Annotated in this window: 49 protein-coding genes, 1 tRNA gene, 1 pseudogene, 1 riboswitch and 1 other annotated feature (1 of these 53 only partly in view); of the genes and pseudogenes, 26 read left to right on the forward strand and 25 right to left on the reverse strand. The window is 73.6% G+C overall.

The window, feature by feature from the left end:
* Window positions 1-319: 319 nt before the first annotated feature.
* From KVS67_RS04525 to KVS67_RS04550, 6 genes are all read right to left on the reverse strand, one after another.
* Entirely contained in the window at window positions 320-1159 is an 840-nt protein-coding gene (locus KVS67_RS04525; RefSeq protein ID WP_217564771.1) for a low molecular weight phosphatase family protein, read from the reverse strand.
* Entirely contained in the window at window positions 1156-2223 is a 1068-nt protein-coding gene (locus KVS67_RS04530; protein WP_217564772.1) for an acyltransferase, read from the reverse strand. Before KVS67_RS04530 ends, KVS67_RS04525 begins: the two co-directional genes overlap by 4 nt.
* Before the next feature lie 78 nt (window positions 2224-2301).
* Window positions 2302-2607, reverse strand: a complete 306-nt coding sequence (locus tag KVS67_RS04535) for a hypothetical protein (RefSeq protein WP_036317357.1) — start codon at window positions 2605-2607, stop codon at window positions 2302-2304.
* A 58-nt stretch (window positions 2608-2665) separates the two neighbouring features.
* Window positions 2666-3355 (reverse strand): deoxyribose-phosphate aldolase, encoded by a 690-nt coding sequence (gene deoC, locus KVS67_RS04540; protein ID WP_170747773.1) that lies wholly within the window; start codon window positions 3353-3355, stop codon window positions 2666-2668.
* Window positions 3356-3375: 20 nt separating this feature from the next.
* A complete protein-coding gene (locus KVS67_RS04545) occupies window positions 3376-5106 on the reverse strand; it encodes a phospho-sugar mutase (protein ID WP_217564773.1) in 1731 nt (576 codons plus the stop codon).
* On the reverse strand, window positions 5106-5951 hold the full coding sequence (locus KVS67_RS04550; RefSeq protein WP_044659714.1) for a purine-nucleoside phosphorylase: 846 nt from the start codon (window positions 5949-5951) through the stop codon (window positions 5106-5108). The genes KVS67_RS04545 and KVS67_RS04550 overlap by 1 nt, the downstream gene beginning before the upstream one ends.
* A gap of 64 nt (window positions 5952-6015) precedes the next feature.
* On the opposite strand from KVS67_RS04550, the gene KVS67_RS04555 reads away from it, so the two are divergent.
* Window positions 6016-7455: an NAD(P)H-quinone dehydrogenase gene (locus KVS67_RS04555; RefSeq protein ID WP_217564774.1), complete on the forward strand. Its 1440-nt coding sequence runs from the start codon at window positions 6016-6018 to the stop codon at window positions 7453-7455.
* A gap of 123 nt (window positions 7456-7578) precedes the next feature.
* On the opposite strand, the gene KVS67_RS04560 is transcribed toward KVS67_RS04555, so the two are convergent.
* The 6 genes from KVS67_RS04560 to KVS67_RS04585 all read right to left on the reverse strand — a co-directional run bounded on the left by KVS67_RS04560 (window position 7579) and on the right by KVS67_RS04585 (window position 15497).
* Window positions 7579-9015: an MFS transporter gene (locus tag KVS67_RS04560; protein WP_217564775.1), complete on the reverse strand. Its 1437-nt coding sequence runs from the start codon at window positions 9013-9015 to the stop codon at window positions 7579-7581.
* Window positions 9016-9186: 171 nt separating this feature from the next.
* Window positions 9187-11043: a biotin carboxylase N-terminal domain-containing protein gene (locus KVS67_RS04565; RefSeq protein ID WP_217564776.1), complete on the reverse strand. Its 1857-nt coding sequence runs from the start codon at window positions 11041-11043 to the stop codon at window positions 9187-9189.
* A gap of 164 nt (window positions 11044-11207) precedes the next feature.
* Window positions 11208-11903: a nucleoside triphosphate pyrophosphatase gene (locus tag KVS67_RS04570; protein ID WP_036340598.1), complete on the reverse strand. Its 696-nt coding sequence runs from the start codon at window positions 11901-11903 to the stop codon at window positions 11208-11210.
* On the reverse strand, window positions 11900-13588 hold the full coding sequence (locus KVS67_RS04575; RefSeq protein WP_217564777.1) for a DUF885 domain-containing protein: 1689 nt from the start codon (window positions 13586-13588) through the stop codon (window positions 11900-11902). The genes KVS67_RS04570 and KVS67_RS04575 overlap by 4 nt, the downstream gene beginning before the upstream one ends.
* A gap of 35 nt (window positions 13589-13623) precedes the next feature.
* Window positions 13624-13917 (reverse strand): hypothetical protein, encoded by a 294-nt coding sequence (locus KVS67_RS04580; protein ID WP_235187762.1) that lies wholly within the window; start codon window positions 13915-13917, stop codon window positions 13624-13626.
* Window positions 13914-15497 carry an acyl-CoA carboxylase subunit beta gene (locus KVS67_RS04585; protein ID WP_020625510.1) on the reverse strand — a complete coding sequence of 528 codons (1584 nt, stop codon included), beginning with the start codon at window positions 15495-15497 and terminating at the stop codon, window positions 13914-13916. Before KVS67_RS04585 ends, KVS67_RS04580 begins: the two co-directional genes overlap by 4 nt.
* Before the next feature lie 189 nt (window positions 15498-15686).
* Here KVS67_RS04585 and KVS67_RS04590 point away from each other — a divergent pair, with 189 nt between their 5' ends.
* From KVS67_RS04590 to gatB, 11 genes are all read left to right on the forward strand, one after another.
* The gene (locus KVS67_RS04590; RefSeq protein ID WP_206496612.1) at window positions 15687-16523 is read left to right on the forward strand and encodes a biotin--[acetyl-CoA-carboxylase] ligase; all 837 of its coding nucleotides are present in this window, start codon (window positions 15687-15689) and stop codon (window positions 16521-16523) included.
* Window positions 16524-16553: 30 nt separating this feature from the next.
* Entirely contained in the window at window positions 16554-17081 is a 528-nt protein-coding gene (locus KVS67_RS04595; RefSeq protein WP_206496623.1) for a PH domain-containing protein, read from the forward strand.
* Complete coding sequence (locus KVS67_RS04600; protein ID WP_122054111.1) at window positions 17078-18217, forward strand: adenylate/guanylate cyclase domain-containing protein; 1140 nt, start codon at window positions 17078-17080, stop codon at window positions 18215-18217. The genes KVS67_RS04595 and KVS67_RS04600 overlap by 4 nt, the downstream gene beginning before the upstream one ends.
* Before the next feature lie 11 nt (window positions 18218-18228).
* Window positions 18229-18987, forward strand: coding sequence for a PP2C family serine/threonine-protein phosphatase (locus KVS67_RS04605; protein WP_020625514.1), 759 nt, complete (start codon window positions 18229-18231; stop codon window positions 18985-18987).
* A gap of 40 nt (window positions 18988-19027) precedes the next feature.
* On the forward strand, window positions 19028-21421 hold the full coding sequence (ligA, locus tag KVS67_RS04610; RefSeq protein WP_217564778.1) for an NAD-dependent DNA ligase LigA: 2394 nt from the start codon (window positions 19028-19030) through the stop codon (window positions 21419-21421).
* Window positions 21418-22335, forward strand: a complete 918-nt coding sequence (locus KVS67_RS04615; RefSeq protein ID WP_217564779.1) for an inositol monophosphatase family protein — start codon at window positions 21418-21420, stop codon at window positions 22333-22335. The genes ligA and KVS67_RS04615 overlap by 4 nt, the downstream gene beginning before the upstream one ends.
* Window positions 22332-22814 (forward strand): hypothetical protein, encoded by a 483-nt coding sequence (locus KVS67_RS04620; protein ID WP_049146885.1) that lies wholly within the window; start codon window positions 22332-22334, stop codon window positions 22812-22814. Before KVS67_RS04615 ends, KVS67_RS04620 begins: the two co-directional genes overlap by 4 nt.
* A complete protein-coding gene (locus KVS67_RS04625) occupies window positions 22811-23335 on the forward strand; it encodes a GNAT family N-acetyltransferase (protein ID WP_036317337.1) in 525 nt (174 codons plus the stop codon). Before KVS67_RS04620 ends, KVS67_RS04625 begins: the two co-directional genes overlap by 4 nt.
* A 204-nt stretch (window positions 23336-23539) precedes the next feature.
* A complete protein-coding gene (gatC, locus tag KVS67_RS04630; protein WP_002854348.1) occupies window positions 23540-23836 on the forward strand; it encodes an Asp-tRNA(Asn)/Glu-tRNA(Gln) amidotransferase subunit GatC in 297 nt (98 codons plus the stop codon).
* 8 nt (window positions 23837-23844) lie between these two features.
* The gene (gatA, locus tag KVS67_RS04635; protein ID WP_186299330.1) at window positions 23845-25461 is read left to right on the forward strand and encodes an Asp-tRNA(Asn)/Glu-tRNA(Gln) amidotransferase subunit GatA; all 1617 of its coding nucleotides are present in this window, start codon (window positions 23845-23847) and stop codon (window positions 25459-25461) included.
* Window positions 25458-26963, forward strand: a complete 1506-nt coding sequence (gene gatB / locus KVS67_RS04640) for an Asp-tRNA(Asn)/Glu-tRNA(Gln) amidotransferase subunit GatB (protein ID WP_217564780.1) — start codon at window positions 25458-25460, stop codon at window positions 26961-26963. The genes gatA and gatB overlap by 4 nt, the downstream gene beginning before the upstream one ends.
* 15 nt (window positions 26964-26978) lie before the next feature.
* Here gatB and KVS67_RS04645 read toward each other — a convergent pair whose 3' ends face one another.
* Window positions 26979-28055: a phosphotransferase gene (locus tag KVS67_RS04645; RefSeq protein ID WP_063188764.1), complete on the reverse strand. Its 1077-nt coding sequence runs from the start codon at window positions 28053-28055 to the stop codon at window positions 26979-26981.
* A 141-nt stretch (window positions 28056-28196) separates the two neighbouring features.
* On the opposite strand from KVS67_RS04645, the gene KVS67_RS04650 reads away from it, so the two are divergent.
* On the forward strand, window positions 28197-29084 hold the full coding sequence (locus KVS67_RS04650; protein ID WP_063188762.1) for a CPBP family intramembrane glutamic endopeptidase: 888 nt from the start codon (window positions 28197-28199) through the stop codon (window positions 29082-29084).
* 18 nt (window positions 29085-29102) lie between these two features.
* Here KVS67_RS04650 and KVS67_RS04655 read toward each other — a convergent pair whose 3' ends face one another.
* Window positions 29103-29753, reverse strand: a complete 651-nt coding sequence (locus KVS67_RS04655) for a VOC family protein (RefSeq protein ID WP_036317582.1) — start codon at window positions 29751-29753, stop codon at window positions 29103-29105.
* A gap of 163 nt (window positions 29754-29916) precedes the next feature.
* A riboswitch (SAM riboswitch) is annotated at window positions 29917-30032 on the forward strand.
* 130 nt (window positions 30033-30162) lie between these two features.
* On the opposite strand from KVS67_RS04655, the gene KVS67_RS04660 reads away from it, so the two are divergent.
* Window positions 30163-31530 (forward strand): bifunctional o-acetylhomoserine/o-acetylserine sulfhydrylase, encoded by a 1368-nt coding sequence (locus KVS67_RS04660; RefSeq protein ID WP_063188760.1) that lies wholly within the window; start codon window positions 30163-30165, stop codon window positions 31528-31530.
* On the forward strand, window positions 31527-32657 hold the full coding sequence (locus KVS67_RS04665) for a homoserine O-acetyltransferase (RefSeq protein WP_063188758.1): 1131 nt from the start codon (window positions 31527-31529) through the stop codon (window positions 32655-32657). Before KVS67_RS04660 ends, KVS67_RS04665 begins: the two co-directional genes overlap by 4 nt.
* A gap of 75 nt (window positions 32658-32732) precedes the next feature.
* On the opposite strand, the gene KVS67_RS04670 is transcribed toward KVS67_RS04665, so the two are convergent.
* Window positions 32733-33626: an SGNH/GDSL hydrolase family protein gene (locus KVS67_RS04670; RefSeq protein WP_063188756.1), complete on the reverse strand. Its 894-nt coding sequence runs from the start codon at window positions 33624-33626 to the stop codon at window positions 32733-32735.
* A gap of 80 nt (window positions 33627-33706) precedes the next feature.
* Here KVS67_RS04670 and KVS67_RS04675 point away from each other — a divergent pair, with 80 nt between their 5' ends.
* Window positions 33707-34399, forward strand: a complete 693-nt coding sequence (locus tag KVS67_RS04675; RefSeq protein WP_217564781.1) for a phospholipase — start codon at window positions 33707-33709, stop codon at window positions 34397-34399.
* A gap of 52 nt (window positions 34400-34451) precedes the next feature.
* On the opposite strand, the gene KVS67_RS04680 is transcribed toward KVS67_RS04675, so the two are convergent.
* Window positions 34452-34694, reverse strand: a complete 243-nt coding sequence (locus tag KVS67_RS04680) for an RNA-binding S4 domain-containing protein (protein WP_036317588.1) — start codon at window positions 34692-34694, stop codon at window positions 34452-34454.
* Between the two features lie 141 nt (window positions 34695-34835).
* On the opposite strand from KVS67_RS04680, the gene KVS67_RS04685 reads away from it, so the two are divergent.
* From KVS67_RS04685 to KVS67_RS04695, 3 genes are read left to right on the forward strand one after another with little or no spacing between them, the layout of a single operon-like run.
* Entirely contained in the window at window positions 34836-36218 is a 1383-nt protein-coding gene (locus KVS67_RS04685) for a glycine--tRNA ligase (protein WP_063188752.1), read from the forward strand.
* Window positions 36215-37351 carry a GNAT family N-acetyltransferase gene (locus KVS67_RS04690; protein ID WP_063188750.1) on the forward strand — a complete coding sequence of 379 codons (1137 nt, stop codon included), beginning with the start codon at window positions 36215-36217 and terminating at the stop codon, window positions 37349-37351. The genes KVS67_RS04685 and KVS67_RS04690 overlap by 4 nt, the downstream gene beginning before the upstream one ends.
* On the forward strand, window positions 37348-37983 hold the full coding sequence (locus KVS67_RS04695) for a cation transporter (RefSeq protein ID WP_063188748.1): 636 nt from the start codon (window positions 37348-37350) through the stop codon (window positions 37981-37983). The genes KVS67_RS04690 and KVS67_RS04695 overlap by 4 nt, the downstream gene beginning before the upstream one ends.
* A gap of 7 nt (window positions 37984-37990) precedes the next feature.
* On the opposite strand, the gene KVS67_RS04700 is transcribed toward KVS67_RS04695, so the two are convergent.
* Together KVS67_RS04700 and KVS67_RS04705 are read right to left on the reverse strand one after the other, a co-directional pair.
* Window positions 37991-39313, reverse strand: coding sequence for an MFS transporter (locus KVS67_RS04700; RefSeq protein WP_217564782.1), 1323 nt, complete (start codon window positions 39311-39313; stop codon window positions 37991-37993).
* Window positions 39310-40332, reverse strand: a complete 1023-nt coding sequence (locus tag KVS67_RS04705; RefSeq protein ID WP_020628395.1) for an LLM class flavin-dependent oxidoreductase — start codon at window positions 40330-40332, stop codon at window positions 39310-39312. Before KVS67_RS04705 ends, KVS67_RS04700 begins: the two co-directional genes overlap by 4 nt.
* Window positions 40333-40471: 139 nt before the next feature.
* Here KVS67_RS04705 and KVS67_RS04710 point away from each other — a divergent pair, with 139 nt between their 5' ends.
* The 3 genes from KVS67_RS04710 (at window position 40472) to KVS67_RS04720 (ending at window position 43717) form a co-directional block, all read left to right on the forward strand.
* A complete protein-coding gene (locus tag KVS67_RS04710; RefSeq protein WP_065573265.1) occupies window positions 40472-40888 on the forward strand; it encodes an ankyrin repeat domain-containing protein in 417 nt (138 codons plus the stop codon).
* A 119-nt stretch (window positions 40889-41007) separates the two neighbouring features.
* Window positions 41008-42318, forward strand: a complete 1311-nt coding sequence (dusB, locus tag KVS67_RS04715; protein ID WP_254629207.1) for a tRNA dihydrouridine synthase DusB — start codon at window positions 41008-41010, stop codon at window positions 42316-42318.
* A gap of 121 nt (window positions 42319-42439) precedes the next feature.
* The gene (locus KVS67_RS04720; RefSeq protein WP_368669035.1) at window positions 42440-43717 is read left to right on the forward strand and encodes a deoxyguanosinetriphosphate triphosphohydrolase; all 1278 of its coding nucleotides are present in this window, start codon (window positions 42440-42442) and stop codon (window positions 43715-43717) included.
* On the opposite strand, the gene KVS67_RS04725 is transcribed toward KVS67_RS04720, so the two are convergent.
* Window positions 43644-44546 carry an NAD-dependent deacylase gene (locus KVS67_RS04725; RefSeq protein ID WP_217564784.1) on the reverse strand — a complete coding sequence of 301 codons (903 nt, stop codon included), beginning with the start codon at window positions 44544-44546 and terminating at the stop codon, window positions 43644-43646. The two genes, KVS67_RS04720 and KVS67_RS04725, sit on opposite strands and share 74 nt — an antisense overlap.
* Window positions 44547-44660: 114 nt before the next feature.
* Complete coding sequence (locus KVS67_RS04730; RefSeq protein WP_217564785.1) at window positions 44661-46244, reverse strand: anthranilate synthase component I family protein; 1584 nt, start codon at window positions 46242-46244, stop codon at window positions 44661-44663.
* Window positions 46245-46276: 32 nt separating this feature from the next.
* Between KVS67_RS04730 and KVS67_RS04735 the strand changes: the two genes are divergently transcribed.
* The 3 genes from KVS67_RS04735 (at window position 46277) to dnaG (ending at window position 49404) form a co-directional block, all read left to right on the forward strand.
* On the forward strand, window positions 46277-47155 hold the full coding sequence (locus KVS67_RS04735; RefSeq protein ID WP_217564862.1) for an arsenic resistance protein: 879 nt from the start codon (window positions 46277-46279) through the stop codon (window positions 47153-47155).
* Window positions 47156-47217: 62 nt separating this feature from the next.
* Complete coding sequence (locus tag KVS67_RS04740; protein ID WP_217564786.1) at window positions 47218-47463, forward strand: hypothetical protein; 246 nt, start codon at window positions 47218-47220, stop codon at window positions 47461-47463.
* Between the two features lie 30 nt (window positions 47464-47493).
* Entirely contained in the window at window positions 47494-49404 is a 1911-nt protein-coding gene (gene dnaG / locus KVS67_RS04745) for a DNA primase (protein ID WP_217564787.1), read from the forward strand.
* Window positions 49405-49506: 102 nt separating this feature from the next.
* Here dnaG and KVS67_RS04750 read toward each other — a convergent pair whose 3' ends face one another.
* A complete protein-coding gene (locus KVS67_RS04750) occupies window positions 49507-50181 on the reverse strand; it encodes a PepSY domain-containing protein (RefSeq protein WP_217564788.1) in 675 nt (224 codons plus the stop codon).
* Between the two features lie 206 nt (window positions 50182-50387).
* Here KVS67_RS04750 and KVS67_RS04755 point away from each other — a divergent pair.
* Window positions 50388-50459: transfer RNA gene (locus KVS67_RS04755), tRNA-Asn, on the forward strand.
* A gap of 968 nt (window positions 50460-51427) precedes the next feature.
* Here KVS67_RS04755 and KVS67_RS04765 read toward each other — a convergent pair.
* From KVS67_RS04765 to KVS67_RS04780, 4 genes and pseudogenes are all read right to left on the reverse strand, one after another.
* Window positions 51428-53536, reverse strand: coding sequence for an acyltransferase family protein (locus tag KVS67_RS04765; RefSeq protein WP_217564789.1), 2109 nt, complete (start codon window positions 53534-53536; stop codon window positions 51428-51430).
* 247 nt (window positions 53537-53783) lie between these two features.
* Window positions 53784-55012: pseudogene (locus KVS67_RS04770) on the reverse strand (IS3 family transposase).
* Window positions 54639-54740: a sequence feature (AL1L pseudoknot), on the reverse strand. It overlaps the preceding pseudogene by 102 nt.
* Window positions 55013-55069: 57 nt before the next feature.
* Window positions 55070-55507, reverse strand: coding sequence for a hypothetical protein (locus KVS67_RS04775; protein WP_217564790.1), 438 nt, complete (start codon window positions 55505-55507; stop codon window positions 55070-55072).
* Between the two features lie 91 nt (window positions 55508-55598).
* Window positions 55599-56196, reverse strand: partial view of an alpha/beta fold hydrolase gene (locus KVS67_RS04780; protein WP_010079170.1) — the 3' portion only. It continues 248 nt past the right edge of the window; the window shows 598 of its 846 coding nt (coding positions 249-846); its start codon lies beyond the right edge, outside the window; its stop codon occupies window positions 55599-55601.

Consider the following 56196-nt stretch of genomic DNA (forward strand, 5'->3'; position numbering starts at 1 on the left):
CTGCTGACCAGCGCCGCGAGAACCGTAGCGTGAATACCCGCCACTGCAGGGTCATTCACCACGAACCGCGAAGAGCCGTTAAAGGGGGTTCAGGTGGATTCGTGGACTGACGGTATGAGACCCGTACCTCCATGGCGGGCTTGGCGTGCACCGTACTGTGGCGCTGGTTGACGCCGCGGATGGGGGTGGCGTCGTGCTCGTCCTCGCTGTCCTCGGCGCCGACGCATTCTTTGGGCTGCGCCTGTTCAACGCCCGGCTGCACGCCCCCTCGCGTGCGGCAGTGGAGGCGGCCCCGTCCCCGATCTCTGACGCCGGCCGGTCAGGCGCCCGTCGGCTCCTCCTCCACGAGGTCCCCGTCGAGGGCCCGGGCGATCTCCCACGCCAGCAGCTCGACGATCGGCTGCGCGGTCTGCGCCATCGCGGCGTAGCCCTCGGCGGGGCCGCGGAACGGGTCCGGCAGATCCGCGTCCGGTCGCTCCCCGTGGGCGATCAGGCGGGAGCGCAGCTCCGCCAGGGCCGTCACGAGCGCGGTGACGCCAGCGCCCGGAGGGACCGACGCGGCGAGCTCCTCGCCGTGGTCGCGCAGGAGGGTGCCCATGCCGAGGATCGTGAAGGTCCGGCGCACCGCCGCGGGGTCCTCGCGCAGCACCTCGTCCAGGTGGTCGTCCGTCGCGGTCAGGACGAGGTCCTGGTCGGCCAGCGAACGCCCGGTCAGCTGCTGCGGTCGATGCTGCGTCAACGCGGCGCGGACTCGGCGGCTCGGTGCGAGGTCGAGCAGCGGACCCGGGACGGTCAGCGCCTGGTTCGGTTCCGTGCCCGCGCTCGTGACCTCCGCGCGGCCCCGGTCACCGAGCAGGGCGTTGAGCTGCGCCTGCAGCGCGTACTCCACATAGGCGGAGCGGCAGATGTTGCCCGTGCACACGACGAGGACGCGGGCGCTCGGCAGGGGGCTGGGGACACGGTCGGCCGGGTGGGGGAGGAACGCCGGGCCGAGCCGGAACTCGGCGAGGCGATCCTCCCGCGCCGTGGAGGCCGCCGGGGCGCCGGCGTCGCCGCCGTCACCCGCCGGGTGGCCGCCGTCGCGGGTCGGCGCCTCGGGCTCCTCCGGCGTCGACGGCAGGAACGGATTGCGGATCGGGGGGCGATGATCCCGGCTCATGGTTGTGTCCTCTCCGAGGCGGTCGGGACGCGCGGCAGCGCGGACGTGACGGGGTGCGGGGGCTCCACGTGTCGCAGGCGGTGCACCGGGTGCCAGCGGCGGCGCGCCCCCGTGAACGGCTTGGACAGGGGGGTGGCGAGCAGGGCGAGGCCTGCCAGCCAGCTGAGGGCGAGCGCGAGGGCGAACTTGGCGGCGTTGTCCTCCACGCCGTGGCGCGTGACCCACATCAGCACCCAGCCGTGCAGCAGCACCACCACCGTGCCCGTCCGGACCAGGGCGGTGATGGCGCGGCGCAGGGCCTGACCCGTCCCGGTGCGTCGGGCGAAGGAGCGCAGCAGTCCCTCCACCGTGGAACCGAACACGAGCACCATCCCCGCGGACATCAGGACGCCCACGGCGGGGGTGAGCACCGGCGTGCCGAAGCCGCCGAACTTGATGTTGGGCGGCTCCAGGCCCAGCCGGACCGCGACCAGACCGAGCAGCACCAGGCCGACGCCGATGAGCGTCCGATGGCGCCGCACGTGCGGCTGGACGCGGCGGCGGAACGTTTCGCCGCTGAGGACGAACAGCAGGCAGGGCAGGGCCAGCCCGACGCCCAGTGGCGTGCGGGCGATCGCGGAGTCCGGCACGAAGTGGGCCCACGCCAGCCCGGCCAGGCCCACGGCCCAGGCGACGGCGGACGGGAAGCGCTCGAGGAATCGGCGCAGCACCGTGGTGAAGAACAGGACGGAGATGAACCAGAACGCCCACCACGGGGGCTCCTGGTCCGCGCCCCCGTACCAGCCGGTGATCATCAGGCGCCTCAGGAGGTCGGGGTCGTCGCCGAACCACGCGAACGCGGCCACGGACATGAGCGCCGCCCACACCAGGTACGGCACCATCAGGCTCCGGAAGCGGCCCCGCACGTCCGTGGCCCAGGGGCGGCCGCGCGTCCAGAAGTAGCCGGTGAGGAAGAAGAACAGCGGCATCCGCCAGATCTCCAGGTACCGGCTGAAGGTGAGGTCCGTCAGGTACGCGTGACCCAGCACCACCGCCGCGATGGAGACAAGCCGAAGGGCGTCCACCCCCGTGTTGCGGGTGGACGCCCTTCGGCGCGCGGCGGCCGGACGACCTGTGTCAGCGATCCTCGGCTCCGGGACGGCTCAGCGGTGCGCGGCGCCGGTCTCGACGGCGTGGGCGCCGGAGGCGGCGTGCTCGACGACGGGACGGGTGTGGATGGCGGTGGTGTCCACGGTGTCGCTGCGGCCCAGGAACGCCTTGGGGATCATGAAGGCCACAGTGGCCAGGGCCAGCGCGATCAGGCCGGGGATCCAGACCGACTCGAGCGACCAGAAGCCCATGGCGTAGAGGCAGCCGAGGAACGCGCCGAAGGCGACGATGAAGGCGATCAGGGAACCCCAGACGCCGCCCACGTTGGAGTGGTCGATGGCCTTGCCGTTGCGGATCACGTGATGCTCCTTCGGTGCGGTCCCGGCCGGGGCGGACGCCCGGCCGAAGTGATGCGAGTCAGTCGGATCCCAGGATAGCAAGCGCGGAGCTGGCCCCGATCCGGGTGGCGCCGGCCTCGATCATCGCCAGGGCGTCCGCGCGGGTGCGCACCCCGCCGGAGGCCTTCACGCCGATGCGCTCGCCCACGGTGCGGCGCATCAGCGCGACGTGCTCGACGGTGGCGCCCGCGGTGGAGAAGCCCGTGGAGGTCTTCACGAAGTCCGCCCCGGCCTCGACCGCGGCCTCGCAGGCCAGGACGATCGCGTCGTCGTCCAGCAGGGCGGTCTCCACGATCACCTTGAGCAGCGCCCCGCCGTCGCCTGCGGGGCCGTCCGCGTGCGCGGCCTCGGCCACGGCGCGGATGTCAGAGACGAGCCGGGCGCGGTCCCCGGCACGGGCCGCGGCGACGTCGAGGACCATGTCCACCTCGTCCGCGCCGGCGTCGATCGCCTGCCGGGCCTCGAAGGCCTTGACCTCCGAGGCGTTGGCGCCGAGGGGGAAGCCGATCACGGTGCAGGTCAGCACGTCCGAGCCCGCGAGCTCGGCGGCCACCAGCGGCACCCACACGGGGTTGATGCAGACGCTCTTGACCCCGGCCTCGCGGGACTCGGCCACGAGGCGGCGCACGTCCGCCTCCGAGGTGTCGGCCTTCAGGGCGGTCGCGTCGATGTACTTCGCCAGCTCGGCGGTGGTGAGGGAGACGGTCATGTCCGCCAGCCTACCGAGGCTCAGCCGCCCACGAGGGCCGTCACCTCGGCGCGCAGCGCCTCGAGCCGCTCGGCGGCCGCGGCCGGGTCGGCGTCCCGGGTGCCGAGGTAGCACTTGAGCTTCGGCTCGGTGCCGGAGGGGCGCACGAGGACGCGGGTGCCGGAGTCGGTGGCGAACAGCAGTGCGTCCGTCGGCGGCAGCCCGTCCCCGCCGGCGGCCAGGTCCCGGCGCACGGTGACCGGTTCCCCCGCGAGCGTGGCCGGCGCCTGCTGACGCAGGGCCGTCATGGTGCGGGCGATCAGGGACAGGTCCGCCACGCGGACCGAGACCTGGGCGCTGGGCATGGCGCCGGTGACCGCGTCGACGTCGGCCAGGGCGTCCGTCAGGCCGCGTCCCTGCGCCTTGAGGGCGGCGGCCAGCTCCGCGGCCATGAGGGCGGCCGTGATGCCGTCCTTGTCCCGCACCATGTCCGGGTCCACGCAGTAGCCGAGGGCCTCCTCGTAGCCGAAGCCGAGGTCCGGGGCGCGGGAGATCCACTTGAAGCCGGTCAGCGTGACGTGGTGCGTCACCCCCTTCGCCTCGGCCAGGGCGGCCAGCTGCGGGGAGGAGACCACGGAGTTCGCGGCGCTGCGGCCGGCCGCCTGCAGGGCCGGCATCGCGTGCGCGCCCAGCAGCGTCCCGACGGCGTCGCCCGAGAGCATCCGCCACGTGCGGGCACCGTCCGCGTCGGTGACGGGCGCGGCCAGGGCCAGGCGGTCGGCGTCGGGGTCGTTGGCGATCACCAGGTCCGCGTCCACCTCGGCGGCCAGGGCGAGGGCGAGGTCCATCGCCCCCGGCTCCTCCGGGTTGGGGAACGCGACCGTAGGGAAGGCCGGGTCCGGGGCGGCCTGCTCGGCCACCACGTGGACGGGGCCGAAGCCGGCGTCCTCGAGCAGACCCGGGACCACGGCGCCGCCCACCCCGTGCAGGGGCGTGTAGACCACGCGCAGGGCGCGGTGGCCGTGCCGGTCGTCGTCGAGCACGCCGAGGGCCGCCGCACGGTAGGCCTCCAGCAGGTCCGGCCCGGCCACGGTCCAGCCGTCCTCGGCGAGCGGGATGTCCGCGGCCCACGCCGCATGGTCGATGCGGGCGGCGATCTCCGCGTCCGCGGGGGAGACGATCTGCGCCCCGCGACCCGCCTCGTCCGTGAGCCGCCCGCCGAGGTAGACCTTGTAGCCGTTGTCCGCGGGCGGGTTGTGGCTGGCCGTGACCATCACGCCCGCGTCCGCGCTGAGATGGCGCACCGCGAAGGCGAGCACCGGCGTCGGCAGCGGGTCCGGCAGCAGGACGGTCTGCACGCCCGCGGCCGTCAGGACGGCGGCCGTGTCCGCGGCGAAGGCGGCCGAACCGCGCCGCGCGTCGTACCCGACGACGGCCAGCGGCGGGGCCGCGTCCCGTCCGACGCCGTCCCACAGGTGCGCGGCCAGACCCGCCGCGGTGCGGCGCACCACGAGCCGGTTCATGCGGGACTCGCCCGGACCCTCCTCGGCGCGCAGGCCGGCGGTGCCGAAGACGAGCGGCCCGGCGAAGCGGGCGGCGAGCGCCGCCCGGGCGGCCGCGGCCTCCGGGCCGACGCCGGCGGCCGCGTCGAGCTCGGCGCGCAGGGTGTCCCGGTGCGCGGGATCGGGGTCCTCCGCCGCCCACCGCTCAGCCCGGGCGAGGACGTCCTCCGGGAGCGCGGCGACGTCGTCGTGCGGGGGATGCGCGGGCATCAGAGCCGCCCCACGATGTCCGCGAGCAGACGCGCGATGCGCGGGCCGGCGGCCTGGCCGGCCTCGACGACCTCGGCGTGGGACAGCGGCGTCTCCGAGATGCCGGCGCCGAGGTTGGTCACCAGCGAGATGCCGAACACCTCCAGCCCGGCGTGACGGGCCGCGATCGCGTCCAGTGCCGTGGACATGCCGACGAGGTCGCCGCCGAGGGTGCGCGCCATCCGCACCTCGGCGGGGGTCTCGTACTGCGGGCCGGCGAACTGGACGTACACGCCCTCGCGCAGGGACGGGTCCACCTCACGGGCGATCGCACGCAGCCGCGGGGAGTAGAGGTCGGTCAGGTCCACGAACGTGGCGCCGACGAGCGGGGTGGCGCCGGTGAGGTTGATGTGGTCCGCGATCAGGACGGGGGTGCCCGGGGCGATCTCCGGGTCCAGGCCGCCGCAGCCGTTGGTCAGCACCACGGTGCGCGCCCCAGCGGCGGCGGCGGTGCGGACGGTGTGCGCCACGGCCTGGGCGTCGCGGGACTCGTAGAAGTGCGTGCGCGAGCCGAAGACGAGGGCGTGCGTGCCGTCCGGCAGTCGGACCGAGCGGATCACCGCGTTGTGGCCGGGCACCTTCGGGGCGTGGAAGCCGGGCACCTCGGCCAGCGGCACGGCGGCGACCTCGTCGCCGATCAGGCCGGCGGCCTCGCCCCAGCCGGAGCCGAGGACGACGGCGACGCGGTGCTCCGCCACGCCCGTCGCCCGGGCGATGGTGTCGGCGGCCGCGCGGGCCTCGGCGAAGCCCGGATGGTCGCCGGTCAGGGGGGAGTCGGGGGAGGGGATGCTGGTCTGGTCGGTCACGTCGTGGAGTCTAGGCGGTGTCCCGTGGGCGCGGGCTAGGACTTTCCCGTCCGCGGCGGACACAATGGAGCCCGTGACCGAGGAAAACAGCACCTTCATCCCGTCCCTGACCATCATCGGCGGCGGCCCCGGCGGCTACGAGGCCGCCATGGTGGCCGCGAAGCTGGGCGCCCGCGTGACCCTGGTCGAGCGCCAGGGGTTGGGCGGCGCGGCCGTCCTCACGGACGTGGTCCCCTCCAAGACGCTGATCGCCGCCGCCGACTCGATGCGCCGCGTGGGCGCCTCCGTGGACCTGGGCGTCGACCTCGGCGGGGGCGACGTCCACGCGGACATGGGCCAGGTCGGCCGCCGCATCCTGAACCTGGCCCACGAGCAGTCCTCGGACATCCGCGCGGGCCTCGAGCGGGTCGGCGTCCGGGTGATCGACGGCGTGGGCCGCGTCGTCGGCCCCCACGAGGTGTCCGTCCGCGCCCTCGACGACGCCGACGCCGGCGCCGAGCCCGAGATCATCACCTCGGACGCGATCCTCGTGGCCGTCGGCGCGAGCCCCCGCGAGCTGCCCACCGCCGTCCCGGACGGCGAGCGGATCTTCAACTGGAAGCAGGTCTACAACCTCAAGGAGCTTCCCGAGCACCTGATCGTCGTGGGCTCCGGCGTCACCGGCGCCGAGTTCGCCTCGGCCTACAACCGCCTCGGCGCCAAGGTCACTCTCGTCTCCTCGCGTGACCGCGTGCTCCCCGGGGAGGACGCCGACGCCGCCGAGCTGCTCGAGAAGGTCTTCGAGGACAACGGCCTCCGGGTGATCGCCCGCTCCCGCGCCGAGGCCGTCGAGCGGACCGAGACCGGCGTGCGCGTCCACCTCTCCGGCGAGGGCGCCGAGGACACCCCGTCGATCGAGGGCTCCCACGCGCTGGTGGCCGTCGGCGGCGTGCCGAACACGGCGGGCCTCGGCCTCGACGACGTGGGCGTGAAGCTGGCCGACTCCGGCCACGTGATCGTGGACGGCGTCTCCCGCACGTCCGTGCCGAGCATCTACGCGGCGGGCGACTGCACGGGCAAGCTCGCCCTGGCCTCGGTGGCGGCCATGCAGGGGCGCATCGCCGTCGCCCACCTGCTCGGCGACGCCCTCAAGCCACTGCGCCCGCACCTGCTGGCCTCGAACATCTTCACCTCGCCGGAGATCGCCACCGTGGGCGTCACGCAGGCGCAGGTGGACTCCGGCCAGTACCAGGCGGACGTGCTGCGCCTGGACTTCCACACCAACCCCCGCGCCAAGATGTCCGGCGCGGAGGAGGGGTTCGTGAAGATCTTCGCCCGTCAGGGCTCCGGCACCGTGATCGGCGGCGTGGTGGTCTCGCCGCGCGCCTCCGAGCTGATCTACGCGCTCGCGCTCGCGGTCACGCACAAGCTGCACGTGGACGACCTCGCGGACACCTTCACCGTGTACCCGTCCATGTCCGGGTCGATCGCGGAGGCGGCGCGACGCCTGCACGTGCGCATCTGACCCAGAGACGACTTTCGGTCGTGAGATAGGGCCTATCTCACGACCGAAAGCGTCCATTCCCCCGATGTCACGTTCGAAAGTGCGGGCGTGGGGCGCGGGGGGAGCGCCGGGGGCCGGCCGGGGTCAGCGTGCGGCGCGGCGCTCGCGGGCCGAGGTGACGGTGTCGAGGTCCGTGTGGCGGGTCTCGGGGGAGAGGGCCAGCGCGATGACGGTGATCGCCGAGGCGGCGGCCAGGTAGTAGCCGACGTAGGAGACGTCGAACTTCTGCACCAGCCAGGCGGCGATGAACGGGGTCAGCGCGGCGCCGAGGATGGAGGACACGTTGTAGGCGATGCCGGAGCCGGTGTAGCGCGTGTTCGTGGGGAACAGCTCAGGCAGCACTGCGGACATGGGCCCGAAGGTCAGACCCATGAGCGTCATGCCGGTGGCCAGGAACGTCAGCATCAGCGGCACGTTCAGCTCCGCGCCCACACCCATGTTCTCCGGCGCGAGCCACAGGCCGAATGAGAGGCCGAACAGCACCATGAGCACCGAGATCACGATCAGGGTGGGGCGGCGGCCGAAGCGGTCCGCCAGCAGGCCGGAGACCGGCACGAACGCCGCGAAGAACAGGATGCCGACCAGCTGCAGCACGAGGAACTCGGCGTAGGGGACACCCAGGAAGCCGTTGGCCGGCTTGCCGATCGCGTAGGAGAGGATCCACGTGGTCATCAGGTAGAAGAGCACGTAAGTGGCGTACATGACGAAGGTGCCCAGGATCAGCTCCCACCAGTTGCGGCGGAACACCTCGCCCAGCGGCGCCTTGACGCGCTGGTCGCGGTCGAGGGCGCGCTGGAAGACCGGGGTCTCCTCGAGCTTGACGCGGACGTAGAGGCCCACGGCGACCATCACGATCGAGAGCAGGAACGGCAGGCGCCACACCCACGTGAGGAACGGGCCGTCGAGCACCGGGTTCGTGGAGTCGTGGCCGAAGCCGAGCACGAGCGCGAGGAACAGGCCGTTGGCCAGCAGGAAGCCGATCGGCGCGCCGAGCTGCGGCCACATGGCCGCCTGCGCGCGCTTGCCGTCCTTGGCGTACTCGGTGGCCAGCAGGGCGGCGCCGGACCACTCGCCGCCGAGCCCCAGACCCTGGAAGAAGCGCAGCAGCGTCAGCATGGCCGGCGCCCACAGGCCGATCTGGTAGTAGGTGGGCAGCAGGCCGATGAGGAACGTCGCGATGCCCATGGTCAGCAGCGAGCCGATGAGCGTGGTCTTGCGGCCCACGCGATCGCCCAGGTGGCCGAAGACGACGGCGCCCAGCGGCCGGGCGACGAACGCCGCGCCGAAGGTGGCCATGGAGGCCAGCAGGGCCGTGTTGTCGTCGCCGCCCGCGAAGAAGATCAGCGGGAAGACCGAGACGGCGGCCGTGGCATAGATGTAGAAGTCGTAGAACTCGATCGAGGTGCCCACGAGGGAGGCGATGATGACCCGCGAGCGGGGCACCTCCTCCGCGGTGGCGACCGCGTCCGACGTGAGATCGGTGGGGGCGCCCGGGTTCGCGGGCGGGGTGGAGTGGGACATGGTGTCTCCCTGGTATGACGGGCACAGGGGGTCGCGAGCGACCACGATGTGAGACGAAGATGCGTGCCAGGTTAAGCCTCGTCGCGCCGATCTGCGAGAGTCACATCCCCGTCGTCCACCATGTGGAACCAGTCCGTGACGCCGGCGCTCCCCGCCGTCGTCGCCGGCGGCTCACTCCGCGTCGGCGATGGTGGCGATCACCGTGCCGGCCGTGACCGTCTGGCCCGGCTCGACCTCGAGACCGCTGACCACGCCCGCGCGGTGGGCCGTGAGCGGCTGCTCCATCTTCATGGCCTCCACGACCACGATCAGGTCGCCCTCGGCCACGGTCTGGCCGTTCTCGGCGGCGACCTTCACCACGGTGCCCTGCATCGGGGCGGTCAGCGCGTCCGTGCTGACGGCCGCGGACACCGGTGCGCCGCGCTTGCCGCGGGGCCGGCGTCGTCCCGCACCGGCCCGCTGGGCGGCGCCGGAGATCGTGTGCAGGGCCTCGCCCCACGTGGGCAGGGTGACGTCCACGCGCTTGCCGTTGACCTCCACGGTCACGGTGTGGCGTGCCTCGCGGGGGGCCGGCTCGGCCGGGGTGAGGGCGCTCGGCTCGATGTGGTTCGCGAACTCCGTCTCGATCCACCGGGTGTGCACCGAGAACGGCTCCTCCGAGCCGGCGATCTCGGGGGCGAAGGCGGGGTCGCGCACCACGGCGCGGTGGAAGGGCAGCACCGAGGGCATGCCGACGATCTCGGCCTCGCGCAGGGCGCGGGCGGCGCGCTGCAGGGCCTGGCGGCGGTCCGCGCCGGTGACGATCAGCTTGGCGACCATGGAGTCGAAGGCCCCGGACACGGTCTCGCCCTCCACCACGCCGGCGTCCACACGGACGCCGGGGCCGCTGGGCATGCGGAACGTGGTGAGCCGGCCGGGGGCGGGCAGGAAGTTGCGGCCCGGGTCCTCGCCGTTGAGGCGGAACTCGATCGAGTGGCCGCGGGGCTGCGGGTCCGTGTAGCCGAGGGCCTCACCGCGGGCCAGGCGGAACTGCTCGCGCACGAGGTCGATGCCGGTGATCTCCTCGGAGACCGGGTGCTCCACCTGCAGGCGCGTGTTCACCTCGAGGAAGGAGATGGTGCCGTCCTGGCCCACGAGGAACTCGCACGTGCCCGCGCCGACGTAGCCGGCCTCCTGCAGGATCGCCTTGGAGGACTCCACGAGGCGGGCGTTCTGCTCGTCCGTGAGGAACGGCGCCGGGGCCTCCTCCACGAGCTTCTGGTTGCGGCGCTGCAGCGAGCAGTCGCGGGTGGAGATCACGACGACGTCGCCGTGCACGTCCGCCAGGCACTGCGTCTCCACGTGGCGCGGCTTGTCCAGGAAGCGCTCCACGAAGCACTCGCCCCGGCCGAACGCGGCCACGGCCTCACGGACCGCGGACTCGTAGAACTCGGGGATCTCCTCGCGCGTGCGGGCCACCTTGATGCCGCGGCCGCCGCCGCCGTAGGCCGCCTTGATGGCCACCGGCAGGCCGAACTCGTCCGCGAACGCGACGACCTCCTCCGTGCCGGTCACGGGGGAGGTGGTGCCCGGCGCCAGCGGGGCGCCGACCTTGGTGGCCAGCTGGCGGGCCGAGACCTTGTCGCCCAGCCGGTCGATCGCCTCGGCGGGCGGGCCGATCCACACGAGGCCGGCGTCAGCCACGGCGCGCGCGAAGTCCGCGTTCTCGGAGAGGAAGCCGTAGCCGGGGTGTACGGCGTCCGCGCCTGCGCGCTCGGCGGCGTCGAGGATCTTGCCGATCACCAGATAGGAGTCGGCGGCGGTCTCCCCGCCGAGGGCCACGGCCTCGTCCGCGAGCGTCACGTGCAGGGCGTCCCGGTCCGGCTCGGCGTAGACGGCCACGGAGGTCAGCCCCTCGTCCTGGCAGGCCCGGATGATGCGCACGGCGATCTCGCCGCGGTTGGCGATCAGCACCCGGGAGAACCGGCGCTCCGCCGCGGGGTCGACGGGCGGGACGACCGAGGCCTGCGGTGCGTCGGCGATGCTCATGGGCGATGGACTCCTCGGACGATCACGGCTGGGGGTGCGGGCGCCACGTCCGGGGTCGTGCCCCTCACCCGGTGGGGCGAAAGGCGCGGGACGGCGCCGACTCTGACCAGCACCCTACTCGTTGTGGCGGAACCCTCCGAGGCACGCGGCCCTGTCGCGCCGGATCAGCGCTGCGCGTTGGAGGGTTCCCACAACCGGGTGAAGTCCTGGCCCAGGGCCGCCGCGGCCCGCCGCAGCCACGCCACGGACAGCCCGATCACCGCGTTGGGATCCCCGTCCACGCCGTCCACGAGGGCCGCGCCCGCGCCGTCCACCGTGAACGCGCCCGCGCAGTGCAGCGGCTCGCCCGTGGCCACGTAGGCCTGGATCTCGGCCTCGGTGACGGCGCCGAAGCGCACGACGGCGGACACCACGCCCGCCTCCGCGGCCATCCCGGACCCGACCCCGGGCTCCGGCAGCACCAGGCCCAGCCAATGGCCCGAATGCAGCACGCCCTCCCGGCCGGCCTGGGCGCGCCAGCGCTCGACGGCGACCTCGGGCTCGTAGGGCTTGCCGTGGGCGCGGCCCTCGAACTCGAACACGGAGTCGCAGCCGAGCACGAGCGTGGGGGCCTCGACGCCGGCGCCCGCCACACGGGCGGCCACATCGCGGCCCTTGGCCTCCGCCAGCAGGCCCGCCAGCTCCGCCGGCGACGGGTCGCCCGCCGCCGCGCCCACGGCCGCCTCGTCCACTCCCGAGACGACGACGCGGAACGGCACCCGCGCCCGGGTCAGGACCTCCGCCCGGCCGGGGGAGGCCGAGCCGAGCACCAGCCGCAGGCTCATGCCGGGGCCGGCCGCGCCGTCGTCGTGCGGGATCACGCGAGCGCCTCCCGCAGGGTGTCCAGGCCCATGCCGCCCAGGCGCAGGGCCCGGGTGTGGAAGGCCTTGAGGTCGAAGTCGGCGCCCTCGGCCTGCTCGTGCTCGGCGCGGATCTGCTCCCAGATGCGCTGGCCCACCTTGTACGCCGGCGCCTGCCCCGGCCAGCCGAGGTAGCGCGTGAACTCGAAGCGGCGCTGGCCCTCGGAGATCATCAGGTGCTTGGCCAGGAACGCGTAGCCCTTCTCCGGGGTCCACGCGCCGCCGCCCTCGGACTCGGGGGCGTCGAAGCCGCAGTGGTAGCCGATGTCGAACACGACGCGGGCCGCGCGCATGCGCTGCATGTCCAGCATGCCGAGGTGGTCGCCCGGGTCGTCGAGGAAGCCGAGCTCCTCCATGAGCTTCTCCGCATACAGCGCCCAGCCCTCGCCGTGGCCGGACGTCCAGCAGAAGCTGCGGCGCCACAGGTTGAGGTTCGCCCGGTTCATCATGGCGGTGGCGATCTGCAGGTGATGGCCCGGCACGCCCTCGTGGTAGACCGTGGTGGTCTCCGCCCACGTGGTGAACTCGTCCTCGCCCGGGGGCACGGACCACCACATGCGGCCGGGCCGGGAGAAGTCGTCCGAGGGGCCGGTGTAGTAGATGCCGCCCTCCTGGGTGGGGGCGATCATGCACTCGAGCCGGTCCATCGGGGCCGGGATCTCGAAGTGCTCCTTCATGGCCTCGACCGCGTCGTCGGAGAGCCGCTGCATCCATGTGCGCAGGGCCTCGGTGCCCTTCAGGGTGCGCTCCGGGTCCGCGTCCAGGATCGCGCGCGCCTCCTCGATCGTGGCGCCCGGCCGGATGCGCTCGGCGTCCGCCTGCTGCGCGGCGATGATGCGGGCCAGCTCCTCCTGGCCCCAGCGGTAGGTCTCCTCGAGGTCGATCTCGGCGCCGAGGAAGACGCGGGAGGCCAGCCGGTAGTACTCGATCCCGACGCCGTCCGCCTCCGGGGCGTGCGGGCGCAGCTCGGCCTCGAGCGTGTCCGCGAAGTCGCGGTAGGCCTGCGCGGCGGTGTCCGCGCCGGAGCGGATGCGGGCGGCCAGGGCGCCGTCCACGACGTCGGCTGCCTCGGCCCGCTCGACCAGGCCCGGGAAGAACCCGCCCGCGGCGCCGTGGGCGCGGGCCTGCTCCACCACGATGTCCACCTGGCGCACCGCGGCCACGTGGCCGGCGTCGCGGGAGGCGAGCAGGGACTCCGTGTAGCCGCGCAGGGCGGCCGGCAGGTTCTCGAGGCGGCCGGCGATGTGGCCCCACTGCTCCGCGGTGTCCGTGGGCATGAGGTCGAAGACCGCGCGGATGCCCTGGGCAGGGGAGGCGATGTTGTTCAGCTCGGTGCGGCCGGTCGCGTGGATCTCCCGCTCGAGGCCGATGCGCTCCTGCATGGCCGCCTTCGTGACGCGGTCCGTCTCGTCCTGCGGCTCGAGCGCGGCCAAGTCCTCGAGCAGGCGGGCGTTGAGCTCGTCGTCGGCGCGGGCGCCGGCGGGGGAGAAGTCCGTGTACTCGGTCTCTCGGCCCGGGAAGCCGAGCTCGGTGGCGGTGTCCGGATGCAGGGCGAGGAGGTCGGCCACGTAGCGCTCGGCGAGCGCGTCGATGGCGGACGGGGTGCGGGCGCCGTCGGCGGCGGCCTCGGAGGTGTGCTGGGTCATACCGGCACTCTAGGCGCTGGCGCCCGCGTCCCGGCTCACTGCGGGCCCGCGCCCTGACGCCACTGGCCGCGGCCGGGCCGGGCCCACAGGCCCAGGTCGCCGCGACGGCGGAGCGTGCGGTCCAGGGGGCGGGGGTCGGCGGCCTCGGCGGCGAGCCGGGCGGCTTCGGCCCGGGCCGCGGCGGCCGCCTCGAGGACGGCGGCCAGTGCGGCCATCTCCTCCGGCTCCAACTCCGGGCCGCTGAGCTGCAGCGGGTCGGCCGACGGCGGCGTGGCCTGCGTCGACTCGTCGTTCTCGTCCGGGGCGCCCGGGCCCAGCAGGGCGCTCACAGCGGCATGTTCCCGTGCTTCTTGGCGGGGCGGGCCTCGCGCTTGTGCAGGGTGGCGCGCAGGGCGCGGATGAGCTGGCCGCGGGTGGCGTGCGGGGGCACCACGGCGTCCACGTAGCCCAGCTCGGCGGCCTGGTATGGGTTGAGCAGCTCGGCCTCGTAGTCGGCCACGATCTCGGCCCGGCGCGCGTCGACGTCGCCGCCCGCCTCCGCCGTCGCCTTCAGGTCGCGCCGGTACAGGATGTTCACGGCGCCCTGGGCGCCCATCACGCCGATCTGCGCGCTCGGCCAGGCCAGGTTCAGGTCGGCGCCGAGCTTCTTGGAGCCCATCACGATGTATGCGCCGCCGAAGGCCTTGCGCGTGATCACGGTCAGCTTCGGCACGGTGGCCTCGGCGTAGGCGTAGATCAGCTTGGCGCCGCGGCGGATGATGCCGTTGAACTCCTGGTCCGTGCCGGGCAGGAACCCGGGCACGTCCACGAGGGTGATGATCGGGATGTTGAACGCGTCGCAGAAGCGCACGAACCGCGCGGCCTTCTCCGAGGCGGCGATGTCCAGGGTGCCGGCGAACTGCAGCGGCTGGTTCGCGACGACGCCCACGCTCATGCCGTCCAGGCGGGCCAGTCCGGTGATCACGTTGGGCGCGTACAGCTCCTGCAGCTGCAGCAGGTGGCCCTCGTCCACGATCGAGGCGATGACCTCGAGCATGTCGTAGGGCTGGTTGGCGGAGTCCGGGATGATCTCGTCCAGGGCGAGGTCCTCGTCCGTGGGCTCCGGGTCCGCGGCCTCGAAGGTCGGGGCCTCTGCGAGGTTGTTGGAGGGCAGCAGCTCGAGCAGCTCCTGCACGTAGGCGATCGCGTCCTCCTCCGAGGAGGCCATGTAGTGGGCGGTGCCGGAGGTGGCGTTGTGCGAGCGGGCGCCGCCGAGGGTCTCCATGTCCACGTCCTCGCCCGTGACGGTCTTGATCACGTCCGGGCCGGTGATGAACATGTGCGAGGTCCGGTCCACCATCACCACGACGTCCGTCAGCGCCGGAGAATAGGCCGCGCCGCCGGCGGAGGGGCCCATGATCAGCGAGATCTGCGGGATCATGCCCGAGGCCAGGACGTTGTTCCGGAAGATGTCCGCGAACTGGGCGAGGGAGGCCACGCCCTCCTGGATGCGCGCGCCGCCGCCGTCGAGGATGCCGATCACGGGGCAGCCGTTGCGCGCGGCGAACTCCTGGACCTTCACGATCTTCTGGCCGTTGCGCTCGGACAGCGAGCCGCCGAACACGGTGAAGTCCTGGGAGTAGACGGCCACCTGGCGCCCGTCCACGGTGCCGAAGCCGGACACCAGGCCGTCGCCGGCCGGGTGCTTGGCGTCCATGCCGAACGCGGTGGTGCGGTGCACGGCCAGCGCGTCCAGCTCCACGAAGGAGCCCTCGTCCAGGAGGAGATCGATCCGCTCGCGCGCGGTGTGCTTGCCGCGCGCGTGCTGGCGCTCGACGGCGTCCGGGCCGCCGGGCGCGGCCGTCGCCTCGAGCCGCCGATGCAGGTCGGCCAGCCGGCCGGCCGTGGTGGTCAGATCGGGATCGGTCACACGTCCTCCTTGTGGTGGTCCGCCAGATGCGGAGGCTCAGTCGGCCAGTCTACGGGCCGCCGCGGACGCCCTCGGTTGGAGGAAGCCCACAAACGACGAGGACGTCGGCCCGGGCCGCCCCTCCGCGCGCCCCGGGAGCGGATCGGCCCGCCCGGCCCGCCCCCGGGAACGCCGTGTATATCTAGGGGCATGCACCCCGACGACGCCCCCACACCGGATCTGACCTGGCTGGACTCCGCCGGCTCCACGCAGGATGAGCTCCTCGCACGGCTGGACCGCGAGGGGCACCGGCACGGTGCGGCCGTGGCCACCGCGGACCAGCGGGCCGGCCGGGGACGGCACTCCCGGGTGTGGAGCGCCGCGCCGGGTGCGGCGCTCGCCCTGTCCGTGTACCTGCGTCCCGAGTCCGGCGGGGTGCCGGTCTCCCCGGCCCATCTGAGCTGGCTCTCGCTCGTCGCCTCCGCCACGGTCGCCGAGCGCCTCGCGGCCCGGGGCGTCCCGACGCACGTGAAGTGGCCGAACGACGTGCTCGCCACGGACGGGCGCAAGCTGTGCGGCGTGCTGGCCACGGTGGCGCTGTCCTCGGACGGCAAGGGGCCCGGCGTCGCCGTCGGGATGGGCGTGAACCTGGACCACCGCGGGGCCGCCCCGGTGGACACCGCCTCGGACCTGGCGGAGTGGATCGGCGCGGACGCCGTGCCCGCGCCCCGGGACCTCGCGGTCGAGCTGCGTGACGCCGTCGTGGCGGCCGTGGACCGCTTCGCGGCGGGCGTGGCGGGGCAGACGGCGGCCGTGGACGGGCGTCACCCGGCCGTGGCGGCCGTGGCGGACCGGCTCTCCACGCTGGGCCGCGCGGTGCGCGCCGAGCTGCCCGGCGGCGGCGTGCTGGAGGGCACGGCCGTGGGCCTCGGCCCCGGCGGCACCCTGCGCGTGAAGCACGTCACACCGGACCGTGGCACAATCGAGACCGAGGTCAGTGCGGGGGACGTGGCCCACCTGCGCGGAGACGTCCATCGCGGCGCATGACACACCCGTCCCGGTCAGGAGGTGACCGCCGTGCGACTCGAGCCCGGTGAGCAGGTGATGGTGCGCACCCGCACCCACCCGCGCGCGCTGCTGCGCCCGGCCGCGGTCCTCGTGGCCGTCGCGTTCCTGCTCGGCCTGGCCGTCGGCGTGCTCGCACGCCCCGACCTGCCCGGGATCGTCGCCGCGAACCGCGCCGTGCTCGAGGCGGCCGCGTGGGTGGTCGCGGCGCTCGTCCTGCTCCCCGGCACCATCCGCCCGCTGTGGCGCTGGGTCTTCCGGCGCACCGTGCTCACCGACCGCCGCATCCTCCAGGGCGCCGGCGTCGGCGACTCCGGGGCCGCCATGCCGCTCGTGTCCATCGCCGACGTGCAGCGGCGCCGCCGCGGCTCGGGTGCCGGAGACCTGCACATCCTCTTCCAGGAGCCCGCCCGCCAGGTCCACTGGCGGCTGCGCGACGTCCCCGAGGCCGCGCGCTTCGAGGAGGCCCTGGCCCACCTCACCCGCCAGGCCCGCACCGCAACCTGGCCCGCCCCCGTCCCGACAGGAGGCCTCCGATGAGCCGTCCGGAGACACCGGACACCGCACCGCTGCCGATCGTCCCGCCGGCTGAGGACGAGACCGCCCGCGACGTCGAGGAGCGCTCCGCCCAGCCCGCCGGCTGGACGAGCGCGATGCGCACGCTCGACGCCGGCCTGGTGGTGGGCCCGCGCGCCTACACCTCACGGGAGGTGGCGCAGCGCCTCGGCGTCTCGATGGCCTCCGCCCGGAAGATCTGGCGTGCGCTGGGCTATCCGACGTCGCCGGAGGGGCACAAGGCCTTCACCGAGGCGGACATCGAGGCGTTCGAGTCCGTGCTCACGCTCGTGCGCTCGGGGACGCTGAACGAGGACACGGCCATCTCGCTGGCGCGCTCGATCGGGCAGATGACGGACCGCATGGTGGTGTGGCAGATCGAGGCGCTCGTGGAGGACAAGATCGCCTCCGAGGACCTGACGGACCCGGAGGCGCGGCGGGCCGTCGTCGACATGCTCCCGGACATGGTCGGACCGCTCGAGAAGGCCATGCGGATCGTCTACCGGCGCCAGCTCAACCGCGCCGTCCAGCGCCTGACCGTGCGCGTGGAGGCCGGGCTGGCGGCCAGCGCCCAGGGCCGCGACGGCTCCGAGTCGGATGCGCCGCTGCCGCTGGCCCGCGCCGTCGGCTTCGCGGACATGGTCTCCTACACGACGCTCTCCCGGACCATGGACGACCGGACGCTGGCCCGCATGGTGCTGCGCTTCGAGTCCCTCGCCGCGGAGACCATCTCGGCCGGCGGCGGCTGGCTCGTGAAGACCATCGGCGACGAGGTCATGTTCAACGCCGAGACCCCCGAGGCCGGCGCCGCGATCGCGCTCTCCCTGGCCGAGACCATCGCCGCGGACGAGGAGCTGCCCTCGGCGCGCGTCGCCCTGACATGGGGACGGGTGCTCTCCCGCATGGGGGACATCTACGGGCCCACCGTGAACCTCGCCGCGCGGCTGACGTCCCTGGCCGATCCGGGTACCGTGCTCGTGGACGCCATGACCGCTGCGGCCCTGTCCCGGGACGAGCGCTTCGTGCTCGTCCCGCAGCCGCCCAGGATCGTCCGCGGGTTCGGAGAGGTCCGCCCCTCCCTGCTCTTGGACGGGTCGGCCCAGACCCTGCTCGCCGACTGATCGAGGACCCCGTGGACCCCCGCCCCGAGACCCCGTCCGCGCCGCGGCCCCAGGCCGCGGGCGCCACCCACGTGGGCGCCGTCCGCGACCTGAACGAGGACGCGTGGACCCTCGTCGGGGAGCCGCTGGTGCTCGCCGCCGTGGCCGACGGCATGGGCGGGCACGAGGCCGGCGAGGTGGCCTCGGCCGCCGCGATCGAGACCCTGCGCCGCCGCGCCCCCGAGGTGCTCGCCCCGGGCACGGCCCACACGCCCCAGGAGCTCGGCCACCTGATCCACGAGGCGGACGCCGCCGTCGTCGAGGCCGGGCTGGGGCGCTCCGGCACCACCCTGACCGTCCTGGCCTGCCTGGACACGGAGCGCGGCCGCTGGGCCGTGGCGAACGTCGGCGACTCCCGGGTGTACCTGCGGCCCGTCGGCTCGCCGGTGCTCCAGCAGCTCACGGTGGACCACTCGGCGGTCCAGATGCTCGTCGACGCGGGGGAGCTCACCCCCGCCGAAGCCCGCGTCCACCCGCGCCGCAACGTCATCACCCGCGCGCTCGGCTCGCGCGAGGCGCTCACGGTGGACGTGGCCGAGGTCCCCCTCGCCTCCGGGGACCTCGTCCTGCTGTGCAGCGACGGCCTGACCGGCGAGCTGCTGGACGAGGAGATCCGCGCGCTGATCGACGACGCCGACACCCTCGAGGACGCCCTCGAGAAGCTCATCGGCGCCGCCCTGTGGCGCGGCGGCCGGGACAACATCACGGCGGTGCTCGTGCGCATCCCCTGACCCGGGTGCGCCGTCCGGGACGCCGACTACGCTGGGCCGGGTGAGCACCCCCAAGGAATCCGCCGCCCAGCCCGATCCGCAGGACATCCCCGCCGCGGACCTGCGGGAGGAGTACGAGGACCTCGTGGAGCGGGTCCGCGCCGCCCGGACCGCCTACTACCAGCGGGACGCCCCGGAGATCTCGGACGCCGAGTACGACGCGCTGTACCGCCGCCTCGAGGACCTCGAGGCCCTGCACCCCGAGCTCGTGGCCAACGACTCGCCCACCCAGGAGGTCGGCGGCGAGGTCTCGGAGGCGTTCGCCCCCGTCCGGCACGGGGCCCGCATGTACTCGCTCGAGGACCTGTTCTCCATCGAGGAGCTCGAGGTCTGGTTCCGCCGCGCGGCGCAGGCCCTGACGCAGGTGCGACCGGGCGTGGCGCCCCGCTGGCTCGTGGAGGTGAAGATCGACGGGCTCGCCGTCGCCCTGCGCTACCGGGACGGGCGGCTCGTGCAGGCCGCCACCCGCGGCGACGGCGTCACGGGCGAGGACGTCACCGCCAACGTGCGCACCATCGGGGACATCCCGCACGAGCTCTCCGGCGAGGGCTGGCCCGCCGAGTTCGAGGTGCGCGGCGAGGTGTTCATGTCCTCCGCCGCCTTCGCCGAGCTCAACGCGCGTCGTGCCGAGGAGGGTCAGACGCCGTTCGCGAACCCGCGCAACGCCGCCGCCGGCGCCCTGCGTCAGAAGGACCCGGCCGTCACCGCGCAGCGCCCGCTGGCCATGTTCGTGCACGGCATCGGCTCGGTCGAGGCGTTCGGACTGGAGTCCCAGCACGAGGTGTACGACGCGCTCGCGGGCTGGGGCCTGCCCGTGAGCCCCTACACCCGCGTGGTGGAGGGTGCGGACGAGGAGGCGTTGGCCGCCGTCGTCGCCGTGATCGAGGAGTACGGCCGGCGCCGGCACGAGCTGATCCACGAGATCGACGGCATCGTGCTGAAGGCGGACGCGTTCGCGGACCAGCGCTACCTCGGCCACACCTCCCGTGTGCCCCGCTGGGCCGCGGCGTACAAGTACCCGCCGGAGGAGGTGCACACGCTGCTGCGGGACATCGCGGTCTCGGTGGGCCGCACCGGGCGGGTGACCCCGTTCGCGGTGATGGAGCCGGTCACCGTGGCCGGGTCCACCGTCTCCCTGGCCACCCTGCACAACCAGGACGTGGTCAAGGCCAAGGGCGTGCTGATCGGGGACACCGTGGTGGTGCGCAAGGCCGGGGACGTCATCCCCGAGGTCGTGGGCCCCGTGCTGCCGCTGCGTGAGAAGGCGATCGAGGCGGGCCGGGAGCTGCGCGAGTTCGTCATGCCCGCGCACTGCCCGTCATGCGGCACGCCGCTGGCCCCCGCCAAGGAGGGGGACGTGGACCTGCGCTGCCCCAACGCCCGCTCCTGCCCGGCCCAGTTGGCCGGCCGCGTCGAGCACCTGGCCAGCCGCGGCGCGTTCGACGTGGAGGCCCTCGGCGAGGAGGCCGCCCGCTGGCTCGTGCAGGGCCCCGGCGAGGACCCGGCCGAGCACGAGGGGCACGTGCGGCCCGAGGGCCCGGGCCCCATCACGGCGGAGGCGCAGATCTTCGACCTCGCCTCCGGCACGCCGGAGGAGATCACGGGCCCCCGGGGCGAGGACGGGTTGACGGACCTGCAGCGCTCCCTCGGCGCGGTGCGCGTGTGGCGCGAGGGCCGCACGAAGGTGGACGGCCGCCTGGTGCCCTCGGGCGTGTTCACGCTCAAGCCGTACTTCTTCACCGCCGGCACCGCGAAGAAGCCGTCCGCGCCCACGGCCAACACGCTGCGCCTGTTCGACGAGCTCGAGAAGGCCAAGTCCCAGCCGCTGTGGCGCACCCTCGTGGCGCTGTCCATCCGGCACGTGGGCCCGACGGCGGCCCGCTCGCTGGCCACGGCGTTCGGCTCGATGGCGGCGCTGCGCGCGGCGGCCGAGGCCGGCGACCGGGACCGGCTGGCCGAGATCGACGGCGTCGGTCCGATCATCGCGGACGCGCTCATCGAGTGGTTCGCCGAGGACTGGCACCGGGAGATCGTGGACCGCTGGGCTGCGGCGGGTGTGGCCATGGAGGACGAGCAGGACGAGTCCACCCCGCGCACGCTCGAGGGCCTGACCGTGGTGGTCACCGGCTCGCTCGAGGGCTTCTCCCGCGACTCCGCGAAGGAGGCGATCCTCGTGCGCGGCGGCAGGGCCTCCGGGTCCGTGTCCAAGAAGACCGACTTCCTGGTGGCCGGCGAGGCCGCCGGCTCCAAGCTGGACAAGGCGCAGTCCCTCGGCGTGCCCGTGCTGGACGAGGCCGGGTTCACGGCGCTGCTGGCCGGTGGCCCGGACGCCGTGCGCCCGGCGGGCACGGACGACGCCACCGACGACGCCGCAGAGGGGGAGGCCTCGGCATGAGCGCGCGCACCACGGTCCCGGGCCTGCTCGTGGTCGCCAAGGCCGCCGCGCGCGCCGGCGCGGACGTCCTGGCCCGGCGCTGGACCGGTCACCACCCGGCCGTCCCGCTGGGCATCGAGGAGATCGGCGCGCAGACGAAGTCCTCCGGCTCCGACTGGGTCACCGACTACGACCGCCGCGCCGAGCAGGCCGTCCGGGAGGTCGTCGCCGGCTACCGCCCCTCGGACGAGATCACCGGCGAGGAGTACGGCGCCACCCGTCCGGCCGAGCCGTCCGGGTACCGCTGGTCCATCGACCCGCTGGATGGCACCACGAACTTCGTGCGCGGGCTTCCGCAGTTCTGCACCTCGGTGGCCGTCACCGGCCCGGTGGACGCCGAGACCGCCGACCTGCTGGGGGTGGCCGAGGGCACCGAACGCTGGCTGGCCGGCGTCGTGGCGGCGCCCGCGCTGGGGCGCACCTGGTACGCGAGCGCGGGCCGGGGCGCCTTCAGCACCGCGGACGCGACGACGGCGGGCGTGGACCTGCCCGACCGCGATGCCGCCCCCGTGCGGCTCACCGGCCCCGTGGCGGGGCGCTCCGGGCGGCTGCTCGCCACCGGCTTCGGCTACGACCCCGCTCGCCGGGCCCTGCAGGTGCGGGCGCTCGCGGCCCTGCTGCCCGCGTTCGGGGACGTGCGGCGGATCGGCTCGGCGGCGCTGGACCTGTGCATGGTCGCGGACGGCACCCTGGACGCCTACGCCGAGTTCGGCACGCAGGAGTACGACTGGGCCGCCGGCGCGCTGGTGGCGGAGGAGGCCGGCGTCGCGGTGACGCGGCCCGCCTCGGCGGACGGCACGGCACATCCCCACTGGATGGTGGCCGGCGACGTGGACGCGGCCGCCCTGGCCGCCGTGACGGGGGCGAGGGCATGAGGCGGATCGTCGGAGACCCGTGGTTCTACCCGGTCCTGTTCGTGGCCGGCGGCCTGACGTTCATGATCGCGGGGACGCGCCTGCAGCAGGTCGGCATGATCGTGGCCGGGCTCGTCCTGGCCGGCTACGCGGTCACGTACCGGTGGGCTGTCCTGGTCCGCTCGCGGCCGTTCGCCGGCGCGCAGGCGCACGTCGAGGGCGGCGGCGTCGTCGTGTTCTGGCGGCCGGGCTGCCCGTTCACGAAGCGGTTGGTCAAGGAACTGACGGCGCAGGAGCGGGATCGCGCCTACTGGGTGAACATCTGGCAGGAGCCGGCGGCCGCGACGTTCCTCGAAGGGCTGCACGAGTCGCGCGACGGCCACCCCCACCAGGCCGTGCCCACCGCCTGGCTGCGCCGGCGCGACTACGTCGTGGCCACGGACGCGACCCGCGCCCGCCTGAAGGACACGCTGCGCCAGCACGCCGGAGGCGACGCATGAGCGCCCTCGTCCGCCCGCTGCGCCCCGAGGACCACGAGGCGGTCGCCGAGCTCACCCTGGCGTCCTATGTCGACGGCGGCCACATCGCCCCCGACGACGCCTACGTGAAGACCCTCATGGACGTGGCCGACCGGGCCGGCCGCGCGGAGGTGCTCGTGGCCGAGGTCGACGGCGAGGTGGCCGGGTCCGTGGTGCTCACCCCGCCCGGCTCGCCCCTGGCCGAGACCTCCGGCGACGGGGAGTACGAGTTCCGCATGCTCGCCGTGCACCCGCGGTTCCACCGCCGCGGGGTGGGCGGCGCCCTGCTGGCCGAGATCGTGGCGCGGGCCCGCGCCGAGGAGGGCGTGGACGCCGTCGTGCTGACCACCATGCCCTCCATGACCGGCGCCCACCGGATGTACGAGCGCGCCGGCTTCGTGCGCGTCCCGGAGCGGGACTGGTTCCTCGCGGACGTGGTGCCGGACCTCGACCCGGCCGACGAGACCGGCCCGTTCCTCGTCTACCGGCTCGCGCTGGACTGACCCCGGGCGGGACATCGGCACCGGGACCCCATTCGGGGCGGGAAATCCCTGTCATGCGGGCCCGGAGCGCCGCGGTGGGGTGGATTTCCCGCCTCGAAGCGGTGGCGGCGGCCGTCCAGGCCCCGGCACTAGACTCGACCCCGATGTGGCCGCCGCCGCGCCGGCGTCGTCCACCCCGCCCCGACCCGTCACACGAGGAGATCCATGCCTGAGATCACCCGGGATCAGGTGGAGCATCTGGCTCGCCTGGCCCACATCCGGATGACCGACGAGGAGCTGGACACGATGTCCGGCGACCTGGAGAAGATCCTGGAGCACGTCTCCGCGGTCCAGGCCGCCGCGGGCGACGACGTGACGCCGACGTCCCACCCCATCGCGTTGGAGAACGTGTTCCGCGAGGACGTGCCCGCCGGCATGCTCACGCAGGAGGAGGCCCTCGACCAGGCGCCGGACTCCGAGGACGGCCAGTTCAAGGTCCCCGCCATCCTGGACGGAGAGTGATCACCCCCATGACCGAGACGTTCGACGTGAACGCGACCCTCGGCGCCGACGAGCTCGTCCGGCTCACCGCGCTGCAGATGGCCGAGCGCCTGCGCGCCGGCACCACCACCTCCGTGGAGCTCGTCCAGGCCCACCTGGACCGCATCGCGGCCCACGACGGCGACGTGCGCGCCGACGCCGACGGCGACCGCGGCGTGCGCGCCTACCTCCACGTGAACACGGACGAGGCCCTCGCCGTCGCCGCCGAGGTGGACGCGATCCGCGCCGCCGGCGGCCCCGAGGCCGACGCCCTGCACCCGCTGGCCGGCGTGCCCGTGGCCGTGAAGGACAACATCGTCACGCGCGGCCAGCCGACCACGGCCGCCTCCCGCATGCTCGAGGGCTGGCTCAGCCCGTACGACGCCACGGTGGTGGCCCGCCTCCGCGAGGCCCGCCTGCCGATCCTCGGCAAGACCAACCTCGACGAGTTCGCCATGGGCGGTTCCACCGAGCACTCCGCGTTCGGCATCACCCGCAACCCGTGGGACGGGGACCGCGTGCCCGGCGGCTCGGGCGGCGGGTCGGCGGCCGCCGTGGCCGCCTTCCTGGCCCCCTTCGCCCTCGGCTCGGACACCGGCGGCTCCGTGCGTGAGCCCGCCGCGTTCACCGGCACGGTCGGCGTGAAGCCCACCTATGGCGCCGTCTCGCGCTACGGCCTGATCGCCATGGCCTCCTCGCTGGACCAGATCGGCCCCGCCGCCCGCACCGTGGCCGACGCCGCGGCGCTGCAGCAGGTCATCGGCGGCCACGACCCGCAGGACTCCACGTCCCTGGCCGACGCGCCGGCGGACCTGACCGCCGCGGCCCGCGGCCGCGACCTGGCGGGGCTGCGCGTCGGCGTCGTGACGGACCTGCCGGCGGACGCGTTCCACCCGGGCATCCGGGCCGGCTTCGACGAGCACGTCGCCGCCCTGCGGGAGGCCGGCGCGGAGATCGTGGAGGTCTCCTGCCCGAGTTTCGACGCCGCCCTCGGCGCGTACTACCTGATCATGCCCTCGGAGGCCTCCTCCAACCTGGCCCGCTTCGACGGCGTCCGCTACGGCCACCGCGTGGTGCCCGACGGCGGCGGCACCATCGAGCAGGTCATGGGCGCCACCCGCGCCGCCGGCTTCGGCGCCGAGGTCAAGCGCCGCATCATCCTGGGCACCTACGCGCTGTCCGCCGGCTACTACGACGCCTACTACGGCTCCGCGCAGAAGGTCCGCACGCTCGTGCAGGAGGACTTCGCCCGCGCCTTCGAGCAGGTGGACGTCATCCTCACGCCCACCGCGCCGACCCCCGCGTTCGAGCTGGGCGCCAAGACGGACGACCCGATGACCATGTACGTCAACGACCTGGCCACCATCCCGGCCAACCTGGCCGGCGTCCCGGGCATGTCCGTGCCGGGCGGCGTCGTCGACGGGCTGCCCTACGGCCTGCAGCTGATGGCGCCGGCGCGCCAGGACGCCCGCCTGTACGAGGCCGGCGCCGCGCTCGAACGCCTCGTGGCCCAGCGCCGGGGCGGGCCGGTGTGGGCCGAGGCCCCCGAGCTGGAGAAGGGCGCGCAGCGCGCCATCACCGCGACCACGGCAGGAGGCCGGGCATGAGCCACGCAGAGCAGACCATGGACTTCGCGGAGGCGATGGAGCGCTTCGACCCCGTGCTGGGCTTCGAGGTGCACGTGGAGCTGAACACCGCCACGAAGATCTTCTCCTCGGCGCCCAACGCGTTCGGCGACGAGCCGAACACCAACGTGACCCCGCTCGACCTCGGCCTGCCCGGCACCCTGCCGGTGCTCAACCGCGAGGTCGTGGAGTACGCGATCCGCCTGGGCGTGGCCCTGGACGCGCAGGTCGCCGAGACCTGCCGGTTCGCGCGGAAGAACTACTTCTACCCGGACACGCCGAAGAACTTCCAGACCTCCCAGTACGACGAGCCGATCGTCTTCGACGGCCACCTGGACGTCGAGCTGGAGGACGGCGAGGTCTTCCGCGTGGAGATCGAGCGCGCGCACCTCGAGGACGACGCCGGCAAGCTCACCCACGTGGGCGGCTCCGGACGGATCCAGGGTGCCTCCGCATCCCTCGTCGACTACAACCGCGCGGGCGTGCCGCTCATCGAGATCGTCACCAAGCCGATCGTCGGCGCCGGCGCGCGGGCCCCCGAGCTGGCCCGCGCCTACGTCACCGCGATCCGGGACATCGTGCAGGCCATCGACATCTCCGACGCGCGGATGGAGCGCGGCAACGTCCGCTGCGACGCGAACGTCTCGCTGATGCCCAAGGGCGCCACCGAGTTCGGCACCCGCACCGAGACGAAGAACGTGAACTCCACGCGCGCCGTGCAGCACGCGGTCACCCACGAGATCCAGCGCCAGGCCGCGGTGCTCGCCGCGGGCGGCACCGTGACGCAGGAGACCCGCCACTGGCACGAGGACACCCGCAGCACGACGTCCGGCCGTCCCAAGTCCGACGCGGACGACTACCGCTACTTCCCCGAGCCGGACCTGCTGCCCGTGGTGGTGGACGAGGCCTGGATCGAGCGCGTGCGCGCCGAGCTGCCCGAGCTGCCGGCCGTGCGCAACAAGCGCCTGAAGGCCGAGTGGGGCTTCTCCGACGAGGAGTTCCGCGACGTCGTGAACGCGGGCGTGGCGGACGAGATCGCCGCGACCGTGGACGCCGGCGCCTCCCCGGCGGCGGCCCGCAAGTGGTGGATGGGCGAGATCGCCCGCCTGGCGAACGTCCGCGAGGTCGCCGTCGCCGAGCTGGGGATCACCCCGGCGCACGTGGTGGAGATCGAGGAGCTGATCGCCGCGAAGACGATCAATGACAAGATCGCCAAGCAGGTGCTCGGTCTCGTGGCCGACGGTGAGGGCGCCCCGAAGGAGGTCGTCTCGGCGAAGGGCCTGGCCGTGGTGTCCGACGACGGCGCGCTCACGGAGGCCGTCGACGCCGCGATCGCCGCCAACCCGGACGTGGCCGAGAAGATCAAGGGCGGCAAGATGGCCGCCGTCGGCGCCCTGATCGGCCCGGTCATGAAGGCCACCCGCGGGCAGGCCGACGCCGGCCGCGTCCGCGAGATCGTCCTGGAGCGCCTGGGCGTGTCCTGACGACCGCGCGGGCCCTCAGTCGTCCAGGGCGGCGAGGGCCCGCGCCACGCGGGGCAGGGTCTTGCGCAGCAGGCGCCGCCAGGACCCCGCGGCCAGCCCGCCGACGATCGCGTCCCGGGCCGCCGCGTCGTCGAGCGTCTCCAGGGCCATCGCCCCGAGCCACACGCGGGCCCGGCGCGCCTCGGCCGCGTCCCGGGCCAGGTCGGGGACCTTCTCCTCGCCGTGCCACAGCGCCAGGTAGGCGACGTTGAGGGCGGGGTCCCATGCGCACGCGAAGTCCCAGTCCAGCACCCCGGCCAGCGCCCAGCGCAGCGGGGCGCGCGGGTCCTCGTCCTCGGGCACGGCACGCCAGCGCATGTTGTGCCCGGCCAGGTCGCCGTGCACGAGCGACGGCGGCACGGGCGGCGCGGCGGTCCACGTCGTCACCGTGTCCGCGAGGGCGGCCACCGCGTCCGGCCACGCCTCGGCGCCCAGCCGCGCGTCGACGTCGTGCCCCTCCCATGCGCCCAGGCGCGCGGCGACCGTCCCCGGCAGCGCCGCGACGTGCCGGGCGCGCTCCGGCGTCCACGGGCCGCGGAAGGCGAACGGGCGGCCGAGGTGCGGGGCGATCCGCGGGTCGGTGACGTCCACGGCGGCGAGGTCGTCGAGGACGCCGCGCAGCACGGCCGGATCGCCCTCGTGCGGCGGGTGCGGGCCGCCCGGGAGGAAGCGCTGCAGCACCGCGGCGCCCGGGCCCGCGGAGACGGGATCCGAGAGGGCGACCGGGACGGCCCACGACACGTCGCGTTCGGCCAGGGCCGCGGCGAGTCCGTCGAGGAGGGCCAGGCGCCGGGGCAGGTGCGCCGCGGGGTCCCGCTCGGGCGCCCACCGCGCGGCCGGGGCGGCCCCCACCTCGTGGGCCCGCGTCATCCGGAGGACGCCGACGTCCTCGAGCACGAGCACGCGGTGGAACTGCCCGCCCTCCTCCACGGACGCCGCGGCCCAGTCGGCTGTGCGGAGCCGCCGGGCGAGGGCGGGGTCGAGGCCGGGGCGGAGGTGCCTCAGGGCGCGGTGGACCAGCTCGAGCTCGCTGGGGGCAGGCGGGGAGACCACACGACCACGCTAACGCTCCCGCCGCCCGCCCGGACTTTCGAACGTGACATCGGGGGAATGGGGACTTTCGAACGGGAGATAGGCCCTCCCTCACGTTCGAAAGCGCCCGGGGGGAGAGGGGGCGGGCGGATACTGGGGGGCATGCCCGCCACCCCGCGCACGTCCCGCCCCCCGGCCGCCCGACCCGACCCCGCGCTGCCCGCCCCGTCGGCGCGCACGGTGCGGTGGGAGATCGCGATCGTCCTCGGCCTCTCCCTGGGGAAGTCGGCGGTCTACGCGATCGTCCAGCTCATCGACAAGGCCACCCAGGCCCCGCTGGGGGAGCAGACCACCGTCCTCAACCCGGCCCTGGCCGACCGCTGGGCCTTCGACCTGACCTATCAGCTGCTCGGCATCGGGTTCGCGCTCGTGCCGGTGGCCCTCGTGCTGCACCTGATGCACCTGCGCGGCCGGGACCCGTTCCGGGTGCTCGGCCTCGACCTGCGTCGCCCCGGCCGCGACCTGGCCTGGGGCCTGGGCCTGTTCGCGGCCATCGGGCTGGGCACGCTCGGCGTCTACGCCGCCGGCCGGGCCCTGGGGATCACGACGGCGATCGTCGGCGCGGCGCTCGGGGAGAGCTGGTACCAGGTACCGGTCCTGCTGCTCTCCGCGCTGCGGCACGGACTGCTGGAGGAGGTCATCGTGGGCGCCTGGCTCGTCGACCGGCTCGGGTATCTGCAGCGGCTGCGCGCCGCGGGCCTGGCGCACGATCCGGCGCCGGCCGTGCCGTCGTCGTGGGTGAGCGCCGAAGGGCTGTACCTGCCGACCCGCGTGGCGGTCGTCGTGCTCGCCCTCGCGCTGCTGCGCGGGGCGTACCACCTGTACCAGGGGATCGGGCCGGGCGTGGGCAACGCCCTGATGGGCGTGGTGTTCGCGCTCGTGTTCCTGCGGGTGCGCCGGGTGATGCCGCTGGTCATCGCGCACACGCTGCTGGACGCCGTCGGGTTCGTCGGCTACCCGCTGCTGGCGCGGGCGGGGCTGCTCGGCTGAGCGGCCCCGCCCCCGCGCTCAGAGCGTGACCTCGCCCTTCGGGGTGCGGAAGGTGACCGAGACGATGCCCGGGGTGCCGGAGGGCGCGACGTACTCGATGTTCACGTCCTGGACCTGGCCGTCCTCGTCGTCGCCGAGCCACTCGGCGAGGCGCTCGGGGGAGCCGGCGATGTTCAGGCGCTCGATGGTGGCCTGCGGCTCGGCCGCCTGCGAGGGGTGCATGTCCTCCTGACCGTCGGCCCAGCGCAGGATGAACGGCAGCTGCGGGTCCGCGAGGGTTCCCTTGACGCCGATCTGCCGCCAGGACAGCTCCCGGCCGTCCGGGAAGCGACGGTTGCCGGGGACGGCCTCACGGCCGAGGCGGCGCTCGAACCGGCCGATGTCCGTGGTGGCCACCGCCCAGCTCATCCAGCCGCCGCCCTGCTCGGTGCGGGCGCGCACGAGCTGGCCGAACGGCGCGCTGAGGGAGGCCGGGTGGTCCAGGGCCTCGACGACCTCCAGATACTGCCTGCCCGCCATGGGGAACAGGGCGTTCTGCGTGCCGAAGCGGGGGTGGACACCGCCCTTGATCCGCTCGATGCCCAGCGTCTCGGCGATGCGGGCGACCGTGGCGTCCAGGCCCTCGGGGCCGGCGGCGTAGGACACGTGGTCCATGCGACAGGTGTGCACTGCGCTGTTCCTCTCCGTTCCCGGGCTGCCCCGGGGATTGACCTGGTGCGAGTCGGGGGGCGTCGAGCCCTTGACGGGTCGGGTGCCCCCGTGCGGAGAGCGTATCCGCGTGTGACACGCGTGACGAAATCGTGGCGGGGCGGCGGGCTACACTCGGAGACACGGTCACGAGAGTCAGCAACAGGCCCCGGCATGCTGACCGGCAACCCTCCTTCCGCGGTGGGGTGCCCCGGGTGACGACCAGGCCGGCCCCACAACGGGTGCCGGCAAGCGCGGGCCGATCCCACGGCCCCTCTCGACGGCGCCGGGTCATCTCCGGCACCTCGACGACGCCGGTCCCCGGATCGGCACGTCGGCCGGCGGGCGGGGCGGCCGGGTCCGGCCCCTGAACCCCTCAGGAGGGTCCGCCATGACCGACCAGACCACCCCGACCCCCGACGCCTGGGGCTTCTCCACCGCGCAGGTCCACGCGGGCGTCGCCGTCGGCCAGCACGCCTTCGGTGCGACCGCCCTGCCGATCTTCCAGACCACCTCGTACGACTTCCCGTCCGCCCAGGTGGCCGCGGACCGGTTCGCGCTCAAGGACCTCGACCCGCTCTACACCCGCATCGGCAACCCGACGCAGGGCCCGGTGGAGGAGAAGATCGCCGCGCTCGAGGGCGGTGTGGGCGCGCTGCTGCTGGCCTCCGGTCAGGCGGCGACGACGTTCGCGATCCTCAACCTCGCCGGCGCCGGCGACCACGTGGTCGCCTCGGCCAGCCTCTACGGCGGCACGCAGAACCTGTTCAAGCACACCCTCGCCAAGGTCGGCGTCGAGACGACGTTCGTGACCGACCCGGACGACCTCGAGTCCTGGCGCGCCGCCGTCCGGCCGAACACCACGGCGTTCTTCGGCGAGACCCTCGGCAACCCGCGCGGGGACGTCCTGGACGTGCGCGCCGTCGCCGACGCCGCCCACGAGGCCGGCGTGCCGCTGATCGTGGACAACACGCTGGCCACCCCGTACCTGCTGCGTCCGATCGAGCACGGCGCCGATATCGTCACCCACTCGGCCACGAAGTACCTCGGCGGGCACGCCGCGGCCATCGCGGGCGTGATCGTCGACGCCGGCACGTTCGACTACGCCCAGCACGCCGAGCGCTTCCCCGGCTTCAACGAGCCGGACGAGTCGTACCACGGCCTCGTCTACGCGCGGGACCTCGGGGTGGGCTCGCCGCTCGGCGCCAACCTGGCCTTCATCCTCAAGGCGCGCGTGCAGCTGCTGCGCGACTACGGCTCGGCCATCTCCCCGTTCAACGCGTTCCTCGTGAACCTCGGCCTGGAGACCCTGTCCCTGCGCATGGAGCGGCAGGTGGCCAACACGGCCGCCGTCGCCCGTTGGCTCGAGGGCCGGGACGACGTCGAGCGCGTGGTCTACGCCGGCCTGGAGTCCAGCCCGTGGCACGAGCGGGCCCAGCGCTACCTGCCGAAGGGCGCGGGCGCGTTCGTCTCCTTCGAGATCGCGGGCGGCCGAGAGGCCGGGGCCGCGTTCGTGGACGGGCTCACCCTGCACCACCACGTGGCCAACATCGGCGACGTCCGCTCGCTCGTGGTGCACCCGGCCTCGACCACCCACTCCCAGCTCACCGACGACGAGCAGCGCGCCGCCGGCGTCACCCCCGGCCTGGTGCGGCTCTCGCTCGGCGTGGAGGACATCGAGGACATCCTCGCCGACCTCGAACGCGGCTTCGCGGCCGCCGCTCGCCGCGGCGACGACGAAGCGGGGGAGCGGGCATGACCGCCGTCGCCACGCGTCCGTCGCGCACCGCGCTGCCCCGCGGCGGCCGCCACCGTCTGCGGGTCGGCGAGCTGCGCACCGAGACCGGCGGGCTGCTGCCCGACGTCGAGCTGGCCTACGAGACCTGGGGCACCCTCGCCGCCGACGGCGCCAACGCCGTGCTCGTGCTGCACGCCCTCACCGGCGACGCGCACGTGGCCGCGCACGAGGAGGACCCGACGCCGGGCTGGTGGGACGCCCTCGTCGGCCCGGGCCGCGCCGTGGACACGGACCGGTGGTTCGTGGTCGCCCCCGCCATGATCGGCGGCTGCCACGGCTCCACCGGGCCCTCGACGCCCGCCCCCGACGGGCGGCCCTGGGGCTCCCGGTTCCCGTTCCTCACGCTGCGGGACGCGGTCGAGGCCGAGCGGCGCCTGGCCGACCACCTCGGGATCGGCGCGTGGCGTGCCGTGATCGGCGGATCGATGGGCGGGGCCCGCGCCCTCGAGTGGGCCGCGACCCACCCCGCGCGCGTCGCCGGGGTGGGTGTGCTGGCCGCCACCGCGGCCTCCTCCGCCGACCAGATCGCGTGGGGGCAGGCGCAGACCGCGGCCATCCGCCTCGACCCGGACTTCCAGGGCGGCGACTACTACCCCGGCCCCGGCCCCGTGGCCGGCCTGGGCATCGCCCGGCGCATCGCCCACACCACCTACCGCACGGCGGGCGAGCTCGGCCAGCGGTTCGGCCGCGAACCGCAGGGCGTCGAGGATCCCTTCGGCGCCGCCGTCGGGGTGCCGGGCGGGCGCGGGCGCTACGCCGTGGAGTCCTACCTGGACCACCAGGCGGCCAAGCTCACCGACCGGTTCGACGCGAACTCCTACCTCGTGGTCACCGAGGCCCTCATGGGCCACGACGTCGGGCGCGGGCGCGGCGGTGTGGCGGCGGCGCTCGCGGACTACCTGGGCCGGGCGTTCGTGGCCGCCGTCGACTCGGACCGGCTCTACCTGCCGGCCGAGTCCGAGGCGCTCGCGGCGGCGCTGCCCGCGCGGCCGCCGGTGCACACGATCACCTCGCCCATCGGCCACGACGGGTTCCTCACCGAGTACGGCCAGGTGGCCGACACGCTGAAGCGCACCCTCGCCCTCTGAACTTTCGTTCGGGAAACGGCGGCGTGTCGCGGCACTGTCGTTCGAGAAACGGCCACCGGTCCCCGCCGGCCGGGCTCAGGGCTCGACGATGTCCAGCGGCTCGGTGTGGTCCGAGCCCTGCGGCATCGGCGCGCCGAAGAGCGGCTCGGGGACGGGGCGCTTGGCCGTGACGCCGTCGCCGGAGGAGACGCCGCGGAGGCGGCGGACCACCCACGGCGCCAGGTGCGTGCGCACCCATGCGGCGTCCGACGCGCGGGCCGCGCGCCACGTGCGCGGCGCCGGCGGGGAGAGGCGCAGGTGCTCGAGGCCGTGCTCCACGCCGAGGGTGTCCAGCACCATCGCGGCGATCGTGTGGTGGCCGAGCGCAGAGAAGTGCAGGCGGTCCTCGGCCCACATCTCCCGCCGGGCGAGGTCCTTGAGCGACCACATGTCCGGCACCAGCGCGTCGTGCCGCAGCGCGATGGTGCGCACGTTCTCGTTGTAGATCGCCACGGTGCCGCGGATGCGGCCGATGACGGGCGTGCCCTTCACGTCGGTCGCGTTGAACAGCAGCACGGTGGCGCCGTCGGAGGCCAGGCGTTCGACGACGGCGTCCAGCCGGACCGCGATCTCGTCCGGGTCCGCGCCGCGCAGGATGTCGTTGCCGCCCGCGCAGACGCTGATGAGGTCCGGCCGCAGGGCGATCGCCGGCTCCACCTGGTCCTCGGCGATCTGGTCCAGCAGCTTCCCGCGGACCGCCAGGTTGGCGTAGGCCAGGTCCTCACCGGGCGGCGTCAGGCGGGAGAGCTCCTCGGCCAGGCGGTCGGCCCAGCCGCGGTGGTAGCCGGGGCGGTCCGGGTCGGGGTCGCCGATGCCCTCGGAGAACGAGTCCCCGATGGCGACGTAGCGGCGCCACGGATGGGCGGCGGGGTCGTCGACCGGGGTCGCGTCGGAGGCGTGCGGAGGCTGGGAGGAGGATGGGTTACCCACGAGTAGGATTCTGCCCGCGTCGCGCGGGAGGGGTCAACCTCCGGGAGGGGTCGACCTCGCCGCTCGCTAGGCTGGCGGGCGTGAACGCGAACCCCACCCCCGCCGTCGAGCCCGTCGTCCGCTGGTCCCGCCCCGAGGGCGAGCGCACCGAGGACCTGCTGATCGTCCTGCACGGCTACGGCGCGAACGAGGACGACCTGTTCGGCCTCGTCCCGCACCTGCCCGAGCACGTCACGGTGGCCGCCGTCCGCGCGCCCCTGCCCCTGCAGCCGGGCTCCCACGCCTGGTTCCCGCTCTCCCAGGACCCGGTCACGGGGGAGCTGGGCTCCACCGCCGAGCCGGTGCGCGAGGCCGTCAAGGCCCTGCACGCCTGGGTGCAGGCCGTGCGCGGGGACTTCCGCACCGTCTCCCTGCTCGGCTTCTCACAGGGCATGGCCATGGCCACGTCGCTGCTGCGCCTGGACCCGGAGGCCTACGCGTGCACCGTGGCGCTGTCCGGCTTCGTGGTGGACCCGGAGCTCACCGAGCCGCAGCTGCGCGAGCTGTTCACCCGCGACGACGACGTCGCCCGCGCCCGACCGAAGGTCTTCTGGGGCCGCGGCCAGGAGGACCCGATCATCTCCGAGCCCCGGGTCGAGGAGACCCATGCCTGGCTGAACGCCCACGTGGACCTCATGAAGATCGTCTATGCCGGGCTCGGCCACGCGATCAACGAGCAGGAGCTGGGCCACGTGAAGGAGTACCTCGCCCACATGGTGCCGCCCCGCGGCTGACGCACCGGACACGCTCGACGACGGCGCCGCGGCCGCCCGACGGGGCGTCGGCTCAGGCCTGCCCGGCCTGGACGACGAACGCCTCGCCGGCGAACTCGACGACGTCCCCGTCGTGCAGCTGGGCGCCGCGGCGCGTCTCCACCGCGCCGTTGACGGTGACGAGCCCGTCGGTGACGACGTCGCGGGCCATGGCCCCGTCCTCCACGAGGGAGGCGAGCTTGAGCGCCTGGCCGAGGCGGATGGACTCGTCACGGATGGGCAGGGGCTGGGCGTCGGGTGCGTTCGTCTCGGTCATGGTGTCCATCATGGCCGGTAGGCTGGACGGGATCGACCGGCGCGCCGCGCCGGAACGGGCCCGCCGCGTCGAAGGCGGCCGGGTGCCGTCGTCGTCGTGATCCCCTCCCGCCCCGCCGATGAGTACGGAAGTGATGCCCCCATGGCTGCCAAGTCCCCGCTGGACAACGTCATCAACCTCGCCAAGCGCCGAGGCTTCGTGTTCCAGGCCGGTGAGATCTACGGCGGTTCGCGCTCCGCGTGGGACTACGGGCCCCTGGGTGTGGAGCTGAAGGAGAACATCAAGGCGGAATGGTGGAAGACCTTCGTGCGCTCCCGTGAGGACATGGTGGGCCTGGACTCCTCCATCATCCTGCCGCGCGCGGTGTGGGAGGCCTCCGGCCACGTCGAGACCTTCACCGACCCGCTCGTGGAGTGCACCCAGTGCCACAGGCGCCACCGCCAGGACCACCTCCTCGAGGCGTTCGAGGCCAAGAAGGGCCGGCCGGCCGAGGGCATGGCCGAGATCGTGTGCCCGGACTGCGGAACCCAGGGCGCCTGGACCGAGCCGCAGCTGTTCTCGGGCCTGGTCAAGACCTACCTCGGCCCCGTGGACAACGAGGAGGGCCTGCACTACATGCGCCCGGAGACGGCGCAGGGCATCTTCGTGAACTTCCTCAACGTGCTGGGCGCGGCCCGGAAGAAGCCGCCGTTCGGCATCGGCCAGATCGGCAAGGCGTTCCGGAACGAGATCACCCCGGGCAACTTCATCTTCCGCACCCGCGAGTTCGAACAGATGGAGATCGAGTACTTCGTGCCGCCGGCCGAGGCGGGCCAGCACTTCGACCGCTGGGTCGAGGACTGCTGGGACTGGTTCATCGACCTCGGCATCGATCCGGCGCACCTGCGCCGCCTCGACGTGCCCGCGGACGAGCGGGCCCACTACTCGGACGCCACGATCGACCTCGAGTACGACTTCGGGTTCACCGGCGGCGACGGCTGGGGCGAGCTGATGGGCATCGCGAACCGCACCGACTACGACCTCGGGCGGCACACCGAGCACTCGGGCACCAAGATGCAGTACTTCGACCAGGCCAACAACGAGCACTACACCCCGTACGTGATCGAGCCGTCCTTCGGCCTGACCCGCGCCATGATGGCGTTCCTCGTGGACGCCTACGCCGAGGACGAGGCCCCGAACGCCAAGGGCGGCGTGGACGTGCGCACCGTGCTCAAGCTGGACCCGCGCCTGGCCCCGGTCAAGGCCGCCGTGCTCCCGCTGTCGAAGAAGCCCGAGCTGCAGCCGGCCACCCAGTCCCTCGCGGCGGAGCTGCGCACCCTCTGGAACATCGAGACGGACGACTCCGGCGCGATCGGCCGTCGCTACCGGCGCCAGGACGAGATCGGCACCCCGTACTGCATCACCGTCGACTTCGACACCCTCGAGGACCAGGCCGTGACCATCCGCGAGCGGGACACCATGGCCCAGGAGCGCGTGGCGCTGTCCCAGGTGAAGTCCTACCTGCTGGAGCGCCTGGTCAAGTGAGCGGGGACGTGACGGGAGCGGCCGGGGCCGCGGGGCACGACGACGGCGGCGCGCTGTTCGACTCCGCCGCGGTCGCCGACGGGGAGATCGTGCTGCGTCCCTGGCGGCCCGGGGACGACCTGGCCCTGCTCGAGGTGTGGGGCGACCCGGCCAACGCGCAGCAGCACCAGGACCGGGCGATGCTCGCCGAGGACGCGGAACGGCCCTGGCGCCGCGCGCTCGTGGCCGAGGCCGCCGGTGTGCCGGTGGCGGCCGGCGTCGTCTACGCCTCGTCCGTGCACCCGCGGCGGCTGTGGCTGTACGTCGAGACCGCAGCCGCCGAGCGGCGCCGGGGCATCGGCCGGGCGCTCGTGGCGGCCCTGCGGGGGCTCGCCGCGGAGGCGCACGCCGCCGGCACCATCCCGACGACGGCCCTGAAGGCCCGGTTCGCCAAGGACGCCCTGGTGCCCGGCGTGAGCGGTGCCGACCCGCAGACCGACGCCGAGGGCCCGGCCGGCCAGCCGCCCGTGGACACGGAGGCCGTGCGGTCCCAGACCGCCGCACTGGCCGCCGGCACCGAGGCGTTCCTCGTGGCCGAGGGCTTCACCCCCGTGCAGCGCTCCCGCCGCGTCGCGATCGCCCCGGGGGCCATCGGCCTGCCGGACGTGCGCGGGGAGGAGCACCCGGACGGCGTGGTCCTCGAGGAGGCCTCGACCGGCTCCGTCGAGCTGACGCAGGCGGTCGCCGCGTTCTATGACGCCGTGCACGCGTGGGACCCGTCGACCCTGAGCGTCGGGGCCGCCCAGCAGCTGCTGCTGGGTCCGGCCACCGGGGCCGCGGGCGCCGTCGTGCTCCGCGACGCGCCGAAGGCCGAGGGTGGGCGCATCCGCGCGTTCGCGGTGTCCTACACCCCGGAGCGCCAGGACGCGCCGGCCGACGTGCTCGTGGGCTGGGACCCGGAGCTGGGGGAGGAGGACGCGCTGCAGGCCGTGGCCGACCTGCTCGCCCTCCTCGTGGCCCAGTACCCCGTGCAGGTCGAGGTGGACGAGGCGATGGCCCCGCTGGAACGGATCGTGGACGGGCTCATCGGCGGCAACGCCGCGCGGACCCTGGTGGACACGTACGTGTTCGTGGACGACACGACGGGCGCGTGAACCAGGCAGCCGAAGCGGACCGCCGGCGCACCCGCGCCCTGCGGGGCACCGTCCTGGCGGTGGCCCTGCTCAACGGCGCCTACCTGGTGGTCGAGATCATCCTGGCGGTGGGGATCGGCTCGGTGGCCCTCGTGGCGGACTCCGTCGACTTCTTCGAGGACTTCGCCGTCAACCTGCTGATCTTCGTGGCGCTCGGGTGGACGGCGGCCCGGCAGGCGGTCATCGGCAAGGTCATGGCCGGGGTCATCGTGCTGCCGGCCGTGGCGGCGCTCGTCATGGCGGCCACGAAGATCGGCGACCCCGAGCCGCCGGCCGCGGGCGTGCTGCTGGGGGCGGCCGTCGGCTCGCTCCTCGTGAACATCGTGTGCGTGGTCCTGCTGGCCCGCGTCCGCGTCGACGGCGGGTCCCTCACCCGGGCGGCCTGGCTCGCGGCGCGCAACGACCTCGTGGCCGGCGTCGTGCTGATCGCCCTGTCCGGGATCACGGTGCTGACGGCGTCGGGCTGGGCGGACATCATCGTGGGCGTGCTTCTCGTGCTGCTCAACGGCTCCGCCGCCAAGGAGATCTGGGAGGCCGCGACCGAGGAGCACCTGGCGGCCCAGGCCCTCGCCGGCGAGGTCGACGACGACTGAGCGGTTCCTACGGGGCGGCGGGCAGCCGGGCGGCGAGCACCGCCCCGACGGCGGCCAGGCCCAGGAACACCGTCAGCGCCGGTGCCAGACCGACGGCGCCGGCCAGCGCCCCGACCGCCGGGCTGAGCCCGACCCCGGCCAGCCGCATGCACCAGCTCGTCACCGCCAGCCCGGTCTGCGGCCGGAGCCCGGGCGCCTCGTCGCCGAGCGCATAGGCCACGGGCACCACCACGGCGCAGCCGAGCCCCGCCAGGGCCAGCCCCGCGAACGCGGCAGGCACGGCCACCGGCTCGGGCAGCGGCGCCAGGGCCAGCCCCAGCCCCACGACGACGGCGCCCAGCCCCGCCGTCAGCGCCCCGCGGCGTCCCAGGGCGGTGAGGGTTCGGTCGCCCGCGAGGCGGCCGACGAACTGCGCGCCCAGCAGCGTCGACGCGCCGAGCACCGCCGCGGCGGGGTCCAGGCCGCGCTCGGTGATCAGGAACAGGGTGGCCCACGCGTTGCCGAACTCTTCCACGCCGAAGCCGGCCATCGCGATCACCACGGCGGGGACGAGCGCGGCCACGGCGGCACGGCGGGGGAGGGCCGGGGCGCCCGGGGTGGCCGGGGCAGGCGGCGCGGACGTCTCCGACGGCGCGGGTGACTGATCCGAGGCGTCGCGGGCCGACGCCGAGTCCGTGGGCGCCTCCGCCAGGAACAGGCGCCGGACCCCCAGCAGCACCGCGACGCACACGGCGCCGTTGAGCCCCAGGTGCAGGGCCGCGGGGCCGCCCACGGTGATGACCGCGGCGCCGAGCCCGGCACCGGCGGCCGCTCCGAGGCTCCAGCCGGCGTGCATGGTCGTGCGCACGGGCCGGGCCAGCCGGGTCTGCACCTGCAGGCCCTGCGCGTTCTGGGCGGTGTCCACGACGGCGTCGAGCACCCCCGATGCCAGGACGAGGCCCGCGAAGACCCACAGCGGCCAGGCCGCGGCCGTGCCCGCACCGTGCCCGGCCCCCGCGCCCGCCCCGGCGACGTCGAGGACGAGACCGGCCGCCGTCGTGAGCAGGGCGATGGCCACGCTGCCGGCGAGCATGACGCGTCGGGCGCCGAACCGGCGCAGGATCGGCGCGGGCAGGGGCCCGGCGAGCGTGCCGCCCACGGCGAGCGCGATGACGAGCAGGCCGAACGCGGCCGGGTCCAGGCCGAACGCGGCCTTGGCCTCCGGGTAGTGCGGGATGAGCGCGCCGAGCAGGGCGCCGTTCGTCGCGAAGGCGGCGGTGACGGCCCAGCGCGCGCGACGGGCTCGGGTGAACCCGTCGGCGGCCGGAACGTGCGGCGCGGCCTGGCTCATGCATCCCAGCCGAGCAGGCGCCAGACCTCCGCCCAGCCGGCGAAGATCTTCGCGTTGTACTCGACCCCGAGCTGGTTGGGGTTGGCGAACAGGACCCAGTCGGCGGCGGCGACGGCGTCGTCGGCGGCGAGCTTCTCCGCGACCTCCTCGGCGGACCCGGCGTAGGTCGGGCCGGAGCGGGCGGCGCCGCCCTCGAGCATGCCGGAGGAGTCGCGCGAGGCCCGCTCCCGGCCGAAGTACAGCTCGTCCTCCCGGTCCTGGATGACGAACGCGGAGCGCGTGACCGCCGTGCGGCCCGGACCGGCGTGGCCGGCCGCGGCGAAGGCCTCCCGGTAGCGCGCGATCTGGTCGGCCTGCTGGACGTGGAAGGGGCGGCCGTCGTCCTGCAGGAGCAGGGTGGAGGAGAGCATGTTGTAGCCGTCTGTGGCGGCGCCGGCCACCGAGCCCACGGAGCCGGACCCCCACCAGATGCGGTCCGCGAGCCCGGGGGAGTGCGGCTCGATCCGCAGCGGCTGCGAGCTGTGCGCCCAGCCGGAGGTGAGGTCCGGCGTCGCGATGCCCTCGCCGCGCACGGCCGAGAGGAACCGGCGTCCGCGCTCGCGGGTCACGTCGGCCCAGGTCTGCCCCTCGTCGAGGGCGTAGCCGAACTGCGCCTGGCCGTCGAGGGCGGCCTCGGGGGAGCCGCGGGAGACGCCGAGCTCGAGCCGGCCGCCGGAGATCAGGTCCGTGGTGGCGGCGGCCTCGGCCATGTACAGGGGGTTCTCATACCGCAGGTCGATCACGCCGGTGCCGAGGCTGATCCGTTCGGTGCGGGCGGCCATCGCGGCGAGGATAGGGAACGGCGAGGAGAACATCCGCTGGAAGTGGTGGACGCGGAGCCAGGCGCCGTCGAGTCCGGCGTCCTCGGCGGCCACGGCCATGGCGACGACGTCGTCGAGGGCCTGCCGCGCGTCCGGTTCGGCGCCGGGACGGTGGATCCAGTGGCCGAAGTTGAGGAAGCCGAGGTGCTTGCGGGTCATGCCGGGTGCAACCGCGGGGCGGGCGGGGCTGTTCCCCGTGCTCGTCTGACCGCCGGCCGGCGACATCACCTGCGGGCAGACCCGCGGAGATGTCGCTGCGGAGCGGTCGATCGTCGCGGCGTCCGCCATACTGGCGAGCATGAGTGAGCAGTGGAGCGAGAAGGACATCGAGCTGGCGAACCGGCTCTTCGACATGGCGCGGGACGGGGACACGGCCCAGCTGAAGGCATACCTGGACGCCGGGGTGAGCACGCGCCTGCGCAACCACGCGGGCGACTCCTTCCTCACCCTCGCCGCCTACCACGAGCACCCGGACACGGTGGCGATGCTGATCGAGGCCGGCGCCGAGATCGAGCACGCCAACGATCGCGGCCAGCGCGCCCTGACCTGCGCCACGTTCAAGCGGGATGTCGCCTCGATGCGGCACCTGCTCGCGGCCGGTGCGGACCCCGATGCCGGCACGCCGTCGGCCCGGCAGACCGCTCAGATGTTCGCCGGTGCTGACCTGCTGGCGGTGCTCGACGGCGGGGACGCGGCGCCGTCGTCGGAGGCCTGACCCGCCGGGAGGACGGTCTGCCCGTCCCGGCGGGGCGCCTCGGCGATCGCCTCCCAGCGGGCCGGGTCGTGGGGCACGGTGACGCGGGTGCCGGGCGGAATGGAAGAATGGGATCCGACATGACTTCTTCCCACACCCTCCCCGCCGCGGCGGTGACCGACGCCGACGACGTCGCCGACCTCCACGCCGCGCACTACGCCAAGTCCGCCGGCGCGGGTCGACGCATCACCGACGACGATCAGCTCCACGAGGCCCGCCACCCCGCCCCGACGACGGACCGCCTGGCCCTGCCCCCGCTGCGGCTGGGGCCGCTGACCATCGACGTCCCCGTGGTGCTCGCCCCGATGGCCGGCATCACCAACACGGCGTTCCGCCGCCTGTGCCGCGAGTACGGTGGCGGCCTCTACGTCAACGAGATGGTCACGGCCCGCGCGCTGGTCGAGCGGAAGCCCGAGTCGATGCGGATCATCCAGCACGACCCGGACGAGGTGCCCCGCTCCGTGCAGCTCTACTCCGTGGACCCGGTCACCACCGGCGCGGCGGTGCGGATGCTGGTCGAGGAGGACCGCTGCGACCACATCGACATGAACTTCGGCTGCCCCGTGCCCAAGGTGACCCGCCGCGGCGGCGGCTCGGCCCTGCCGTGGAAGTCGGAGCTGTTCGCCTCGATCGTGAAGGCCGCCGTCACCGAGGCGGCCAAGAAGGACATCCCGGTGACCGTGAAGATGCGTCGCGGCATCGACGAGGACCACCTGACCTTCCTCGACGCCGGCCGCACGGCCCGCGACCTCGGCGTCGCCGCCGTCGCCCTCCACGGCCGCACCACCCGCCAGTTCTACTCGGGGACCGCCGTGTGGGACGACATCGCCCGGCTGCGCGAGGCCCTGCCGGACATCCCCGTGCTCGGCAACGGCGACATCTGGTCCGCGGAGGACGCCATCGCGATGGTCGAGCAGACCGGCGTGGACGGCGTCGTGATCGGCCGCGGCTGCCAGGGAAGGCCCTGGCTGTTCGGGGACCTGCAGGCCGCCTTCGAGGGCCGCCAGGACCGGTTCCAGCCGACCCTGGGCATGGTCGCGGACACGCTGTACCGCCACGCCGAGCTGCTCGTGGACACCTTCGGCGGCGACGAGCTCAAGGCGCTGCGGGACATCCGCAAGCACGTGGCCTGGTACTTCAAGGGCTACCCCGTGGGCTCGGAGATCCGCACCGCGCTGTCCACCGTCCCGGACCTGGCCACGCTGGGCGAGATCCTCGCCCGCGTGGACCGGGGCCAGCCCTACCCGGGCGAGGCCGCCGAGGGCCCCCGCGGCCGCTCCGGCGCCCCCAAGCGCCCGCACCTGCCGGACGGCTGGCTCGACTCCCGCGAGCTCAATGCCGAGCAGCAGACCATGATCCAGGCCGCCGAGCTGGACGTCTCCGGTGGCTGAGCCCACGACGCCGGAGCCCGCCGCCGGAGCGCCCGCCGCGCCGTCGTCGCCCTGGACCGGCGCCGCCCACCAGCCGGTGCTGTTCGGCCCGGAGGGCCGGCCCCCGTATGCCGGCCGCGCCGTGCAGACCCCCGGCTACACGCCGTGGGACCGGGAGCGGTGGCTGCCCGAGCCGCCCAAGTCCTCGTACCGCTCGGACTTCGAGCGGGACCGTGCCCGCGTGCTGCACTCCGCGGGCCTGCGCCGGCTGGGGGCCAAGACCCAGGTGGTCGCCCCGGACGCGGACGACTTCGCCCGCACCCGCCTGACGCACTCGCTCGAGGTGGCCCAGGTGGGGCGTGAGCTCGGCCGGTCGCTGGGCTGCGACCCCGACCTCGTGGACACCGCCTGCCTGTCCCACGACCTCGGCCACCCGCCCTTCGGGCACAACGGGGAGAAGGCGCTCGACGCGCTCAGCGAGGACGTCGGCGGCTTCGAGGGCAACGCCCAGACCCTGCGCCTGCTGGCCCGCCTCGAGCAGAAGAAGCTCTTCGCGGACGGCTCCTCCGCGGGCCTGAACCTCACGCGCGCCGCCCTCGACGCCGCATGCAAGTACCCGTGGACCCGTGAGGACGCCCCGCTGCGCCCCGACGGCACGCGTTCGCGCAAGTTCGGCGTCTACGAGGACGACCTGCCCGTGTTCCGCTGGTTCCGCGCCGGGGTGCCCGGCACGCGCACGTCCATGGAGGCCCAGGTCATGGACCTCGCGGACGACATCTCCTACTCCGTGCACGACGTCGAGGACGGCGTGGTCAACGCCGTGTTCCAGCTCAAGTGGCTGGCCATCCCGGAGCACCGGGAGCGCGTCGTGGAGACCACCCGCCAGTGGTACCTGCCGCACACGGACCCGGCCGAGGTCGACGCGGCCCTGGCCCGCCTCGAGGCCACCGACGTGTGGGTCTCCGAGATGGACGGCTCCCGGCGGGCGCTCGCGGCGATGAAGGACATGACGAGCCAGCTGATCGGCCGGTTCTGCACCGCCGCCTTCGACGCCACGCGCCAGGTGTTCGGCAACGAGCCGCTGACCCGCCACGGCGCCGACGTCGTGGTGCCCGAGGAGACGGAGACCGAGATCGCCGTGATGAAGGGCATCGCGGCGGCCTACGTGATGACCGCCGAGCAGCGCCAGCCGCTCTACGCGCGGCAGCGCGAGGTGCTCGCGGAGCTCGTGGCGCTGCTCGACGCGATGGGGGACCGGTACCTCGAGCCGATGTTCGCGTTCGACTGGGCGCAGGCCCCCGACGATGCCGCCCGGCGGCGCGTGGTGATCGACCAGATCGCCTCGCTCACCGATTCGACCGCCGTCGAGTGGCATCACACCCTGGTGCAGGGCGCGGAGTTCCGGCGCGTCTGGCTCTGACCGGCGGGTCCAGCAGCGCGGGCAGCACCGCGCCGGCGGGACCTCGCAGGACGTGCGTGACCGCGCCGCTCAGCTCGGTCTCCACCGGATTCACCTCGACGACGGCGGCTCCGGCCCCCAGCGCCACGAACGGCAGGGACGCCGCCGGCTGCACGATGCCCGAGGTGCCGACGACGACGCACAGGTCGCAGTCCTCGAGCGCGGCGAACGCGCGGTCCCAGGGCTCGGCCGGCAGCATCTCCCCGAACCACACGATCCCCGGGCGGATCAGCCCGTCCCCGCACACGGTGCAGGCCGGCGGTGCCTCGCGGAGCATCGCCTCGAGGTCGGCCTCGGAGCCGGCCGTCGCCTCGTCCGCGGGCGCGCCCGGGTCGACGTCGGCGGGGGCCCCGCACTCGGCGCAGCGGTGCTCGAACAGGGAGCCGTGCAGGTGCGCGAGCACCCGGGCGCCGGCGCGCTCGTGCAGGTCGTCCACGTTCTGGGTGACCACCTCCAGGCCGGGTGTGCGGCGCTGCCAGGCGGCGACGGCGTCGTGCCCCGGATTCGGTCGGCGGGCCCGCACCATCCGGGCACGCCACCGGTACCAGGACCACACGAGCGCGGGATCCGCGAGGAACGCCTCCTCCGTGGCGAGCTCCTCCGCGGAGAACCGCTCCCACAGGCCGGTCTGGGCGTCGCGGAACGTGGGGATGCCGGACTCGGCGCTCATCCCCGCCCCGGAGAGCACCACGGGACGCTCGGCGGCGGCCACGAGCGCGCGGACGGCGTCCAGCACGTCAGGGTCGAGGTCGGGGGCGGAGGCGGCGAGGACGGGGTGCGGATCGGCCATGTCCCCAGCCTAGGTAGGCGGCACGGGTGGTCGCCCCCCCTTCGTTTGGGGGCGGTTTGCGGCGTTATTCCGTCGGAATACCGCCGAATATCGCCCCCGAACCACAGGGTGGGGTCAGGCGACGTCGGGCGCCGTCGTCGGCAGGCCCGTGCCGGCGGCGCGGGCGAGGGTCCGGCGCAGGCCGCGGGCCTTGAGGAGGACCTCGTCGTGCTCGGCGGCCGGGTCCGAGTCCGCGACGATCGCCCCGCCGGCCCCCACGGACCAGCGGCCCCCGGCGAGCACGGCCGTGCGGATCACGACGGACAGCGACGTCGTCCCGTCCGCGCTCAACATCCCCAGCGCCCCGGAGTAGACCCCGCGCGGGGAGGCCTCCCACGCGGCCAGCAGCTCGACGCTGCGTCGCTTCGGCGCGCCCGTCATCGACCCGCCGGGGAACAGGGACCGCACCACGTCCACGGGTTCGACGCCGGCCCGCGCGGTCCCCGTGACCGTGGAGACGAGCTGGTGGACGCTCGCGTAGCTCTCCACCGCCATGAGGGAGGGCACCTGCACGGAGCCGGGCTGGCACACCCGGGAGAGGTCGTTGCGCAGCAGGTCCACGATCATGAGGTTCTCGGCGCGGGTCTTGGGATCGGCGGCGAGCGCGTGGGCGGCCTCGGCGTCCGCGACCGGGTCGGCCAGGCGGGCGGCGGTGCCCTTGATCGGCTTGGTGCTGTACCGCCCGTCCCGGCCGGCGAGGAACCGCTCCGGTGAGGCCGAGACCACGGCCCACCGGCGGGCGCCCGTGCCGTGCTCCAGCAGCGCCGCATACGGGGCCGGCTGGTGCGCGGCGAGCTCGTGAAAGAGGACCAGCGGGTCCACGCGCAGCCCGGGATCGGCGTCGAAGCGGGTGGTCAGGCACAGCTCGTAGGAGTCGCCGGCGTGCAGCGCGGCGCGGCAGCGGGCGATCTGTTCGGCGTACGCCGCCCGGTCCTCGCGCCACGTGCCCGGCGCCTCCTCGTCGGCCTGTGGTCCCGGGCCGGCGTCCCGCGGCGGGGGCACGACGACGTCGCCCGCCGCCGTCTCGAGAGCGCGGCGGGCCGCGGCGAGGGCGCGGCGCACGTCCCCTGCCCAGCGGTCGGCCCCGGTCTCCGCGGCGGTCGGAGCGAGGGAGACGACGCAGCAGTGCAGCACCCCGGCCGCGTGGTCCGCCACGACGTAGCGGGACGGGCGCACCCAGAACTGCGCGGGCAGGGACGCGGGGTCCTCGGCTCGACGTGAGGGCGGTGTCACCCCCAGATCCGCCAGGCCGAGCTCGTAGCCGAGCCAGCCGACCAGGCCGCCGCGCAGCGGCAGCCCCTCGCCGCCGACCACCGGCCGGGGCGCGGCCGCGGCCGCGAGGTCGGCCCACGCGCGGTCCGGATCGGCGGGGTCGTCGTGCCGGACCAGCCGCGGGCCGGGGGAGGGCGTGCGGCCCTGCTCCTCGCCGAGCACGTCCAGGCCGTCGCCCGCCACGGACCAGCGGGCCTCGGCCGGGTCCGGCAGGGCCGAGTCCAGCCAGAACGACGCCGCCCCGCGCACGACGGCGTGCGCGTAGACCGCCGCCACGGCGGTCGCCGCCGTGTGTCCGGCCGCCGCGAGCGCCGCGGCGTCGAGCGTGCGCACGGCCACGTGCAACGGGGTGGCAGCGGCCTCGGACGGTGCGGGGGCGGTGGGCATGGCCCCCAGCGTAGGGGTCAGCCCCCGCCGGGATCGCCGCGGGCGCCGTCGTCGGGTGGGCCGTGCCCGGGGCGGGCGCGTGGGCGGTGCTCGTCGAGCCGGTCCTCGCGCTGCTCCTGCTGGCGACGTTCCTGGCGGTGCCGGCGGTGGTGTTCGGGCTGAGTCGGTTCGTGGCCCACGACGACGCGCTGCTCGTGGGCGTGCTCCTCGTGCTGCTGGCCCCGTGCGTGGACTACGTCATCGCGTTCACCGCGCTCGCGGGCGGGACGGCCGAGAGGCTGCTGGCGGCCGCTCCGCTGCTCATGCTCGTCCAGCTGGTCGCGCTGCCCGTGCTGCTGCGCGCGTTCGCCGGTCCGGAGGCGGTCGCCGCCGTCGACGCCGGGCCGTTCGTCCGCGCGCTGGTGCTGCTGATCCTGGTGCCGCTGGCCGTGGCCGCCCTCGTGCAGCGCACGGCGCGGCGGGGTGCGCCCGGACCCCGGCGGGCGGCCCGTGCGGTCGAGGAGGGGATGGCGGCGGCGATGGTCCCGCTCATGGTCGTCACGCTGTTCACGGTGGTCGCCTCACAGATCCGCGGGGTGGGGGAGCAGCTGCCCGCGCTGGCCGCCGTCGTGCCCCTGTTCGCGGCGTTCGCCGCCGTGATGGTGGCCCTCGGCGTGGTGGCTGCGCGGTGGGCGCGTCTCGACGTGCCCGCGGGACGGGCACTCGTGTTCTCGGGCGCGACGCGGAACTCCCTGGTCGTGCTGCCGCTGACCTTGGCCCTGCCGGCGAGCCTGGACCCGGCCCCGCTCGTGGTGGTGACGCAGACGCTCGTGGAGCTCGGGGTGATGGTGAGCCTCGTCCGGCTGGTGCCCCGGCTGCTGCCGCTGCACGGGCAGTCCGCGGGGGCGGGCGCGCGTCGAACCGTGACCTGACCGCCTAGAATGTTGCCGTCCCGTGACCGGAATCACGGTCGCGCGTCGCTATGGTGGGCGACATGAGCCTCTCGTTCGTGTCCTCGGCGCGCCGCCGTCACGGTGGCCTGGCTTCGGCCGCGCTGTTCCATCCGCTGGTCGAGGCGGCCACCGGCGCGTTGCCCGTGATCGACCCCGCGACCGGGCGCCCCACGTCCGAGGGAGCGGGCGCGGCGCGGACCGAAGCGCCCCGCGCGGCGGGGACCGGTCCTGCACAGGCCGCAGCGGCTGCCGAGCCGTCCACGGAGGCCGGTTCCGCTCGGGGCTGACCGCCCCGCCCCTTCCCTAGAATGGTCCGCATGGCTGGACTGATCGTGCGCAAGGACATCGACCTCGTCCGCGAGCGCACGGATCTGAAGGCCGTCGTGGAGGAGTTCGTCACCCTGCGCTCGGCGGGCGTGGGCTCATTCAAGGGGCTGTGCCCGTTCCACGATGAGCGGACGCCGTCGTTCCACGTGCGCCCCGGCGTGGGCACCTACCACTGCTTCGGCTGCGGCGCGCACGGGGACGTCATCAGCTTCCTGATGGAACTCGAGCACACCACGTTCACGGAGACCGTGGAGCGGCTGGCGTCCCGCGTGGGGGTGGAGCTGCACTACGAGGACGGCGGCACCGGCCCGGACAAGGCGGAGACGGGGCACCGTCGTCGTCTGTTCGAGGCGAACAAGGTGGCGGACGAGTTCTTCCGTCGTGCCCTCGGCTCGCCCGAGGCCCAGGTCGCCCGCGACTTCCTCACCCAGCGGGGATTCACACAGGAGCACGCGGCGCAGTTCGGCCTCGGGTACGCCCCGCAGGGGTGGTCGCATCTGCTGGACCACCTCCGGCAGAAGGGGTTCCGGGACGAGGAGCTGCGCGCCTCCGGTCTGGTGTCCGAGGGACAGCGCGGCCTGTACGACCGGTTCCGCGGCCGCCTGCTCTGGCCCATCCGGGACATGACCGGCGCGACCATCGGCTTCGGCGCGCGCAAGCTGTACGACGACGACCCCGGGCCCAAGTACCTCAACACCCCCGAGACGCCGCTCTACAAGAAGTCGCAGGTGCTCTACGGGATCGACCTGGCCAAGCGGACCATCGCCAAGGAGCGTCAGCTGGTGCTCGTCGAGGGCTACACGGACGTGATGGCGGCCCACCTGGCCGGCGTCGGGACGGCGGTGGCCACGTGCGGCACCGCGTTCGGCGCGGACCACATCAAGGTGGCCCGCCGCCTGATCTCCGACGACGGCACGGGCGGCGAGGTGATCTTCACCTTCGACGGCGACGAGGCCGGGCAGAAGGCCGCCCTCAAGGCGTTCGACGAGGACCACCGGTTCCTCGCCAAGACGTTCGTGGCCGTGGAGCCCAGCGGCATGGACCCGTGCGACCTGCGCATGCAGAAGGGCGACGAGGCGGTGCGCGCGCTCATCGCCTCGCGGCGCCCGCTCTTCGAGTTCGCGATCCGGGCCGGGCTCAAGGACTACGACCTGGACACCGTGGAGGGCCGCGCCGGGGCCCTGCGCCATGCCGCTCCGATCGTGGCGGGCATCAAGGACGCCGTCCTGCGTCCCGGTTACGAGCGGGAGCTGGCCGGCTGGCTCGGCCTGGACCCGAACGCCGTGCACCGCGCCGTGGCCGCGGCCGGGCGCGCGCCGCGGCGGGGGCCCGAGCCCGAGGCGCGGCCGGCCCCGGCGGACGACGGGCAGGCGATCGGGCCCCAAGGCCACCACGGGGAGGCCGCCGCCCCGGCGCCGCGGATCGTGGTGCCGGTGGATCCGCGCGACCCCGTCGCCCGCCGGGAGCGGGAGTCCCTCGAGGTGGTGCTGCAGCATCCGACCCTGCTCTCCGCGGAGCAGTGGACCGCGCTGTACGCCGCCCGCTTCACGGTCCCGCAGTACGCCGCCGTCCACCAGGGCGTGAAGATGGCCGGGTCGGCGGGGGCGACGCCGCAGCGCTGGGTGGACGCCGTGCGGGACGCCGTGCCCCAGGAGGTGGCCGGCGTCGTGTCCGAACTGGCCGTCCGCGACCTGCCCGCCCGCACTCCCGAGGATGTGGACCGGTACTGCCGGGACATCATGAACCGCCTGTTCGCCCTGCAGATCGTGCACCGCAAGGAGGAGCTGCTCGGGCGCCTGCAGCGGCTCGGCCCCGAGGGCGACCCCGCCGAGTTCACCCGCCTCAACAGCGAGCTCATGGGACTGGAGGCGCGCCGCCGGGCCCTCCGCGCCGACGACTGACCCCCACCCGTTTTCGTTCGGGAAACGGCGGCCCCAGACGCGCTTTCGTTCGGGAAACGGCGGCCCCAGGCCCGTTTTCGTTCGGGAAACGGCGGCGCGGCGTCAGTGCTCGTCGACCTTGAGCACCTCACCGGACCTGGCGTCGATCTCGACCTCGGGGCCGTCCGAGCCGTCCTCGCGGTCGAACTCGACCTCCCACTGGAGGGTGCCGTTGTCGTCGTCCAGGTCCATCTTGTCCAGGGTCACCCCGTCACGTCCCTCCCGGGCGGTGTCGAGTGCCTGCTGGGCGGTGACCTCGGCGTCCTTCGCCTTCTGGACGTCCTCGAGATCCGACTCGCGGTCGGTCTCGGTGATGTCGCCGTCGGCGGTGACGTCCAGCTCCTTCACCTCCTCGCCCACCACGACGTCGACCTCCCAGGTCGTGTCGTCATCGTTGGCGTCCACCTCGACGATGATGCCGTCGCCGTGCTTCTCCAGGACCGCGTCGATCACCGCGTAGGCGAGGTCGTCGGCCTGGCCGGTGCCCGAGCCGCTGCTGGCCGCGGCGGCCGTCGACGGCGCCGACGTCGACGAGGCCGACGACGACGCCGAGGCCGACGTGGTCGAGGCGTCGTCCGTGGCGGGGGTGCTCGCCACTGCCGAGGAGGCGTCGACCTCCGGCGAGACGGAGCCGTCGTCGCCGTTGTCGGCCGTGGTGCCGCAAGCCGCGAGGGCGAGCGCGGCCAGCACGCCCGTGCCGGTCAGGGCGGTCTTACGCGTGAGGGTCGTGATGGTCATGGACACGTCTCTCCTTCGGGTCCGTTCCTGATGGTTCTGGGGATGTCCTCGCACGGTAGGCCTGCCGGAGCCGTGCCTGGCAAGGGCCGCCGGTCCCCGGGGGCGGGCAGGGCGACGACGGCGCCCCGCGGCCGGGTGGCACGCGGGCGGGGGCTCTGGTAGAGTTCCATCCGTTGTCCGAACGGCTCCGGCGGTTCGCGGCACATTCCCCCGTAGCTCAACGGCAGAGCATTCGACTGTTAATCGAAGGGTTGTTGGTTCGAATCCAACCGGGGGAGCCGAGCAGAGGCCCCTGCACCGACCATGTCGGTGTGGGGGCTTCTTCGTGCCTGGAGGATGACCGGGCCTAGAACGTGTCTGGCAATGAATCCAGGGGTCAGCTGACACCCTGGATCGCATCTTTCGTATCCAGACGCTCTCCGACGCCCGGGTGATGGCCGAGGTCATCATCTGCCAGTATCAGCACGTGAGTTCTGTGGCGGGATCTGCCCGAGGTCTACGGGCCCTGGCAGACCGCGCTGACCTGGTGCTGGCGGATGGCAGCTGAGGGCACCTGGGATGAGGTGCTAGCAACATTGGCGGCCGCCAGCGACGCCCAGGGCCTCATCGATGGATGGGTCCGGACTGGACTCCGCGATCGCCCACGCTCATCAGCGCGCCACGAACATTGCCCGCCATGCAGGGGATGGATAGAACTACGGGAATCTGCGGGATGAACCTGCCGGCCGCGGTATCGGACGCTCCCGTGGCAGGTTGAGCATGAAGATCCATCAGCTCGACACGGGGGCAGGAATGCCATTGGCCAGCTTGATCGCCTGAGCCAGACAGGGGATTGACCGATGCCGACTCCACTGCGTGGCAGCCGCGGCGGTCATCCCCGTGTGAGCTGGCCATCAGGGCCACCGCAGGCGTCGTGGCTGCAGCAGCGGGTGCCCCGTCGGCTTCGACGCAGTCGCCTGTAGGGGCCGCAATGTCATCGAACGTCAGTATGCGCCCCTGCAGCAGTCGCGCGGACGGGTGGCCAGGTATGACGAGTGCACGATCATCTACCGGCCCGCCGAGCGCCTGACCACTGGGGTCACATGGTTGAAGCTGGTGTCAGACACGCCCTGGGCGCGCCCGGCGCCGTAGTTCTGCTCCGCATGCTGCCCACCTCTTCGAGGCCGATAGAGGAGCGGGAACGGACTGAGGGTGTCATCAACACCCGCACCATTCCCATCCCTTGATCAGCGCGCTCGAGAGAGCCTCAGCGTCCTAGACGCATGCCGTCGTGCTCCAGGGCCGCCAGCACACGCTCGATGAAGACGGGAGCAAGAGTCTCTACATACGTTGGGGTGAGGTGGTTGTCGTCCCAGTACACATGGACGTTGCCCACCGTGGGCTGGCACTGACGGTCCGGGCAGATCATGTCGTTCAGCTGCACCTGCGCGATGCGGGGATGAGCATCGGCCAATCCGGCCAGGGGGCTGGTGTTCGGATCGAGTACGGCATGCGTCCAGCGGCACGTCACCGCATCGACCCCGTGCATCGTTCCGCAGGTCGTGGGCGATCCGGCCGCAAACCGGGGGTTGTCCCGGAGTGCGAGGACATGGGCACCCGTCCCCGCAATCTCCTCCATCCGCCCGGTCATCCCCGGGGTGAGCATCTCCTCGTCCTCGTAGGTGCTGCGTGTGCCCTGCATGAAGACGACGTCCGGGCGCACATGCTCCACGACCAGGTTGAGGTCTGCCAGGAAGTCCGGGCACTTCGGGGAGTCGTCCACCTGCTCCTCCATCGGCGCTACCAGGCAGCTGCCCCGCGTATAGCTGACGACCTCCAGCCGTCTCTCCTCACCGAGGCGCCGGAGAGCGGGGGACCACTGCATCACGTGGCTGTTGCCGGCCATCAGCACGACGCCGGCCGGATCTGCTTGTGGGACGAGGACATGGCACGACTCGGCTCCGACCTCGGTCAACTGTGCTTCCAGGGCGGGGTCGCACTCCTCGGGGTACTCGGGGAAGGGGTACCGTCCCTCCACCACGGGCAGAACAGGGGCACCGGGGTCTCCAGCTGGCTCGTAGTCGGGGCGCAGGACGGCGGCGCCCGGGTTGTTCCGGTCGGCCGCCTCGAGGACTCGTGCGGACTCCGCTGGCTCGGCGCCGCGCCACAGGGTCACCGGCGCCACAACGAGAGCGGCGCAGGTCCCCAGTACGACGGCGGACCGCCAGGCGGCCGTCTGGGGCCAGCCCCACGCTCGTAGCGGACGCTCCACGCGCACCGAGAGGAGGAGGGCCGCGCCGAGGGAGACGACGACGAGAACGACGCCTGCGGCCGCGCCGGGTTTCTGTGACCCCGTGAGGACGGAATAGGTGATGAGCAGCGGCCAGTGAATGAGGTAGAGAGCGTAGGCGGAGTCACCCAAGCGGGTGAGCGGGCGGGAAGCCAGTACCCGGTCCACACCGAAATGGGAGCCGCTGGTGCCCGCGACGATCACAGCAGTGGCCGACATCAGCGGCCACAGCGCGATCCAGCCGGGGAAGGCGCCCTGGACGTCCACCACGACGCCGACGGCGATCATGCTCGCGAGCCCTGCCCAGCCGAGGAACACCCGTGTGCGCCGTCCCAGGTGAAGGAATGGAAGGACGAGCGCCAGGAGGGAACCGAGGGCGAACTCCCATAGGCGAGCCCGAGTGTCGAAGTACGTGAACGCCTGGTTCTGGGAGGTCTGGGTCACCGACCACAGCAGGGACACGACGAACACCGAGGCGAACGCAGTCGTGAGGACGGCTCGGGGCCGCGCCCCGGTGCGGCGGGCCACCAGGGCTGAGACAAGGAAGAGGAGCGGCCACAGGATGAACACCTGCCCCTGGACCGACAGCGACCAGAAATGCTGGAAGGGGGACAGCGAGGTGTTGTCGGCGGCGTAGTAGTCGACGGCGTTGAACGCCAGGGTCCAGTTTTCCACGTAGAGGGCCGACGCCAGCGCCTCCGTCCGCCACGAAGCACGGTCGGCCAGCGGATACACCGTGGCAACGGCAACCAAGGTAAGCAAGATCGTCAGCACCGCCATGGGCATGAGGCGCGTGAAGACGTGAAGCCAGTAGCGCCCCACCGCGAGGGGCCTTCCAGCCTCCATCTTGCGGGTGAAGGAGCCTGTCAGGAAGAAAGCCGAGATGAACAGGAAGATGTCGACGCCGCCCGACACCCTGTCCGTGAAGATGTGGAACACCACCACCAGGAGGACTGCGACCGCGCGCAAGCCCTGGATCTCCGGTCGCCAGTCCGCCTGCCTTCGGGCCACCACAGGAGTCGAATCGGGCCCATCAGCCGCGTGTCGGGGGCGGTAGCCGCGGGGATAGACGGACGGATTGGTCATGGTGGCCTCGGCAGTGTCAGAGGGATGGGAAGGCAAACGGCAACATCATGCCTGAGGGTGGTTCTTTCGAACGGGAAGCTGACCAGCGGATTGAGGCTCGTGGCCCAGCCCTCACGTCGCACAACGGCGCCCGCACCCTCGCGCGGTAGGGAGCGGGCGCCGTCGTGGGGGCGAAAGGGAACGCCTCAGGCGTCGTCGGCCTCCCCGGACTACTGCTCACTGAAGCGCCCTGGGTTCCGTTCCGAGGTCAGGATGCAACGGGCGCTGAATCCTGATCGTGAGTGTAAGCCGCCTCAACCTCTGCGGGAGTGCGATAGCCAAGGGCCTCATGCAGGCGGGTGGTGTTCCACCAGTGCACCCACCCCATGGTGGCCAGCTCGACCGCCTCGGTCGACTCCCACACCCGCTTGGCGTGGATGAGCTCGGCCTTGTAGAGCCCGTTCACGGTCTCCGCGAGTGCGTTGTCATAGGAGTCGCCCACGGTGCCCACTGAGGCGCTCGCCCCCGGCGGTGATGAGCGCGTCGGAAGAGGCCAAGCTGACGTACTGGGCGCCTCGGTCCAAGTGGTGCACCAGGCCTTGGCGGCCACGGCTGGCTCCCGTGCTCACCAGAGCGTGCTCGAGGGCCAACAACGGCAGCCCCGCGGTATGGAGGCTGCCGGAGACCGCCCATCCCACGATGCGCCGGGAGTAGACGTCGGTGATGAAAGCGACTCAAGCAGAACCCCGAGATCGTGCGCACGTAGGTGATGTCAGCGACCCAGAGCCGGTGTGGGCGCTCGGCAGTGAAGCGGCGCTCGACGAGGTCGGGACGAGCATCCGGCTCACCTGCCGGCCTCGTGGTGATCGGCTTACGGCCGCGCCGAACCCCTTCCACGCCGGCGAGCTTCATAGGCGGGTGACCTGGTCCCGGCCGATCTTCCAGCCGGCGCGGGCCATCGCGTGGTGCATCTTCCGGACGCCGTAGACGCTGTAGTTCTCCGCGTGGATCCGGCGGAGCTCCTCCACGAGGATCTTGTCCCGCAGCGTTCTCGAAGACCTGGGGCGTGTCTTCGCGGCGCGGTAGCTTACGTCGAGGTGATGAACCCACACTCTGTCGCACGCAGGGTGCGGCAGATGGCCTCGACCCCGAACGGATCGCGGTGTTCGTCGATGAACGCGATCATCTCGTCGTGGGGCGGTCGAGTTCCGCTGCGAAAAAAGCCGAGGCGGCTTTGAGGATCTCGTTCGCGCGCCGTGCCTCGGCGAGCTCGCGTTTGAGCCTGCGGATCTCCTCCGCGGGGGTCTCTGAGGCCGGTGCCTGGGCTACTTCGTGGCCGTGGCGTTGGCACCACATCCGTAAGGTCTCTTCGCTGACATCGAGCTGCGGGGCTACCGCCCGGATGGAATGCGAACGGGGTCCTCCCTGGGCGGCTTGGCGTTCCAGGACCAACCGCACGGCGCGCTCACGCAGCTCGGGGCTGAACCCCTTGGGCATGTTCCGATTCTCCTTCGTTGGGATCGGAACGAAACCCAGGGCGCTTCACAGCCGCACTCATACCGGGCTCCAGACCTTCACCCACACTGCTTCAGCGGCGAAGACGAGGAACATGGCGACAGCGCCGCACGCGGCAACCCCCGCAGAGACAAACCAGCCGACGATTCCTCCCACGGCCGGGGGAACCACGAAGCTCCACACGGCATAGCCCCAGCCGCCCGGGGAAGGGTGGGCGGATGCGACCACGAAAGGCCGCTCACCACAGGCGACCAAGATCGAACTGACTACCACAGCGGTCACAGCGAGCTCCAGCGAAGCCCACCCGCCGAGAGGGCTGGCAAGGGCCTGGCTGAGCAGCCACCACAGAAGCCACACCCCCGGCATGAGGGCAAGACCCGTGCTCAGATGACCCACTATCGCCCAGGGGAGCGAGATGACTTCCGGGGGACTGTCCCCACCCGACACCTCGTCGGATTCCGTTCGCTGGCGCTTCATCACTTCTCCCTCGCCACCTCGACCACATGCAAGCACCACCGGCACAGTGCAACGACTGTCGGCCTGACTGTGCCGCAAGCTCACCGCGCCCTCACTCCGCCAGGAACTCCAGCAGGATCCGGTTGAACTCCTCGGAGTGGCTGATGCTGAAGCCGTGCGGGGCGTCCTTGACGAGTTCGACGCGGCTGCCGTCGATCGCCTTGTGCGTCCGCTTGCCGGAGCCCTTGAACGGCACGATCTGGTCCGCATCGCCGTGCAGGACCAGGGCCGGCACGGTCACCGCCGGCAGGTCACGGCGGAAGTCGGTGGCCCCGAACGCGTCCATGCAGGCCAGCGCCGCCGTCTGGTCGGACTGCAGCGCCATCCGGATGGCCTCCTGGCGCTGCTCCTCGGTGACCTTGAGGCTGCTGGTCAGGCCGGCCAGCTTGGGGGTGGAGAAGAACGTCGTCGTGAAGTCGTCGAAGAACGACTCGCGGTCCTTCTCGAGACCCGCGCGCATCTCGGCGGCCTGCTTCTCGGTCAGCGGGCCGTCGGGGTTGTCGTCGGTCTTCAGCAGGTACGGGGGCACCGCGCCGGCGAACACCACCGAGTGGATCCGGTCCGCGCCGAACCGGGACATGTAGCGCGCCACCTCGCCACCGCCCATCGAGAAGCCCACGAGCGTCACGTCACGCAGGTCGAGCTCGGTG

Source organism: Micrococcus sp. GbtcB5 (assembly GCF_019091605.1).
Classification (GTDB): Bacteria; Actinomycetota; Actinomycetes; order Actinomycetales; family Micrococcaceae; genus Micrococcus; species Micrococcus luteus.

Excerpts from the sequence above, each read along its gene's own strand:
- gatA (WP_186299330.1), top strand. The coding sequence starts at position 23,845 with ATGACCGAGACGTTCGACGTGAACGCGACCCTCGGCGCCGACGAGCTC.
- KVS67_RS04525 (WP_217564771.1), bottom strand. The coding sequence starts at position 1,159 with ATGAGCCGGGATCATCGCCCCCCGATCCGCAATCCGTTCCTGCCGTCG.
- deoC (WP_170747773.1), bottom strand. The coding sequence starts at position 3,355 with ATGACCGTCTCCCTCACCACCGCCGAGCTGGCGAAGTACATCGACGCG.
- KVS67_RS04750 (WP_217564788.1), bottom strand. The coding sequence starts at position 50,181 with ATGACCATCACGACCCTCACGCGTAAGACCGCCCTGACCGGCACGGGC.
- KVS67_RS04590 (WP_206496612.1), top strand. The coding sequence starts at position 15,687 with ATGCACCCCGACGACGCCCCCACACCGGATCTGACCTGGCTGGACTCC.
- KVS67_RS04545 (WP_217564773.1), bottom strand. The coding sequence starts at position 5,106 with ATGCCCGCGCATCCCCCGCACGACGACGTCGCCGCGCTCCCGGAGGAC.
- KVS67_RS04565 (WP_217564776.1), bottom strand. The coding sequence starts at position 11,043 with ATGAGCATCGCCGACGCACCGCAGGCCTCGGTCGTCCCGCCCGTCGAC.
- KVS67_RS04710 (WP_065573265.1), top strand. The coding sequence starts at position 40,472 with ATGAGTGAGCAGTGGAGCGAGAAGGACATCGAGCTGGCGAACCGGCTC.
- KVS67_RS04725 (WP_217564784.1), bottom strand. The coding sequence starts at position 44,546 with ATGGCCGATCCGCACCCCGTCCTCGCCGCCTCCGCCCCCGACCTCGAC.
- KVS67_RS04765 (WP_217564789.1), bottom strand. The coding sequence starts at position 53,536 with ATGACCAATCCGTCCGTCTATCCCCGCGGCTACCGCCCCCGACACGCG.
- KVS67_RS04560 (WP_217564775.1), bottom strand. The coding sequence starts at position 9,015 with ATGTCCCACTCCACCCCGCCCGCGAACCCGGGCGCCCCCACCGATCTC.
- KVS67_RS04740 (WP_217564786.1), top strand. The coding sequence starts at position 47,218 with ATGAGCCTCTCGTTCGTGTCCTCGGCGCGCCGCCGTCACGGTGGCCTG.
- KVS67_RS04620 (WP_049146885.1), top strand. The coding sequence starts at position 22,332 with ATGAGGCGGATCGTCGGAGACCCGTGGTTCTACCCGGTCCTGTTCGTG.
- KVS67_RS04615 (WP_217564779.1), top strand. The coding sequence starts at position 21,418 with ATGAGCGCGCGCACCACGGTCCCGGGCCTGCTCGTGGTCGCCAAGGCC.
- KVS67_RS04625 (WP_036317337.1), top strand. The coding sequence starts at position 22,811 with ATGAGCGCCCTCGTCCGCCCGCTGCGCCCCGAGGACCACGAGGCGGTC.
- dnaG (WP_217564787.1), top strand. The coding sequence starts at position 47,494 with ATGGCTGGACTGATCGTGCGCAAGGACATCGACCTCGTCCGCGAGCGC.
- KVS67_RS04555 (WP_217564774.1), top strand. The coding sequence starts at position 6,016 with ATGGAGCCCGTGACCGAGGAAAACAGCACCTTCATCCCGTCCCTGACC.
- KVS67_RS04685 (WP_063188752.1), top strand. The coding sequence starts at position 34,836 with ATGGCTGCCAAGTCCCCGCTGGACAACGTCATCAACCTCGCCAAGCGC.
- dusB (WP_254629207.1), top strand. The coding sequence starts at position 41,008 with ATGACTTCTTCCCACACCCTCCCCGCCGCGGCGGTGACCGACGCCGAC.
- KVS67_RS04665 (WP_063188758.1), top strand. The coding sequence starts at position 31,527 with ATGACCGCCGTCGCCACGCGTCCGTCGCGCACCGCGCTGCCCCGCGGC.
- gatC (WP_002854348.1), top strand. The coding sequence starts at position 23,540 with ATGCCTGAGATCACCCGGGATCAGGTGGAGCATCTGGCTCGCCTGGCC.
- KVS67_RS04660 (WP_063188760.1), top strand. The coding sequence starts at position 30,163 with ATGACCGACCAGACCACCCCGACCCCCGACGCCTGGGGCTTCTCCACC.
- KVS67_RS04680 (WP_036317588.1), bottom strand. The coding sequence starts at position 34,694 with ATGACCGAGACGAACGCACCCGACGCCCAGCCCCTGCCCATCCGTGAC.
- KVS67_RS04705 (WP_020628395.1), bottom strand. The coding sequence starts at position 40,332 with ATGACCCGCAAGCACCTCGGCTTCCTCAACTTCGGCCACTGGATCCAC.
- KVS67_RS04575 (WP_217564777.1), bottom strand. The coding sequence starts at position 13,588 with ATGACCCAGCACACCTCCGAGGCCGCCGCCGACGGCGCCCGCACCCCG.
- KVS67_RS04730 (WP_217564785.1), bottom strand. The coding sequence starts at position 46,244 with ATGCCCACCGCCCCCGCACCGTCCGAGGCCGCTGCCACCCCGTTGCAC.
- KVS67_RS04600 (WP_122054111.1), top strand. The coding sequence starts at position 17,078 with ATGAGCCGTCCGGAGACACCGGACACCGCACCGCTGCCGATCGTCCCG.
- KVS67_RS04700 (WP_217564782.1), bottom strand. The coding sequence starts at position 39,313 with ATGAGCCAGGCCGCGCCGCACGTTCCGGCCGCCGACGGGTTCACCCGA.
- KVS67_RS04650 (WP_063188762.1), top strand. The coding sequence starts at position 28,197 with ATGCCCGCCACCCCGCGCACGTCCCGCCCCCCGGCCGCCCGACCCGAC.
- gatB (WP_217564780.1), top strand. The coding sequence starts at position 25,458 with ATGAGCCACGCAGAGCAGACCATGGACTTCGCGGAGGCGATGGAGCGC.
- KVS67_RS04775 (WP_217564790.1), bottom strand. The coding sequence starts at position 55,507 with ATGAAGCGCCAGCGAACGGAATCCGACGAGGTGTCGGGTGGGGACAGT.